The 56,243-nt window shown below is 69.8% G+C and carries 50 protein-coding genes and 2 tRNA genes (1 of these 52 only partly in view); 27 read left to right on the top strand and 25 right to left on the bottom strand.

Going from position 1 to position 56,243, the window contains the following annotated elements; genetic code table 11:
• The first annotated feature begins 185 nt into the window (after positions 1–185).
• From AB0I83_RS11695 to AB0I83_RS11670, 6 genes are all read left to right on the top strand, one after another.
• Positions 186–383: a hypothetical protein gene (locus tag AB0I83_RS11695; protein WP_363304631.1), complete on the top strand. Its 198-nt coding sequence runs from the start codon at positions 186–188 to the stop codon at positions 381–383.
• A gap of 280 nt (positions 384–663) precedes the next feature.
• On the top strand, positions 664–3,513 hold the full coding sequence (gene topA, locus AB0I83_RS11690; protein ID WP_363304452.1) for a type I DNA topoisomerase: 2,850 nt from the start codon (positions 664–666) through the stop codon (positions 3,511–3,513).
• A 147-nt stretch (positions 3,514–3,660) separates the two neighbouring features.
• Positions 3,661–6,771, top strand: coding sequence for a dTMP kinase (gene tmk, locus AB0I83_RS11685; protein WP_363304451.1), 3,111 nt, complete (start codon positions 3,661–3,663; stop codon positions 6,769–6,771).
• A 219-nt stretch (positions 6,772–6,990) separates the two neighbouring features.
• Positions 6,991–8,196: a DNA polymerase III subunit delta' gene (locus tag AB0I83_RS11680; RefSeq protein ID WP_356532399.1), complete on the top strand. Its 1,206-nt coding sequence runs from the start codon at positions 6,991–6,993 to the stop codon at positions 8,194–8,196.
• Positions 8,197–8,356: 160 nt separating this feature from the next.
• Positions 8,357–9,886 carry an alpha/beta hydrolase gene (locus AB0I83_RS11675; protein ID WP_363304449.1) on the top strand — a complete coding sequence of 510 codons (1,530 nt, stop codon included), beginning with the start codon at positions 8,357–8,359 and terminating at the stop codon, positions 9,884–9,886.
• 98 nt (positions 9,887–9,984) lie between these two features.
• Positions 9,985–10,058: transfer RNA gene (locus tag AB0I83_RS11670), tRNA-Thr, on the top strand.
• 47 nt (positions 10,059–10,105) lie between these two features.
• Here AB0I83_RS11670 and AB0I83_RS11665 read toward each other — a convergent pair.
• Together AB0I83_RS11665 and AB0I83_RS11660 are read right to left on the bottom strand one after the other, a co-directional pair.
• Positions 10,106–11,503, bottom strand: coding sequence for a tyrosine-type recombinase/integrase (locus AB0I83_RS11665; protein ID WP_363304448.1), 1,398 nt, complete (start codon positions 11,501–11,503; stop codon positions 10,106–10,108).
• Between the two features lie 63 nt (positions 11,504–11,566).
• A complete protein-coding gene (locus AB0I83_RS11660; protein ID WP_363304447.1) occupies positions 11,567–11,770 on the bottom strand; it encodes a helix-turn-helix domain-containing protein in 204 nt (67 codons plus the stop codon).
• 197 nt (positions 11,771–11,967) lie between these two features.
• On the opposite strand from AB0I83_RS11660, the gene AB0I83_RS11655 reads away from it, so the two are divergent.
• Positions 11,968–12,234: a hypothetical protein gene (locus AB0I83_RS11655; protein ID WP_363304446.1), complete on the top strand. Its 267-nt coding sequence runs from the start codon at positions 11,968–11,970 to the stop codon at positions 12,232–12,234.
• A 10-nt stretch (positions 12,235–12,244) separates the two neighbouring features.
• On the opposite strand, the gene AB0I83_RS11650 is transcribed toward AB0I83_RS11655, so the two are convergent.
• The 11 genes from AB0I83_RS11650 to AB0I83_RS11600 all read right to left on the bottom strand — a co-directional run bounded on the left by AB0I83_RS11650 (position 12,245) and on the right by AB0I83_RS11600 (position 21,073).
• A complete protein-coding gene (locus tag AB0I83_RS11650) occupies positions 12,245–13,720 on the bottom strand; it encodes an ATP-binding protein (RefSeq protein WP_363304445.1) in 1,476 nt (491 codons plus the stop codon).
• Between the two features lies 1 nt (position 13,721).
• Positions 13,722–14,561: a bifunctional DNA primase/polymerase gene (locus AB0I83_RS11645; RefSeq protein ID WP_363304444.1), complete on the bottom strand. Its 840-nt coding sequence runs from the start codon at positions 14,559–14,561 to the stop codon at positions 13,722–13,724.
• The gene (locus AB0I83_RS11640) at positions 14,558–15,286 is read right to left on the bottom strand and encodes a DNA methylase (RefSeq protein ID WP_363304443.1); all 729 of its coding nucleotides are present in this window, start codon (positions 15,284–15,286) and stop codon (positions 14,558–14,560) included. The genes AB0I83_RS11645 and AB0I83_RS11640 overlap by 4 nt, the downstream gene beginning before the upstream one ends.
• Positions 15,287–15,371: 85 nt before the next feature.
• Positions 15,372–15,764, bottom strand: a complete 393-nt coding sequence (locus AB0I83_RS11635; RefSeq protein ID WP_363304442.1) for a hypothetical protein — start codon at positions 15,762–15,764, stop codon at positions 15,372–15,374.
• 67 nt (positions 15,765–15,831) lie between these two features.
• A complete protein-coding gene (locus tag AB0I83_RS11630; RefSeq protein WP_363304441.1) occupies positions 15,832–16,443 on the bottom strand; it encodes a hypothetical protein in 612 nt (203 codons plus the stop codon).
• 206 nt (positions 16,444–16,649) lie between these two features.
• Entirely contained in the window at positions 16,650–18,767 is a 2,118-nt protein-coding gene (locus AB0I83_RS11625) for an ATP-binding protein (RefSeq protein ID WP_363304440.1), read from the bottom strand.
• 63 nt (positions 18,768–18,830) lie between these two features.
• The gene (locus AB0I83_RS11620) at positions 18,831–19,388 is read right to left on the bottom strand and encodes a hypothetical protein (RefSeq protein ID WP_363304439.1); all 558 of its coding nucleotides are present in this window, start codon (positions 19,386–19,388) and stop codon (positions 18,831–18,833) included.
• A 29-nt stretch (positions 19,389–19,417) separates the two neighbouring features.
• Entirely contained in the window at positions 19,418–19,756 is a 339-nt protein-coding gene (locus AB0I83_RS11615; protein ID WP_363304438.1) for an RRQRL motif-containing zinc-binding protein, read from the bottom strand.
• Positions 19,756–20,619 (bottom strand): protein spdB, encoded by an 864-nt coding sequence (locus AB0I83_RS11610; protein WP_363304437.1) that lies wholly within the window; start codon positions 20,617–20,619, stop codon positions 19,756–19,758. Before AB0I83_RS11610 ends, AB0I83_RS11615 begins: the two co-directional genes overlap by 1 nt.
• Positions 20,616–20,768: a hypothetical protein gene (locus AB0I83_RS11605; RefSeq protein WP_363304436.1), complete on the bottom strand. Its 153-nt coding sequence runs from the start codon at positions 20,766–20,768 to the stop codon at positions 20,616–20,618. Before AB0I83_RS11605 ends, AB0I83_RS11610 begins: the two co-directional genes overlap by 4 nt.
• Before the next feature lie 38 nt (positions 20,769–20,806).
• A complete protein-coding gene (locus AB0I83_RS11600) occupies positions 20,807–21,073 on the bottom strand; it encodes a DUF6284 family protein (RefSeq protein ID WP_363304435.1) in 267 nt (88 codons plus the stop codon).
• A 515-nt stretch (positions 21,074–21,588) separates the two neighbouring features.
• Between AB0I83_RS11600 and AB0I83_RS11595 the strand changes: the two genes are divergently transcribed.
• Positions 21,589–22,362: a GntR family transcriptional regulator gene (locus AB0I83_RS11595; protein WP_363304434.1), complete on the top strand. Its 774-nt coding sequence runs from the start codon at positions 21,589–21,591 to the stop codon at positions 22,360–22,362.
• Positions 22,359–22,946 carry a GNAT family N-acetyltransferase gene (locus AB0I83_RS11590; protein WP_363304433.1) on the top strand — a complete coding sequence of 196 codons (588 nt, stop codon included), beginning with the start codon at positions 22,359–22,361 and terminating at the stop codon, positions 22,944–22,946. Before AB0I83_RS11595 ends, AB0I83_RS11590 begins: the two co-directional genes overlap by 4 nt.
• Positions 22,947–22,999: 53 nt before the next feature.
• Here AB0I83_RS11590 and AB0I83_RS11585 read toward each other — a convergent pair whose 3' ends face one another.
• Positions 23,000–24,028 carry a DNA cytosine methyltransferase gene (locus AB0I83_RS11585; protein WP_363304432.1) on the bottom strand — a complete coding sequence of 343 codons (1,029 nt, stop codon included), beginning with the start codon at positions 24,026–24,028 and terminating at the stop codon, positions 23,000–23,002.
• A 133-nt stretch (positions 24,029–24,161) separates the two neighbouring features.
• Here AB0I83_RS11585 and AB0I83_RS11580 point away from each other — a divergent pair, with 133 nt between their 5' ends.
• Positions 24,162–26,312 (top strand): ATP-binding protein, encoded by a 2,151-nt coding sequence (locus AB0I83_RS11580; protein ID WP_363304431.1) that lies wholly within the window; start codon positions 24,162–24,164, stop codon positions 26,310–26,312.
• A gap of 396 nt (positions 26,313–26,708) precedes the next feature.
• Positions 26,709–27,581 (top strand): sulfurtransferase, encoded by an 873-nt coding sequence (locus AB0I83_RS11575; RefSeq protein ID WP_363304630.1) that lies wholly within the window; start codon positions 26,709–26,711, stop codon positions 27,579–27,581.
• 87 nt (positions 27,582–27,668) lie between these two features.
• On the opposite strand, the gene AB0I83_RS11570 is transcribed toward AB0I83_RS11575, so the two are convergent.
• The 3 genes from AB0I83_RS11570 to AB0I83_RS11560 all read right to left on the bottom strand — a co-directional run bounded on the left by AB0I83_RS11570 (position 27,669) and on the right by AB0I83_RS11560 (position 31,267).
• Positions 27,669–28,349, bottom strand: coding sequence for a phosphotransferase (locus AB0I83_RS11570; protein ID WP_363304429.1), 681 nt, complete (start codon positions 28,347–28,349; stop codon positions 27,669–27,671).
• A 37-nt stretch (positions 28,350–28,386) separates the two neighbouring features.
• Entirely contained in the window at positions 28,387–29,442 is a 1,056-nt protein-coding gene (locus AB0I83_RS11565; protein WP_363304428.1) for a DUF2804 domain-containing protein, read from the bottom strand.
• A gap of 118 nt (positions 29,443–29,560) precedes the next feature.
• Positions 29,561–31,267, bottom strand: coding sequence for a bifunctional 3'-5' exonuclease/DNA polymerase (locus AB0I83_RS11560; RefSeq protein WP_363304427.1), 1,707 nt, complete (start codon positions 31,265–31,267; stop codon positions 29,561–29,563).
• A gap of 316 nt (positions 31,268–31,583) precedes the next feature.
• Between AB0I83_RS11560 and AB0I83_RS11555 the strand changes: the two genes are divergently transcribed.
• The 4 genes from AB0I83_RS11555 (at position 31,584) to AB0I83_RS11540 (ending at position 36,428) form a co-directional block, all read left to right on the top strand.
• A complete protein-coding gene (locus tag AB0I83_RS11555) occupies positions 31,584–32,513 on the top strand; it encodes an NADP-dependent oxidoreductase (RefSeq protein ID WP_363304426.1) in 930 nt (309 codons plus the stop codon).
• Between the two features lie 31 nt (positions 32,514–32,544).
• Positions 32,545–33,720, top strand: coding sequence for a DUF2786 domain-containing protein (locus AB0I83_RS11550; protein WP_363304425.1), 1,176 nt, complete (start codon positions 32,545–32,547; stop codon positions 33,718–33,720).
• 55 nt (positions 33,721–33,775) lie between these two features.
• Positions 33,776–35,854 carry an FUSC family protein gene (locus AB0I83_RS11545; protein ID WP_363304424.1) on the top strand — a complete coding sequence of 693 codons (2,079 nt, stop codon included), beginning with the start codon at positions 33,776–33,778 and terminating at the stop codon, positions 35,852–35,854.
• A gap of 331 nt (positions 35,855–36,185) precedes the next feature.
• The gene (locus AB0I83_RS11540) at positions 36,186–36,428 is read left to right on the top strand and encodes a DUF397 domain-containing protein (RefSeq protein WP_033296523.1); all 243 of its coding nucleotides are present in this window, start codon (positions 36,186–36,188) and stop codon (positions 36,426–36,428) included.
• 153 nt (positions 36,429–36,581) lie between these two features.
• Here AB0I83_RS11540 and AB0I83_RS11535 read toward each other — a convergent pair whose 3' ends face one another.
• Positions 36,582–37,163 (bottom strand): ATP-binding protein, encoded by a 582-nt coding sequence (locus AB0I83_RS11535; protein ID WP_363304423.1) that lies wholly within the window; start codon positions 37,161–37,163, stop codon positions 36,582–36,584.
• Between the two features lie 338 nt (positions 37,164–37,501).
• Between AB0I83_RS11535 and AB0I83_RS11530 the strand changes: the two genes are divergently transcribed.
• The 4 genes from AB0I83_RS11530 to AB0I83_RS11515 all read left to right on the top strand — a co-directional run bounded on the left by AB0I83_RS11530 (position 37,502) and on the right by AB0I83_RS11515 (position 41,179).
• Complete coding sequence (locus AB0I83_RS11530; protein ID WP_356532414.1) at positions 37,502–38,365, top strand: helix-turn-helix transcriptional regulator; 864 nt, start codon at positions 37,502–37,504, stop codon at positions 38,363–38,365.
• Between the two features lie 54 nt (positions 38,366–38,419).
• On the top strand, positions 38,420–39,877 hold the full coding sequence (locus AB0I83_RS11525; protein ID WP_363304422.1) for an aldehyde dehydrogenase family protein: 1,458 nt from the start codon (positions 38,420–38,422) through the stop codon (positions 39,875–39,877).
• A gap of 88 nt (positions 39,878–39,965) precedes the next feature.
• Entirely contained in the window at positions 39,966–40,520 is a 555-nt protein-coding gene (locus AB0I83_RS11520) for a DinB family protein (protein ID WP_356532417.1), read from the top strand.
• A 17-nt stretch (positions 40,521–40,537) separates the two neighbouring features.
• Complete coding sequence (locus AB0I83_RS11515) at positions 40,538–41,179, top strand: PadR family transcriptional regulator (RefSeq protein WP_356532419.1); 642 nt, start codon at positions 40,538–40,540, stop codon at positions 41,177–41,179.
• A 34-nt stretch (positions 41,180–41,213) separates the two neighbouring features.
• Here AB0I83_RS11515 and AB0I83_RS11510 read toward each other — a convergent pair whose 3' ends face one another.
• Genes AB0I83_RS11510 through AB0I83_RS11500 form a run of 3 tightly spaced genes read right to left on the bottom strand, consistent with a single transcriptional unit; the run spans position 41,214 to position 43,695 of the window.
• Entirely contained in the window at positions 41,214–42,638 is a 1,425-nt protein-coding gene (locus tag AB0I83_RS11510) for a glutamate decarboxylase (RefSeq protein WP_356532420.1), read from the bottom strand.
• A 15-nt stretch (positions 42,639–42,653) separates the two neighbouring features.
• Positions 42,654–43,277 (bottom strand): NAD(P)H:quinone oxidoreductase, encoded by a 624-nt coding sequence (gene wrbA / locus AB0I83_RS11505; protein ID WP_356532422.1) that lies wholly within the window; start codon positions 43,275–43,277, stop codon positions 42,654–42,656.
• 52 nt (positions 43,278–43,329) lie between these two features.
• The gene (locus AB0I83_RS11500; RefSeq protein ID WP_356532423.1) at positions 43,330–43,695 is read right to left on the bottom strand and encodes a YbjQ family protein; all 366 of its coding nucleotides are present in this window, start codon (positions 43,693–43,695) and stop codon (positions 43,330–43,332) included.
• A gap of 149 nt (positions 43,696–43,844) precedes the next feature.
• On the opposite strand from AB0I83_RS11500, the gene AB0I83_RS11495 reads away from it, so the two are divergent.
• Positions 43,845–45,221, top strand: a complete 1,377-nt coding sequence (locus AB0I83_RS11495) for a VTT domain-containing protein (RefSeq protein WP_363304421.1) — start codon at positions 43,845–43,847, stop codon at positions 45,219–45,221.
• A gap of 68 nt (positions 45,222–45,289) precedes the next feature.
• Here the strand turns inward: AB0I83_RS11495 and AB0I83_RS11490 are convergent, their stop codons facing one another.
• Together AB0I83_RS11490 and AB0I83_RS11485 are read right to left on the bottom strand one after the other, a co-directional pair.
• Positions 45,290–47,002, bottom strand: a complete 1,713-nt coding sequence (locus AB0I83_RS11490) for a threonine/serine exporter family protein (RefSeq protein WP_363304420.1) — start codon at positions 47,000–47,002, stop codon at positions 45,290–45,292.
• Between the two features lie 202 nt (positions 47,003–47,204).
• The gene (locus tag AB0I83_RS11485) at positions 47,205–47,699 is read right to left on the bottom strand and encodes an inorganic diphosphatase (protein WP_185302784.1); all 495 of its coding nucleotides are present in this window, start codon (positions 47,697–47,699) and stop codon (positions 47,205–47,207) included.
• 86 nt (positions 47,700–47,785) lie between these two features.
• Here AB0I83_RS11485 and dacB point away from each other — a divergent pair, with 86 nt between their 5' ends.
• The 6 genes from dacB to folE all read left to right on the top strand — a co-directional run bounded on the left by dacB (position 47,786) and on the right by folE (position 55,423).
• Complete coding sequence (dacB, locus tag AB0I83_RS11480) at positions 47,786–49,267, top strand: D-alanyl-D-alanine carboxypeptidase/D-alanyl-D-alanine-endopeptidase (protein WP_356841969.1); 1,482 nt, start codon at positions 47,786–47,788, stop codon at positions 49,265–49,267.
• A gap of 48 nt (positions 49,268–49,315) precedes the next feature.
• A complete protein-coding gene (locus AB0I83_RS11475; protein ID WP_356532430.1) occupies positions 49,316–50,461 on the top strand; it encodes a zinc-dependent metalloprotease in 1,146 nt (381 codons plus the stop codon).
• A 193-nt stretch (positions 50,462–50,654) separates the two neighbouring features.
• A complete protein-coding gene (gene tilS, locus AB0I83_RS11470) occupies positions 50,655–51,728 on the top strand; it encodes a tRNA lysidine(34) synthetase TilS (RefSeq protein WP_356532432.1) in 1,074 nt (357 codons plus the stop codon).
• Between the two features lie 97 nt (positions 51,729–51,825).
• Positions 51,826–52,365: a hypoxanthine phosphoribosyltransferase gene (gene hpt / locus AB0I83_RS11465; RefSeq protein WP_355764611.1), complete on the top strand. Its 540-nt coding sequence runs from the start codon at positions 51,826–51,828 to the stop codon at positions 52,363–52,365.
• A 219-nt stretch (positions 52,366–52,584) separates the two neighbouring features.
• The gene (gene ftsH, locus AB0I83_RS11460) at positions 52,585–54,633 is read left to right on the top strand and encodes an ATP-dependent zinc metalloprotease FtsH (RefSeq protein ID WP_356532434.1); all 2,049 of its coding nucleotides are present in this window, start codon (positions 52,585–52,587) and stop codon (positions 54,631–54,633) included.
• Between the two features lie 184 nt (positions 54,634–54,817).
• Positions 54,818–55,423, top strand: coding sequence for a GTP cyclohydrolase I FolE (gene folE / locus AB0I83_RS11455; protein WP_356532436.1), 606 nt, complete (start codon positions 54,818–54,820; stop codon positions 55,421–55,423).
• A gap of 176 nt (positions 55,424–55,599) precedes the next feature.
• Here folE and AB0I83_RS11450 read toward each other — a convergent pair.
• Positions 55,600–55,686: transfer RNA gene (locus AB0I83_RS11450), tRNA-Thr, on the bottom strand.
• On the opposite strand from AB0I83_RS11450, the gene AB0I83_RS11445 reads away from it, so the two are divergent.
• A complete protein-coding gene (locus tag AB0I83_RS11445; RefSeq protein ID WP_356532438.1) occupies positions 55,677–55,925 on the top strand; it encodes a VOC family protein in 249 nt (82 codons plus the stop codon). The two genes, AB0I83_RS11450 and AB0I83_RS11445, sit on opposite strands and share 10 nt — an antisense overlap.
• 71 nt (positions 55,926–55,996) lie before the next feature.
• Here the strand turns inward: AB0I83_RS11445 and AB0I83_RS11440 are convergent, their stop codons facing one another.
• Positions 55,997–56,243, bottom strand: the 3' portion of a protein-coding gene (locus tag AB0I83_RS11440) for a DUF3180 domain-containing protein (protein WP_356532440.1). Its footprint extends 239 nt past the window's final position; the window shows 247 of its 486 coding nt (coding positions 240–486); its start codon lies off the right edge, out of view — the gene reads right to left on this strand; its stop codon occupies positions 55,997–55,999.

The following is a 56,243-nucleotide window of genomic DNA, read 5'->3' as shown; positions in this document are numbered from 1 at the left end:
CCTGTTCGGGGCCTCCTCGGCCCGCGCCGACCGGGGTGCGTCCGCGCGTTCCCCGTGCCGGTGCGCCGTGTTCATCCGGGGTTCGTGGCGGCGACGTCCCGGCGTGGCAGCCTCCCCTCAGCCGAGCCGCCCGCGAGAGTCGTCGCGCACGAGGGCGGCCGATGACGAACGTGAGGGGTACGGACATGGAGAGCGTCGCCGCTGTCTTCGCCGGTACGGCATTCGCCCTGTTCGGTACCGCTCTCCTGGTCTGGACGGGGGCGCGCACCGTGCAGCGTGCGCCGGTGGCGCTCGGTGTGAGCCCCGTCGCCTCCACCGCTCTCGCCACGCTCTTCGGCGTACTCTTCCTCGTCCTCGGCGTGTGGTGCTTCACCCGCATCTGATCCACTTCGCCGGCCGGTCCGGCCACCCGCCGGGTACCGGCCGACCGCCTTCCCCGACAACACCCCGAAACCCGCAGGCGGCGGCTCCGCGAAGAGCGGGGCGAGCGGTCCGGGCGGCAGGAATGGCGGATGTCGGGTTACCGTTCGAGTGGCCGTTGCGGGCTTTTGCCGTTTGACACGGGGGCGGGTTGTACCGTCACACTCCGCAGCGACAGCACCGCGAGCAGCTCACAGAGCTGCCCGGATGCCCCACGAGTGCCGACCGGAGAGAAGAGCGAAGTTGTCCCCGACCAGCGAGACCGCAGGCCGCCGACTCGTCATCGTCGAGTCGCCTGCCAAGGCGAAGACGATCAAGGGCTATCTCGGCCCCGGATACGTCGTCGAGGCGAGCGTCGGGCACATCCGCGACCTGCCGAACGGCGCCGCAGAGGTGCCCGACGAGTACACCGGTGAGGTACGCCGCCTCGGCGTGGACGTCGAAAACGACTTCCAGCCGATCTATGTCGTCAACGCGGACAAGAAGGCACAGGTCAGGAAGCTCAAGCAGCTCCTGGCCGAATCCGACGAACTCTTCCTCGCCACCGATGAGGACCGCGAGGGCGAAGCCATCGCGTGGCACCTGCAGGAAGTCCTGAGGCCCAAGGTCCCGGTCCACCGGATGGTCTTCCACGAGATCACCAAGGACGCGATCCGGGCCGCCGTGGCCAATCCGCGCGAGCTCAACCAGCGCATGGTCGACGCCCAGGAAACCCGCCGTATCCTCGACCGCCTCTACGGCTACGAGGTCTCGCCGGTCCTGTGGAAGAAGGTCATGCCGCGGCTCTCGGCGGGCCGCGTGCAGTCCGTCGCCACCCGCCTGGTCGTCGAGCGGGAGCGCGAGCGCATCGCCTTCCGCTCCGCCGAGTACTGGGACCTGACGGGCACCTTCGCCACCGGCCGTACCGGCGACGCCTCCGATCCCTCGACGCTCACCGCCCGCCTCAGCGCGGTCGACGGGCGCCGTATCGCCCAAGGCCGGGACTTCGGCTCCGACGGGCAGCTCAAGCAGGGCTCCGCTCAGACGCTGCACCTGGACGAGGCGAACGCCCGCGCCCTGGCCGCGGCGCTCACCGAGTCCTCGTTCGCCGTCCGCTCGGTCGAGTCGAAGCCGTACCGTCGCTCGCCGTACGCGCCCTTCCGCACGACGACCCTCCAGCAGGAGGCGAGCCGGAAGCTGGGCTTCGGGGCGAAGTCCACGATGCAGGTGGCGCAGAAGCTGTACGAGAACGGCTTCATCACCTACATGCGTACGGACTCCACGACCCTCTCGGACACTGCGGTTTCCGCGGCCCGTGCCCAGGTCACGCAGTTGTACGGGGCGAACTACCTGCCCGAGAAGCCGCGCACGTACGCCACGAAGGTCAAGAACGCGCAGGAGGCGCACGAGGCGATCCGTCCCTCGGGCGACCGCTTCCGGACCCCGGCGGAGACGAAGCTCACAGGCGACCAGTTCCGGCTCTACGAGCTGATCTGGAAGCGCACCGTCGCCTCCCAGATGAAGGACGCCACGGGCAACTCCGTCACTGTGAAGATCGGCGGCCGGGCGAGCGACGGCCGGGACGCCGAGTTCTCCGCGTCCGGCAAGACGATCACCTTCCACGGCTTCATGAAGGCCTACGTCGAAGGAGCCGACGACCCGAACGCCGAGCTGGACGACCGTGAACGCCGGCTGCCGCAGGTTTCCGAGGGTGACGCGCTGACGGCCGACGAGGTCTCGGTCGACGGGCACGCGACGAAGCCGCCGGCTCGTTACACCGAGGCCTCGCTGGTCAAGGAGCTCGAAGAGCGCGAGATCGGCCGTCCGTCGACGTACGCCTCGATCATCGGGACGATCCTGGACCGCGGCTACGTGTTCAAGAAGGGCACGGCCCTCGTGCCGTCGTTCCTCTCGTTCGCCGTGGTCAACCTGCTGGAGAAGCACTTCGGCCGGCTCGTCGACTACGACTTCACCGCACGCATGGAGGACGACCTCGACCGCATCGCGCGGGGCGAGGCCCAGTCCGTGCCGTGGCTGCGGCGCTTCTACTTCGGCGCCGGTGACGACACGGCCGGAGCGGGGGCGGCGTCCGACGCGGGCAACGGCGACGGAGACCACCTCGGCGGCCTCAAGGAACTGGTCACGGACCTCGGCGCGATCGACGCCCGGGAGATCTCGTCGTTCCCCGTCGGCAACGGCATCAAGCTCCGTGTCGGCCGCTACGGCCCGTACATCGAGCGCGGCGAGAAGGACTCCGAGGGCCACCAGCGCGCGGACGTGCCGGAGGACATGGCACCCGACGAGCTGTCCGTCGAGCTCGCGGAGGAGCTGCTGGCGAAGCCGAGCGGCGACTTCGAACTCGGTGCGGACCCGGTCAGTGGCAACCAGATCATCGCGAAGGACGGCCGCTACGGCCCTTACGTCACCGAGGTCCTGCCCGAGGGCACGCCGAAGACGGGCAAGAACGCGGTGAAGCCGCGGACGGCCTCGCTCTTCAAGTCGATGTCGCTCGATACGGTGACGCTGGCCGACGCGCTCAAGCTGATGTCGCTGCCCCGCGTCGTCGGTGAGGACGCCGAGGGCGTCGAGATCACCGCGCAGAACGGCCGCTACGGCCCGTACCTGAAGAAGGGCACGGACTCGCGTTCGCTGACGTCGGAGGACCAGCTCTTCGACATCACTCTCGAAGAGGCCCTCGCGATCTACGCCCAGCCGAAGCAGCGTGGGCGGGCCGCCGCCAAGCCGCCGCTCAAGGAGCTGGGCACCGACCCGGTGAGCGGTGCCCCGGTGGTCGTGAAGGACGGCCGCTTCGGCGCGTACGTCACGGACGGCGAGACGAACGCGACGCTGCGGACCGACGACAGCGTCGAGGACATCACGCCGGAGCGCGGCTACGAGCTGCTGGCCGAGAAGCGTGCCAAGGGGCCTGCAAAGAAGAAGACGGCCAAGAAGGCGCCCGCCAAGAAGGCACCGGCGAAGAAGGCCGCGACGGCCAAGAAGTCCGCTGCCAAGAAGACGACCGCCACCAAGACGACGGCCGCCAAGAAGACGACGGCGAAGAAGGCCACCGCGACGGCGAAGAAGACGGCTTCGGCTTCGTCGGAGGAGAGCTGACCTTCGGCCGCGGGCCGTGCCTGAACGCCGGAGGGGCTGGGACGATCCAGCCCCTCCGGCGCTCGTGCGTGGAGTGATCGGCGCCCCTCCGGGCATATGTTCGGACGCGGCCCCCGGGCACCGCGTCGCTCCCGATAGGCTGGGCGGATGACGCGAGCCGAGCAGCCACCTGTCGTGAGCCCCACCTCCGACACACTTGCCGCAGACTCACGCGAGCGTGCCGTACGAGCCCTGTTGCGAGTTCCCCCGCTCCGGCGGTTGTGGAGCGCCCAGCTCGTCGGCAGTGTCGGCGATTCACTCGCCCTTCTCGTGCTTGTGCTGTTGTCGCTGCAGGCGGCGGTCCTCGAGGGCTCCTTCGGGGCCGGGTACCGCGGGGCGGCTTTCGCCGTCGCCGCCGTGTTCGGCGCCCGGATTCTTTCCACCGTGCTCTTCGGAGCCGTACTCCTGGGGCCGCTGACGGCACTCACAGCGCCCGGCGGTCCTGTCGACCGCCGCTGGCTGATGATCGGGGCGGACGGGCTGCGGCTCGCTCTGCTGGTCGTCGCACCCCTCTGGATCGACTGGATGCCTGACAAGGCGCTCATGATGATCCTGATCACCGTCTTCGTGGCGGGTGTCGGCGAGCGCCTGTGGGCCGTGGCCAAGGAGAGCGCCGCCCCCGCGCTGCTCCCGGCCCCGCCCCTGGAGGGCGCCGCCGTACGTCCGCTTCCCGACCACCTCGACGCCCTGCGCAGGCTCTCCCTGCGCACGAACTTCCTCGCCGTTCCGGCGGCCGCGGCGGTCCTCGTCGTCGCCGCGCTGATCGCGGAACTGCTGGGCACCGGCCTGGACTGGTTCTCCTTCCACCAGGCGGCCCTCGGTTCCTACGTCGCGGCGGGACTCTTCTCCGCCTCGATCTCGACCCTGTACTTCCTGGAACTCCCGAACACCCAGACGCCCCGCCCGCGTTCGCCGCTGGAGGGTCTGCGCCGTCCTGCCGTCGAGTCGGGACCCGACAAGGGCCGTACCGGCAGCATCCCGCTGGTCGTCGCCGCGTCCGCGGCGGTCGCCGGGGCCATCGCCGCGGCTGCCGCCGTCTCCGTGCTGCACGCCGCCGACCTCGGCGGTGGGCCCGCGACGTTCGCCCTGCTGATCCTCGTCCTGACCGGGGGCACCGCGCTCGGCATCCGTACTGCGCGCAAGGTGCTGCCCGCACTGTCGCGGCGTCGGCTGCTGGCGCTGGCCACCGCCGTGACAGGCGTGGCGCTCCTCGCGCTCGGTCTGGTGCCGGACACGGCCACCGGGCTGCTGATCGCGCTGCTCGCCGGTTACGCGGCGGGGGTCGCCGCCCACATCGGGCACGCGGTCATCGACCAGGAGACCGAGGCCTTCCGCCAGGCCAGGAACACCGAACACCTCCAGGCCGTCGTCCGGGTGCTGGTCGCGCTCGGCGCGGTGGGCGGCCCGCTGCTCGCCGCCGCCATCGGGCGGCACCGGCTCGGGTCCGGCGACTTCGTCTTCGCGCACGGTGGGGCGGCGTTCACGCTGATGCTCATCGGCGCGCTGCTGCTGCCCGTGGCGGTGATCGTCCTCGCCAGGACCGACGACCGCGCCGGTGTGCCGCTCCGCCGCGATCTGCGCGAGGCTCTGCGCGGTGGCGACCCGGACGTCGCCCCCGCGGCGAACGGCTTCTTCCTCGCCCTCGAGGGCGGCGACGGAGCCGGCAAGTCCACCCAGGTCGAGGCGCTCGCCGACTGGATCCGCGCCAAGGGGCACGAGGTCGTCGTGACGCGCGAGCCGGGGGCAACCCCGGTCGGCAAGCGGCTGCGCTCGATCCTGCTCGACGTGTCGTCGGCCGGGCTGTCGAACCGTGCCGAGGCCCTGCTGTACGCCGCGGACCGGGCCGAGCACGTCGACTCCCTCGTCCGGCCTGCGCTGGAGCGCGGCGCGATCGTCATCTCGGACCGGTACATCGACTCCTCCGTCGCCTACCAGGGTGCGGGCCGTGACCTCGCGCCCACCGAGATCGCCCGGATCTCGCGTTGGGCGACGAGCGGGCTCGTACCGCACCTGACGGTGCTCCTGGACGTCGACCCGCAGACGGCCAGGGAGCGCTTCACCGAGGCGCCCGACCGGCTCGAGTCCGAGCCGGCCGAGTTCCACACGCGTGTGCGGTCCGGCTTCCTGACCCTCGCCGCGGCCGACCCGGCCCGGTACCTGGTGGTGGACGCCGGACAGGAACCGGAAGCGATCACCACCGTCGTACGCCACCGGCTCGACCGGCTCCTTCCGCTCTCCGAGGCCGAGATCCAGGCTCAGGAGGACGCGCGCAGGGCAGCCGAGGAGGAGGCCCGGCGCAGGGCCGAGGAGGAGGCCGCCCGCAAGGCCGAGGAGGAACGGCTGGAGCGCGAGCGGCAGGCTCAGCTCGCCAAGCTCCGCGCCGAGGAGGAGGAGCGCAAGCGACTCGAGGAGGAAGAGGCCCGGCGGCGCGAGGCCGAGCGACAGGCGGAGGAGGCCCGGCAGCGGGCCGAGGACGCCCGCCGCCGCGCCGAGGAGGAGCGGGCCCGTCTCGAAGCCGAGGACCGGGTGCGCGAGGCCGAACAGGAGCGGCTGCGCCTGCAGGCCCAGGACGAGGCCAGGCTCCGCAAGGAGGCTGAGGACCTGCGCCTGGAGAAGCAGCGCAGGGCCGAGGAGGCGCTGATCCGGTCCGAGGCGGCGCGCCGCCGTGCCGAGGCCGAGGCAGCTGCCCGTGCCGAGGAGGCCGCTGCCGCCGCTGCCGCGAAGCGTTCCCGTGAGTCCGGTTCCGGGGCCCGTGGGTCCTCCGTGCCGGACAACGAGCTCACGGTGCCGACCCCGGTCGTGAATCCGAACGAGACCACGCAGCCGGTACCGGTGACCCGGCCCGACGGTCCGGCATACGACGCTGAGGAGACCACGGTCCTGCCGCCGGTGCGCGACGCGGACGAGACCGCCGTGCTGCCGCCGGTGCGCGACGAGAAGCCGTCCGACCGGGTGCCGCCCGGTGTCTTCCGTGACGAGCGCCGTGCCCCTCGGGCCGAGGGTGAGAACGAGCGCACGCGCGAGCTTCCCCAGGTCAGTGACGACCCGGAGGCAGGCCGGGCGGCGAAGGAGGGTCGCGCTCCCCGGAAGCGGCCGCGCTCGGACTGGGCGGAGGAGACCCCGCTCGACGATCTGCCCTCGCTGGCCGACGAACTGCTCGGCGGCCAGGACGACGACCAGCGTGGCTCCGGCAGCAACGGGCGCCCGCCCCGTCGCTGACGGGCGGGCGGCGGGCCCGGTGCTCCGTCGGTGATCGACGGGCCCGGCGCCCCGCGTCGTGAGTCGGCGGGCCGCGCGCCCCGTCGGCTCCACCCGGGCGGGGCCCGGGGCCCGGTCCCGTGGGACGGAACGCCGGGATTGTCGGACCCTTCCCGCACAATGGGAAGCCGGACGGGGAAGCCGGCTTTCCCGCACCACACCACCGGAAGGGCGGTGACCATGACCGTATGGGACGACCTGGTCGGACAGGACCGGGTGCAGGAGCAGCTCGGTGCCGCCGCCCGGGACGCCGATGCGCTGGTCACCGTCCAGTCCGCGGGCGGGACGGTGCCGCCCGGCTCGAGGATGACCCACGCCTGGCTCTTCACCGGTCCGCCCGGCTCCGGCCGGTCCACAGCCGCCCGTGCCTTCGCCGCTGCGCTCCAGTGCACCAGCCCCGACCGGGCGCTGGGCGGCGCGCCGGGCTGCGGATTCTGCGACGGCTGCCACACGGCGCTCATCGGGACCCACGCGGACGTCGACGTGATCCGCACCGACCTCCTCTCCATCGGCGTGAAGGAGACCCGCGAGCTGGTCCGCCGGGCCCAGTTGTCGCCGGCCGTGGGCCGCTGGCAGGTGATCGTCATGGAGGACGCCGACCGCCTCACGGAAGGCGCGGGGAACGTCCTGCTGAAGGCCGTCGAGGAACCTGCCCCCCGCACCGTGTGGCTGCTCTGCGCGCCCTCCCTGGAGGACGTGCTGCCCACGATCCGTTCCCGCTGCCGTCATCTGACGCTGCGTACGCCACCGGTGGACGCCGTCGCCGACGTGCTGGTCAGGCGTGACGGCATCGACCCCGAGCGTGCCGCGTCCGCAGCCCGTGCCACCCAGGGGCACATCGGCCGGGCGCGTCGCCTGGCCACGGACGAGCGGGCGCGCGCCCGCCGCGCCGCCGTGCTCAAGCTCCCGCTGCGCGTCCACGATGTCGGTGGCTGTCTCAAGGCGGCCCAGGAGCTGATCGACACGGCCACCGACGACGCCAAGCAGGCTGCCGACGAGGTCGACGTCAAGGAGACCGAGGACCTGAAGGCGGCGCTCGGAGGTGTGGCCGGTGGCAGGATGCCGCGCGGGACCGCGGGTGCGATGAAGGAGCTGGAGGACAGGCAGAAGCGCCGCAGGACGCGCACGCAGCGCGACAGTCTGGATCTCGCGCTCAGCGAGCTCACCGGGTTCTACCGCGATGTGCTGGCGCTCCAGCTCGGCTCCCGGATCGCTCTGTCCAACACGGACGTGCGGGAGGCACTCGACCGGATCGCCGAGTCGTCCACCCCCGAGCGCACCCTGCGACGGATAGAGGTCGTGATCGCCTGCCGCCGTGCGCTCGACCGCAACGTGGCTCCCCTGCTGGCTGTCGAGGCGATGGCCGTGGCCCTCCGGGCCGGCTGATACCGGCAGCTCGCTGAGGCGGCTCGGCGTAGCCGCGTACGAGTGTCCCGTGGCTCCCGCGCGGGGCCGTACGCTCCCGCGTGGGGCCGCCGGGATGAGTGAATTCACCCGTATGAGCCGGGAATCGATCGAGTCGTCACCCTGCGGCTACGCTCCGGGGATGGACACCAGGCGCCTGCTCCGTACGTTCGCCACCGCGCTCGGCACTGCCGGCCTACTCGTCTCCGGCTGCAGCAGTGGCGGTTCGGCGCCCAGCGCGTCGGCGACGGGTTCGGCCGCCACCGAGGAGCTCGAGCCGTACTACGGCCAGAAGCTGAGCTGGCGGGACTGCGGCGTCGAGGGCTTCCAGTGCACCACGATGAAGGCACCGCTGGACTACGAGAAGGCGGGCGAAGGGGACATCCGGTTGGCGGTCTCCCGCAAGAAGGCCACCGGTCCGGGCAAGCGGATCGGCTCGCTCCTGGTCAACCCGGGTGGTCCCGGCGGCTCGGCCATCGGCTACCTCCAGGGATACGCGGCCATCGGCTATCCCGCCCCGGTCCGGGCGCGGTACGACATGGTGGCCGTCGATCCCCGCGGGGTGGCCCGGAGCGAACCCGTCACATGCCTGACCGGCAAGGAGATGGACGCCTACACACAGGTGGACCAGACCCCCGACGACGAGGACGAGGTCGCCCGGCTGAACGCGGCCTTCAAGAAGTTCGCGGCGGGCTGCGAGAAGCGCTCCGGCAAGATCCTTCCGCACGTCTCCACGGTCGAGACCGCGCGTGACATGGACATCCTGCGCTCGCTGCTCGGTGACGAGAAGCTGCACTACGTCGGCGCCTCCTACGGCACGTTCCTCGGCGCGACGTACGCCGACCTGTTCCCCGACCGGGTGGGCCGTCTTGTCCTGGACGGTGCGATGGACCCCTCGCTCCCCGCGATCGAGATCAACCGCGACCAGACCGCCGGCTTCGAGACCGCGTTCCAGTCCTTCGCGGCGGACTGCGTGAAGCAGCAGGACTGTCCCCTGGGCACCTCGTCGACCGCCGACGCGGCCGTAGCGCTGAAGAAGCTCTTCGCCGAGCTGGACACGGAGCCGGTGCCGACGGGCGAGACCCGCAAGCTGGGCGAGTCCCTGGCGACGACGGGGGTGATCGCCGCGATGTACGACGAGGGCGCCTGGCCCCAGCTCCGCGAGGCTCTCGCCGGTGCGAAGCGCGGCGACGGATCCGGCCTGCTCGCCCTGGCCGACAGCTACTACGAGCGTGATCCGAGCGGCAAGTACGCCAACCTGATGTTCGCCAACGCCGCCGTGAACTGCCTCGACCTCGCCCCCGCCTTCTCCGGACCCGCAGAGGTGGAGAAGGCCCTCCCGGCCTTCGAGAAGGCTTCCCCGGTCTTCGGGAGGGGCTTCGCCTGGGCGGCCCTGAACTGCGACAACTGGCCCGTCGAGCCCAGCGGCACTCCGCACCGGACCGAGGCCGAGGGCGCCGCGCCGATCGTGGTGGTCGGCACCACCCGGGACCCCGCCACCCCGTACAAGTGGGCCGAGGCTCTCGCGGACCAGCTCTCCTCCGGAGTGCTCCTCACCTACGAAGGTGACGGGCACACCGCGTTCGGCCGTGGCAGCGACTGCATCGACACGGCGATCAACACCTATCTGCTGGACGGCACCCCGCCCAAGGACGGCAAGAAGTGCACCTGACCTGCGCATACGTCCACGAGAGCGGGCGGTACCGAGCACCCTTGGAAACTGTGTAGACTTGGCGTCGCTGCTGACCGCACCATGGTGCGACACAGCTTGCCGCCTTAGCTCAGTTGGCCAGAGCAACGCACTCGTAATGCGTAGGTCTCGGGTTCGAATCCCGAAGGCGGCTCCGCTTAAGCCTCAGGACTCACTCGCCGTGACCTGGGGCTTTTGCTTTTACTGGATGCGCCGGCGACGCCGGGCGCGGGCCGCGCGAGTGTCGCTGGTCTCAGTTCTGGTCTCAGTGGGGCCCGGATCCGGCTTCGCCGGCGAGGGTACGAAGAACTCGCCCATGCGGCGCATGGCCTCCTTCGACAGGTGTGACCGTCCCTTCACGTAGCGCCGGGTCTGGCTGATCTGAGTGTGCCGAAGGATCTCCATGATGGTGGGCATGTCCACGCCCAGTTCGTTCAGGATCGTGCCTGCCGTGTGGCGACTGCCGTCGTACAGTCGGCGGTCGTCGATCCCAGCCTCCACAAGCAGCTCCTTGAACTCCTCGTAGTCGGCGCGCGGGTCGAGCGGGCGCCCGTCCGGCCGCGAGAAGACGACGTCGTACTCCTGCCACAGTTCGGCCGCTGCGGCTCGCATCTCGTCTTGCTGCGCCCTGTGGTCATGAAGGAACGGGACAAAGACGGGCGGGATCGGCACGGAGTTCTGGCTCTTCTTGGTCTTGGGCCGGGTGAAGACCAGACCGCCCTCCTTGCGCGCGGCGCAGGCGCTCGCGTGCTTCGTGCACGTCTTGGCGCAGGGCCTCGGGCAACCGCGCTTGTAGCCCTCGTGCGTGGTGCAGTTCGGCGGGCACGGGCTGAAGCGGTGGAGGCGTGCTCCGCAGGCGTGCGGGTCGTCGCAGCCGTGCCGCCATGTCAGCCGCTGAAGCTGCCACTTGGGGTGGAACAGTTCTGCCTCCAGGTCGACGTACTGCCACCGCAACCCGAGAGTTTCGCCCTGCCGGAACCCCATGCCGACGCCGACGATCCACCGCATGAAGGAGGGCCGCCTCGCCGCAGCTTCAAGGAACGCCTTCGCTTCCTCCTGCGTGAAGGGGTTGGCCTCCGTCTCGTCGACGCTGGGCGGGTCCACGAGCGTGGCGACGTTCTCGCCGATGATGCGGCGGCGGTGGGCAATCTTCAGGGCGCGGGACAGAATGCGGTGCACCTTCACCACGTGAGACGGTGCGTGTCCGGCATCGAGCAGCGCCCGATACATGCGTTCCAGGTGCTCCGGCTGAAGCTTGTCGATCCGATGCTGACCGACCCCCGGGATGATGTCGTTGCGGGTCTTGGACCAGTAGTCATCCAGCGACCGCGGCTTGAGCTTCAGGCTCGCGATATCGGTGAGGTAGGTCTCCATCCACTTCGCTACGGTCGGCTTGCGCCCGGCGGCCGGCGCGCGGCCCTGGTCGCGGAGGCGCTCCAACTCCCGCACCTTGCTCTTGATGCCGGGCTCGGTCTTGGCGCGACGGTGGCGTCGGTCGGGACTGCCGTCGTTCTTCAGGCCCATCGTGACGCGACCGTGCCACCAGCCGTCGGCGCCAAGGTAGATGGACGATTCCATGTTGGGCTTGCGCGGGCTCATGTGTTCCTCCATGCAGGAGGCGCCCCGAGCGGGATGCTCGGGGCGCCTCAGGGGGTGCTCAGGTCAGTTGGGGAGAGGGGCGAGGTTCTCCACGTACGTTTCGAGATCCGCACGCCGGATGCGGCGGATGCTGCCCAACTTGATGTACTTGAGCGCCCCTTCGGCCATCAGCTCGTAGACGGTCGACCGGCCGACTGCGAGAGCTTCGGCAGCTTCCTCCGGCTTGTACAGGAGCCGGTCGACGGTGGCGGCGATCGCGGTGCTCATCCGGGGTGCCTCCTGGGCAGTCGTCTTTGCCTTCGGGGGTTGAGCTCAAGACCTCGGCCGCGTGTGTCCGAGGTCCGGATTTCTGCGTCATTGCGTCATCAGCGTCATTCGGGCTTCTGACCTGGTGTTTTGTGTGACGCACTGAGTTCGGCCGCGTCATCGGTGCGTCATGGGCTCCGTCATCCGTGACGCAGCCCATGACGCAGATGACGCAGGATGACGCAGAGGCCGTCGTCTGCGTCATGGCCGTATCCGCAGGTCAGGTGCCACTTATCGGCCCGCATGACGAACATGACGCAGGATCTTCCCTCTTAGGAAAAAGAGAGGGGCGTCTGTTGTGGTGCGGTGCGCCTTCCAGCGTGAAGAAGGAGCCGCTGCGCGGCACGGCCTTGGGGCGGCGTTCCGCCGAACAGCAAGAGGAGCACGTCGCCGGGCTGGTGCTCTTCTTGCTGTTCGGTCGGTGACCGTATGCGGTCAGAACGCCCGCTTTTGCTCATGCTGGGCCCGGGCGGCCATGCGGGTCATTTCGAGGTATCGACCCTCGCTGGTGCGACCGGTGTCGACGAGGAGGCCCCGGGCTGCCAGCGTCGGCTGGAGGCGCTTGAGCCGGTCGGAGAGGACTTTGCCGGTGGTCGCCCAGCCCTTGGGCAGGGGACGGAAGTCATCGCCGCTGTAGACGCCGCTGAGCAGGTGCAGCCACTCCGTGGATGTCATCCGCTGCGCCCCACCCGGCTCGATGGTGTCGGCGTGCTTAAGGACGGTCTGCGCGAGGAGGTCACCCTCGATCACGTCGTCATTCAGGTCGTCCAGACTGGCCCGGTACGCGGTGAGCGCCCCGAGGCCGGTGGCAGCATCGAGCTGGGCGCACAGGTGCGCGAAGTCGGCCATCCGTAGATCGGTGGGCGTCTCCACCTCAACCGCGCGGACCTTCACCGTGAGGTCTAGCAGGGAGCCGAGAACGACCGGCAGCACCTCCGCATAGTCCACCCAGAGTTCCGCCTCGGTCCGCCGGATGCTGGGCCGCTCCAGCCGCAGGGGCAGGAGTCGTTCGGCGAGGTCGGGCCGGATGACTCCCACGTCGATGCCGGTCAGGAGCAGGGGGCGGCGGTAGCCAACGCGGTGAACGTCCCCGTCGGTGAACAGGGCGCGTTTGACGCTCTCGGCTCCGGTGACGATGCAGCACATGGCGTCAGACAGGTCCGGCGTCATGTGGGAAAGGTTGTCCAGGGCGGTGACCCATCCGGCCGCCACCGCCGCGATCAGGTTCTCCTCATCCTTCGGCGCCCGGCGCAGATCGCCGCTCATACCCTCGATGATCCGCACGAGCATCCGCCCGCCCGTGGACTTGCCCGCGCCCTGAGGCCCGGTAAGGAATGGGGCCGGTACAGGCACGGACGGCCCCAGGCAGCCGATGAGCCAAGCGATGGCCAGGCATTCAGTCTCAGCCCCTGCGAAGTTGCACAGCCTGAGCAGCAGGTCGATGCCCTTGCCGTCGGTGTCCTTGGCTGGCAGCGGGAGTTCCCCAGTGAGCTGGGTGCGCCGCCAGCAGACCTCGCGGGGGTCGGGGGTGAGGATGTCCCAGCCGGTGGGGTGGATGCGTACGGACTGCCCGTCATCGCGGCCCAGGTCCAGCCACGTTGCGCCGTCGTATCCGGGGGCGACGCGGATGTGGACGGGCTGCACGTCCTCGGTGAGTGCCAGGGCTTCGATCAGGTCGAGCGCTTCTTTGAGCGCGGTTCCGTTGAATACGCCGTAGCCGTCCTTGAACAGTCCGACCATGAGTTCCTGGCGGTGGCTGCCTGTGGTGCCTTGTGAGCGGATCGGGCGGGCGACGGGGTGGCCGTTCTTCTGCGCGTAGACGGTGCCGTCGGCGGTGCGGAAGTACCGGAAGTGTTCCTGCGCGTAGTCGGTGATGATCTCGCGGGCGGGGTTCTTCTCGTCCTCGGACATGTCAAAGTCCCAACCGGGTGAGGGCATTGGTCCATGCGTCGTTGCAGTGCCGGGCGGTCTCGCCCTTGCTCTGGGCGGCGGTAAACAGCCGCTTGATGTGGGCGTCGGTGAGGCAGCCACACTGGCCGTGAGCGGACAGCACGGCGAGGAACGTGCGGTAGACGGTCGCGTGGACCGTGCTGCGGGCCTCGGTGATGCGCTGCTCTGCCATGGCGATGCCCCGGTCCAGGTAGGCGGGCATGCGGTGGGGGCACTGCCCGACCCCGGCCCGTGCGGGCACGGTGATGGCGCAGGGCGCCGGCCGGGCCGTGGAGGGTTCCTTGACGGCCAGCGCGCGCACGATGTCCTGCAGGCGGGTCATGGTGCCGGTGCCGGGACCGAGCCACCGGGCATAGGACATGGTCGACTTGATGTCGATGTCGGGCCGGACCGCGTTCACGGACCGCATGGTGCCCCGGTAGATCCAGTGCTCGCCCCGCGTTGTGGGCACGGTCCGCGTGGCCGGGAGGGTCTCGCGGGCCCACTCCACGGCCTGATCGTTGTCGAGGTCGACGACGGTCAGCCCGGTGCCGCCGGGGTGGTAGGCCACGGCCTGCGTCTGCTCCCACACGGGCGCCCACGGGCGCCCGGTGAGAACGGCGGGGTCGGTGGTCGCGGCGGCCCACGCGTGACAGACGCGCGGGCAGTCGCACGGCCCAGGCACCTTCATGTTCGGCCGACCGCCGCAGGCATTGCCCCGGCAGGAGCGGCAGTTCCCGAACGGGACCTTCCCCGCCCGCAGAGGCAGCACCGGCACGCCGCGTGCGGCCAGGGACAGGGCTGTTCCCAGGTGGGTGTTCATGCGGCCACCGCCCGCATGGAGATGATCCGGGCTGCGCCGATCAGCTCGGTGTAGGCGGGCGGGATGGCTTCGGTCAGTTCCTCGCGGATGTCGGTCCAGGTGATGCCCATGGCCTGCTGCATCTCGGGGACGGTGGCTTTGCCGCCGCCGGCGCCGTACGCGGCGACGTACGGGCCGTCGCGGTAGACGCCGTGCCGGTAGCCGCGCACGTAGCCCCGGTGCTGGGGGTGTGCGGGTTGCGGAACGCTCCACCCGCCCCCGAGCTCGAAGATGCGGTGACGCAGGACGTCGAGCCTGAACATCTCGCCGCACAGCCGCAGATCGGCCCGGACAGGGGCTTTCCCGTTCGGCTGCTCGATGACGTACGGCAGGCCCGTCGCATCGAGCAGGGTGCGGAGTTCGGGGATGAGCTGGACGTGAGCACGCCCCCAGCCGCGTGCGGCGTTGGTGCCCACGGTGAGGGCGCATCCGGCCTGGCACGGCGGGGAGGCGTGCACGGCCGCGTACTGCTGGATCTCCCCGGACGCGATCAGTGCGGCGAGGTATTCGAGGGCGTCGGCGCGGTGGAAGGTGAAGGGGTAGTTCGGGCGGTCGACGATGTCGACGCCGGTCACCTTGAACCCTGCCCGGTTGTAGCCCATGGCCGCGCCGCCGGCGCAGCAGAAGAGATCCAGTAAGGCGGGCCGGTGGTCGGCTGCTCGCCGGATCGGGACGTGTTGAGTCATGCTGGGTCTCTCCAGTTCTCTGATGAGGGTTGCTGGACGACGGCGGCCCCGGACTTTGGCGAGACGGGGGCCGCCGTCGGCGTAGCTACAGGTCGTCGTCGGTGTCGTCGATGGGGCCGCAGTAGCCGAGCGGGCCGGACGCGTTGTGTGCGCGCTCCAGCGCGTCGGTCAGGGCGAGGGCGAGCCGTTCGGCGTCGCGCAGCGCGGCCACGGCGGTGGTGGTGTGCTGGGTGGGGGTGCCGTGGTCTGCGGTGAGGTGTCCGGCCTTGTGGACGTCGGTGAGCGAGCCTGCGATTTGGTCGAATGCCTGCGGCAGCCGGTGGGCGAGCGAGGCGAACGAGCCGATCGCGCTGTAGATCGTGCCGGGGTAGGCGATGGCGGGCTCGGTGCGGGTGGGCAGGGTGGCGTGGTTGAAGGCGCGTACTGCGTCGGCGGCCTTGGACGGGTGCCGAGTCGGGTCGGTGTTGCGTGTACTCACGAGGGTTCCTCTCGGGTCAGAAGGACGACATCGAGGTCTGGGGCGTGCCGGTCCTCGGCAGCGCCGGTCACGGGGTCTGGGCTGCGGTGCGCAGGAGGGCGATGACCTCACCCTGTGTGCGGTCGGGCATGTCGTTCCAGCGGTGGTAGGGCAGGGTGCAGCCGCGGGCGCGCAGGACGGCCTGCATGCGCTGTCCGGCACGGTCGACGGTGGTTTCGTCGCCGATCCCGAGGCGGTAGAGGACGGCCTGCGCGCCGAGGATGCAGCGGCGCCCGGAGCGGGTGCGGTGCGCGTTCTGGACCCATCCGTACCGCTCGATCACCAGGGCGGTGAGTTCCAGGTGTTCGGCGACGGTCACCGCCCGGGCGGTGGTGTGGCGGCGCCGGACGGCAGGGAAGCGAAGCACCCAGTCCGGCAGGACCCTCAGCATCCGGCTGGGCAGTTCCAGCGCGGGGGCGGTGGCCGGCGCGGTGGTGCCGAGGGCTTCGGTGATCAGTTCCTGGGTGGTCTTGGTGACGAGTGGGTGAGCGGTGGTGGGGGTGCGGGCGGCGAGGTACTGCTCGATGTCGCGTACGAGCTGGGCGGCGCCGACATCGCCCAGCAGCGCCGGGACCGGAGCAGGCCACGGGGCGGCGGCGGCCTGCTGTGCGGGTCGGCGGATTGTGGTTGCGGGGAGCATGCGGAATCCGTTCCTCTGCTGGGTCAGGGAGGCGGAAGCACCCCCTGCGGGAGGCGCGTGGAGGGGGTTTCAGGGGTGCTGACCTGGGGTGACTCCCTGCCTCCCTGAACATCATTTGTGCAGGTCACGTACAGGGAGGCGGGTCAGGGAGGCGGTCAGGGAGTTCTCCCTGCCTCCCTGACCCGCCCGGGGTGTGCTCCCTGTGTTCAGGAGGCGGAAGCGGAACCGTCGTCGTCGCGGTTGGCGAGGGCGCGGGCGATGCGTTCGCGGCCGATGACCATGCGCCCGTCGGACTTGTAGGGCTCGGCCGCCGTGCCGTCCAGCACGCGCTTGAGGTCGGCGTGCGTCCAGCTTCCGTAGCTGTCGGCGGACAGCGTCGCGAGGCGCTGCAGGACGTCCTGGGTCAGGACCCGGTTCGTGTCTCCGATGACCGTGGCGATGTCCGCGAGCGGGTCGCGGACCTCGTCGCGGTCGATGACGTGGAGGGTGGTGACGCCGTCGCGCAGGGCCCGGGCGCGGGCGGTGATCTGCGCGGCCGTGTCGTTGTCGATGTAGTGCGTGCGCACCGTGATGGATGCCTGGCCGGCCGGGATCGCGATGCCGTCCGACGCGACGACCAACGTGCCCTTGTCCAGGCCGGGGCGGAGCAGGTTCGGGGCGGCGCCGCCGTCAACGGCCTTGTCCCCGAGTGCCATGCGGGCCTGCGATTCGGTGCCCAGGGCGAGGGAGGCGCGGGTGTGGGCGCCCTCGCGGACCAGCTTGGGAAGGTTCTGGTCGGTCGGGTCCTGGGTCCCCTGCCACAGCGTGACGTTGACGGCCCGGCCCTGGTTGTGAATCTTCCGCGCGGCCATGAAGTAGCGGGAGGTGGCCTTGGACCCGCCGTAGGGGCGCTTCTTCTCGTCCACCTCCGGGCACATGAACGCCACCTGTGCTTCGTCGACCAGGAGCACGAGCGGCGGGAACACGGTTCCGGGCGGGGCCTGGAGGCGGCGCTCCATCTCGGCTACGCCGTCTTCGAGCATCTCGGTCGTGTCGACGACGTGGTCGTCGGTCGGCCCCTGGATCAGCACCGTGGCCAGGCCATCGAACATCGCCCAGTCCCCGGCACCCTTCAGGTCAGCGATGCGGAACTCCACCGACTTGTCCAGGGCCAGCCACAGGGCGAGCGCGCGGAGTGCTGCGGTCTTGCCCTGGTTGGACAGGCCGGTGATGAGCAGGTGGCGCTGGTAGAGGCTGATGGCGGCGGCATCGCCGCGCAGGTCCTGACCCCACGGGGCGCGGCCCTTGGCGTAGTCGGCGGTCAGGGTGTCGTCGGTGGTCAGCGGGGACGGGCCGATCGGCTCGTCCAGCGCGCCGGAGTCGGCGACCCACAGCCGGACCGTGCGGGCCGCCTGGGGGATGGTGATGAACACTTCGTGCTCATGCCGGGACAGGTTCTCGGCGAGCTTGCGCCGCCGGTTCTGCACCTCGTTGGTGGACACCCCGGACGGCAGGGTGACGTCGACTTCGACGCCGCATCCCGCGATCCGGATCGGCCCCAGCATGGCGGCGCCGGCGTCGCCCATCTCCTTGATGGCGTTGCGCAGCGGGGCGATACCCAGGTTCCGCAGGGCCAGCACGACCACGGACGGAGTGACCGGCTCACCCTCACTGGAACGCACGTTGGCGGGCAGGGCCCACTGCGGTGCGGCCTGCTGGTTCTTGCCCACCGCCCACAGACCGAACAGCACCGCCCACGGTCCCAGGGTCACGAGCGGTCCCCAGGTCACGGTGATGATGAAGATGACCCAGCGGACCAGTTCGACCAACGCCATGGTCGGGGCGGCGATGTCGGTGAAGTCCTTGTTCGCGACGGCCAGCATGATGCCGAGGATCAGCAGGCCGCCCGCGCCGATCGCGGCGCCGGCCGCGATGCCCCGGGCGGCGTCCATGGGTGCGGTGAGCAGGTCCATGCGGCGGCGGTGACGCTCCTGACGAAAGCGCTGCCCGCGCTCCTCCCACTCAGCCGCCGCGTCCATGTTCCCCGCGGCTTCCGCCGCACGCAGCAGACGCTCATAGCGGGAGGCGGTACGGCCCTCCCAGGTACGACGGGCAACGATCCGCGTACCGCCCACGACGTACAGCCCGTGGCGGGCAGCGGCGCGGCACGCGGTTTTGGTGTGGTCGTGGGTGGCCACCGTGCGGATACCCCGCGCGGAGCGCACCCACAGCGGCACAGACGGCCTCTCAGCGCCCGGCGCTGCTACAGCAGCGGCCGGGGCCACAGAGGGCGTCTGGGGGGCGGGTGTGGGGTCTTTGAAGAGGTTGATGACGTTCTCGGACATGTCGGTGTCTCCCGTCAACTCCCCCGGATCCGGGGGCGGTAGGGGTGAAGTGGTGGGGGTGGGTCAGGCTGCGGCGGCGGAGGGGACGACGCGCTTGGCGAGGTACTCGCACCCGTACGCCTCGCGCTCTTCCTGCTCCAGGCAGCGGTCGTGCTCGCGGTTCTGCCGGCGGGACAGCCGCTCGACACCGAGGTCGTTGCGCAGCCCGGCAACGAGCCGGTCGTACACGTCCTTGCGGCTGGTCTGCATGGCGTGGACCAGTTCGTGCACGAGCGTGATGGCGAACGTCGCCTCGTTGGGGTGCTGGTCGACGTTGATGACGACCAGGACCCCGCCGTCGGCGAGCGGAATGGACCGGCCCGCGACGTCGCGGGCCTCCCGCTTCGCGGACCGCAGGGCACGGGCCTGAACCCGCTTGTCCGTGCATCCGGCGGTCTCGAACTCGGCTGCGGTGGTCACGTCGGCCAGGTGCCGTTCCGAGGTGAGGACGACCTGCACGTCGGGCATCCGGCCGGGCACGGCCCGGTCCACGACGCGGACGGCCTCTTCGGCCAGGCGCTGGGCGGTCTTCAGGGTGGCTCGGTAGCCGGGCAACTTGTGTGTGGTGACGGTCAGCTTCACTACGTCTCGTCTCCGTTCATCGCCGCAGCTCAGACGGCGGAATCGGTGTCCAGGTCGTGGCAGGGCACACACATGCCGAGCGAGCGCGGGATGCAGTACCCGGCATCGCGACGGCAGTTCGGGCAGGTGCGGCGAGCCCGCATCGCCTTGGCCAGCGCAGCCGCGCGGCCAGGCGTCATGGGGCGTACGGGCTTGGCGTGGTCGATGCGGTAGAGATAGGCGACCAGCGGGGCCCGGCGGCGGCGCGGGCGGTGGAGCACGGCGGCGACGTCCTGTCCGCCGGGCCGCAGCCCCAACGCCCGCAACTGCCTGCGAGTGGCGTATCCGTCCGGAGCGAGACGCCACCGGAACTCAGGCAGCGTCGCCATCAGGCGACCATGCGTTTCCACGCGCCCCGCAGCCGGACCTCTGATGCCGAGTGGCCGGCCGCCCGGAACCGGGTGGCCATCTCGCGGTAGGACAGGGCCGGGGTTTCGCTGTGCCGGATCTCGTCGACCAACGCGTCCAGCGCGTCATCGGTGAGGGCGGGCGCCGCTTCCAGGGCGAGCGCCGGGACAGGCTCGGTGGGGCCCCAGACGGGGAGTTCCCAGCGGGGTGTGACGCCGGGTGTGACGGGGGTCGTCACACTGGTCAGGGCCCTGCTGGTGTCCTCCCCGTTGCGTGCTGTCTCCAGCGTCGACCATGCCTGGGAGAGGGTCTGTGCGGTCTTGGCCTGGACGCGTGCGACGCGTGACCCGGCTTCCGTCACGGCCGTCAGCCGGGTCTCCTCGGTCGCGGCCTCGGCCCGCAGCCGGGCGCGGGCCACGGCCGCTTCGTCGCGGGCCTCCTGCTGGATACCCCGGATCGATCCCAGCGCGGTCGGGGTGAGCGCGGTCTGTTCCCACAGCCCGTGCACCAGCCACAAGGCTTTGGCTGCGACGGGCAGCCAGGCCACGGCAAGCCACGCGCCGGCGGACTCCTCGGCCAGCAGTGCGTGGGCGACCAGGACGCCGGTCGCGATCAGGCCGAATGCCCAGCCGACCCCGGTGACCACGCGGCTGTGGTCGCCCTGCGCGGCGAGGCGGCGTTCGTAGGCGAGGGTGGCCAGCCATCCGCCGTCGATCCCGATACCGACGACCAGAGCGACGGGCCACGGCATCGCCGTGCCGAGCCACATCATCACCACGGCCAGAGTGAGGACCATGGACACCGCCGTCATCGCGACGGCCGGCAGAACGGTCTTGGCCTTCATGCCGCACCGCCCCGCTGGGCACGGCTGTAGCGCACCCAGCCGATGACCTGGGCGAGGACGCCGCCCGTGGCCAGCCAGCGCCACGACGGCTCATCCAGCAGGGATGCCAGGCCCGCCCCGGCCAAGGCCAGTGCGATGCCAGCGAACACGACGATCAGTGCGCCCCTCTCTGAGGTGGTGTTGGCGCTCATGCCGCACCGCCCGTCAGGGGCGAGGCGGCGCGGTTGGTGAGGTCCCGCCGCGCCGCCAGGACCCGGTTGTGGGCCCGGCGAACGCGCCGTACGTCCAGCTCGTTCGCCGGGCGGTCGATGGTCATGATCTGCGCGTCCAGCAACTCGACTTCCGCCCGGATGAGCGGCATCTCCAGCTCGATCGCGTCCAGCTCAGCGGCCGACGGCTCGAAGTCGAGCGAGGCGGCCGTAACAAGGTCCTGAAGTGCAGCGATGATCTGCATGGGTCGTTTTCTCCTAGCGGTAGGACGGCCCAACAACAGCGGCCCCGGTGTCTCACCACCGGGGCCGCGCGCCGTCTGCGGGTGAAGCGGGAAAGGGTGTTCCGGCTCCCCTCTGCCCCGCCCGTACGAGACGGGCGGAGGAGGCAACCGGCCGCAGCAGCCGAAGCGTGTGCGGTGTGGTTGACGTGCGTGTCTCCTTCGGGGGCGACTCCCGTTTCACGGAAGAGCCGCTAGCCCGTTGTAGGCAGAGACATGACCTTTCGGTCTCGTGCCATCCGGTTGACAAGGGGTCCGGTGCCCTCCCCCCGACCGATGCGGGGCTCCTGTGCCGTGCAGCCCACCGCCGTAGGGCAGAGGGAATAAGCCGCAAGCAAGCACACTTGAAGGAGCTGCACCACTTGCTCAACTTGTTGGTACAAGCTGATGCAGTGATGGTGCACCAACGGACTGTGAAGCGTCAAGCGATCGGGGCCTACATGTACCAACAAGTTGAGCGAGTGCGTCATGATGGAGTCATGAGCAAGCAGCCGAAGTACCGGCAAGTCGCGGATGCTCTGCGCCGCGAAATCGACAACGGGACGTATCCGCCCGGGTCGCGTCTCCCCTCGGAGAGCGAGCTGTCGGCGCGTTTCGACGCGTCGCGGAACACCGTGCGGTCCGGGCTTGGCCTGCTCGTTACGCAAGGGCTTGTCACGTCCAGCCAAGGCCTCGGGTACGAGGTGGCCAAGCATGAGGTGTTCGAGCTGAACGCCTCTCGGTTCGAGAACCTGAGCTTCCCGCAGAACGGGGACGCTTACAGCACGGACGTCACGGCCGCGGGCCGTCGGCCGCACCAGACGTTCAGGGTCGAGATTCTGCCTGCGCCGGCCGAAGTGGCGGAGCGGCTCAAGATCGACCCTCAGTCACGCACCGTTCTGCGGTTCTGCCATCGGTACGTCGATGATGTTCCGTGGTCGACGCAGGCCACGTACTACCCGGCGTGGCTGGCCGATGAGGCACCCCGCCTTGCGGAGCCGGGCGACATCGAAGAGGGCACTACCCGATACCTGGCCGCTCATGGGACCGAACAGATCGGTTACTTCGACGAGATCTCGACCCGCATGCCGACCCCGGACGAGGCGCGGTTGCTGGAGATTGGGGCGGGGGTGCCGGTGCTCCTCTGGATGCGTACCGGGTACTCGGCGGAGCGGCCCATTCGCTGCACAATCACGACGTTCCGGGGCGATTTGAACCGGATGAACTACGAGATCGGCGACCAGGCCGCGCGAAGCGAGAACGAACCTAAATGAAGATAACTTCCGCTTGCCCAGAAGACGTGACCAAGCTCTTGGCCTTCCGCGAAGAGGCAGCGACCTGGCTTAGGCGTCTGGGCAGCGACCAATGGCAGCGCCCTTATCCTGCGGATCGGTTGCTCGCCACAATCCGAACAGGGGCTGTCTTCCTGGTCATGGATGACGAGGTGACGGCAGCCACCATCACGCTCTCGCCGGACGTGGAAGAGGGACTGTGGACCGAGCAGGAGTTGAGTGAGCCGTCCAGGTTCGTCACCAAACTGACTGTGGCCCGAACCCATGCCGGGCAGGATATTGGTGGCCGGCTTCTGGATTGGGCCGGAGATCGGGCCTATCGCGATGGCGCGAAGTGGCTACGCCTAGACGCCTGGACGACAAATGAGGCGCTACAGCAGTACTACCTCGGGCAGGGATTCGAGCACGTGCGCACGGTGTGGGAGGGGGATGCGGTTAACGGAGGTCCCCGTGTATCTGGGTGGCTTGCGCAGCGTGCAACGGCGCCAGCGGACCATGGCTTCGAAACTGCACCGTCTGTGGTGCGCCGTACCGAACCGCACCGCTTTCCACCGAATATTCAGTAGCTCCATAGGCATTTGTGGGGGCTGCTGGGTGCCGGAGGTGAATCAGCCTCTCGCTAGGAGCCAGTTATCCGGCGAACGGCCGTACCAAGAACTGTCGCCATACGAACAGGAACTGCGTTACCAATTTGCCGCTCGATTGCCCCATATTCCCCTTGGAAATCGTAATCATGCGGAAACGTCTGGAGGGTGGCGGCTTCTCGCAGGGTAATGCCGCGATTTTCTTCCGGGTGAATGAAGGTACCGCACGCAGGCGTCGTGCACCGTGTCGTCATCGTGGGAGACGGAACATTCCATTTGATCCGCCCGTAAGATGCTGTGGCATTTTTTCTACCTAGCCGCTTATGGCACTCAAGCTGATGTTCCTCCGGAAGATCGAATCTTCCTCCGCCCACTGGAATGGCCGCTATGCGGTTCAGAACCTTGTCCGAGCTTCTGCGGGATCGGTCGAGCGGATCCCCCTCACGGGCTCCGGACTGTAGGCCTGCAAAAGCTTCCCTAACAGACATCGACCCGCGAAGATCAGCAACGACATCGGAAATATCTGAGGGCATTTTCGTCCGCTTGCCCCTTACCGCCAGCATGATTAGGCGACGCCTGCGCTGCGGGACGGCGAACTCGGAAGCTTCGAATCGATAAATCATCGACACATACCCGAGGCTGCTCATAGATTCCCGCACGTATTGAAGGCGCGCATCCTTGGCCAGGCCGGGAACGTTTTCAAGAAGGACCGATTGAGGCATGAATGCGCGAACGAATCTCACGGTATGAACTACGAGATCATTGCGCTCTTGATCAGTCAAACCTTTGCCGGACGCGAGCGAAGAGAATCCTTGACAAGGGGGGCAGGTCTTAAGCAACGTCAACTCGCCGAGGGATAGTCCCAATTGCTTACGCATCGCAGACGCCGGCAGCCGACGGATATCTGTTTCCCACAGATGTGCAGACGGGTGATTTTTCGCATGCGTTGCGGCAGCGCTGGGGTCATTCTCAACTGCGCCGAGGACGGAGAAGCCGGCTCCTGTGAGCCCCTGCGTGGCTCCGCCGGCCCCCGCGAAGAGATCGATGGCAGAGGGCTGTGTCACAGCTGGATGCTAGCCCACAAGGTCATGTTGTGACTATGGCTTGCGCTCCCTGCAACCCTCGTGCGCCCTAGCCAAGCTGACTACCCCTCATGCAAGATGTCGCCTCCACGAGCGCAATCCCAGGGGGGACTTGATGCTGGAGCAGTCAGACCACCACGAGCAGCTGCCTATGCACACAGCTGACGAGCGCGACACCCCGCACGTGGGAGGCGAGGGCAGCGCCGATGCAACGCACGTCTACACCATGCGCATCAGTCGGCTGACCATCGACAAGCTCGGCATCAAACTCTACGACCGCGTCGCCGCGGTTCTCGCCGAACTCATCGCTAACTCGTACGACGCTGATGCCGAAAACGTTACTGTCACTCTGCCGTGGGGTGCCTTCCTGTTCGACCCGAAGACGCCCCACCTGTCTGCTGCCTATGAGGTCGTGATCTCCGATGACGGCCACGGCATGACCCCCGACGAAGTGAACCACCACTACCTGACCGTCGGAGGCGATAGAAGGACACGAACCGGCAGCGACAAGTCTCGCGAAAAGCATCGACCTGTGATGGGCAGGAAGGGCATTGGGAAGCTTGCGCCGTTTGGTATTTGTAAGACAGTAGAGGTCATTTCCGCTGGTGGCGAGAAGACCGAGGACGGCTATCTGACCTCTCACCTGATCCTGCACCTACCCGAGATGCTCGCAGACACAGAAAAGGACTACAATCCCGAAGTTGGTGGGTTGGATGGTACCTACTCCACAGATCACGGGACGACTATCAAATTGCGGGACTTCTCTCGAAAGAGGGTTCCTAGTCGGGACGAGTTGGATCGCCAGCTCGCGGGCCGTTTTGGGCTTGAGCGCAGCGACTGGCGCGTTTGTGTGAAGAACGCTTCCGCCCTATCGGAGCAGTTCACGCTTGGGCAACTGAAGATCGACCTCATGGATGGCACCCGAATTGATTTGGCTAATCGGCCAGTTCAGTTCGAATCGTCTTTTCTGCCTGTCACCGGCTATGTCGCCTATAGTGACAAGTCCTACAAGGACGCCAATATGGCTGGCGTGCGCATCTATGCTCGCGGCAAGTTCGTTGCTCAAACTATGGATTTCGGGATTGTCACTGGATTCCACGGCGAGTTCAAGCTACGTAGTTCCATCGTGGGAGAACTTCACGCGGAGTGGCTGGATGAAGATGAGGATCTCATTCGATCTGACCGGCAGGACATCATCTGGTCTTCGGATTTGGGTGAAGCGTTGAGTACATGGGGTCAGGATTTGATGCGTGAACTTGCAAAACGTAGCGAAGAGCATACTCGGCGAGCAAAGACTCGGGAATTCATGGAGGCGTCAAAGCTTGAGGAGAAGCTTGTCCGGGCCGCACCTTCTGATCCGGTCTACCGAGACAGTGTCAAGGAGGCTGCGGCACTCCTCGTGAGGGATTCCGATAGGGATTCGCTCAAGGATCCGGAGCACGTTGAACGCATCAGCAAGCTGGCTATGTCTCTGGGGCCTCATCGAAGCCTCCTGCAGACGCTGCGAGAAGTGGCTGACACGACCGAAACCACGATCGACGCCGTCATGGATCTGTTCCACAAGGCGCACATTGCGGAGATGTACTCGCTGGGGCAGGTCGCAGCTGAGCGCTTGGAAGTTGTCGCGAAACTCGAAGCTCTAATCGCAAATGGAAAGACGCTGGAGCGGCCGCTGCAGGAGTTGATCGAACAGGCTCCTTGGCTCCTGGCCCCTGAGTGGACTCCGCTAGGTATGAATGAATCGCTAAAGCGAGTCAGGGCAAGTTTCGAGGTGTGGTATGCCAAGAAGTTTGGGGTGGAGATCAACACCACTGCCATTGAGCGAAGGGCGAAGGAGCCAGACTTCGTTTTGCTGCATGACTCGGGCGTTCTCTGGATCGTAGAGATCAAAAGGCTCGGATATAAACTGACCGACGCTGAATTCCTGAACGCAATGAACTACATGGATTCGTTGTGCAAGTTCCTGGATGAGAATCCCGATCTCGGCCAGCAGTTCCCTTACCGTAAACTGACGTTTGTGGTCGACCATATCGATCGACTCAATTCGGTTTCCGTGTCCTCGCTTGAAAGTGATCCCCGTGTCTCGCGCAAGACGTGGCACGAAGTTCTCGACTCCACCAAGCGAGCGCACAAGGACTTCCTGGAGCGCGTGGAGGCAACAGCGGGTGGATGGACTCCTGTAGCGCCGGTAATCGCTCCGAAGGTCGTCGCGCCTCGCAGTTCGGACGCGAGTCCAGTCGCCGGTCAGGGACAGCTCGACATGTAGACGTACTTCGTCCGGCGCCGCAGGTGGCGGGCCAGTCACAGCGAGCCGGATCCAACCGGAGCCCTTGCCGTACAGCGGCGTTGTACAGAAGGCCGCAGCATCCATGCGGCTGACACTCCGGTCTCAGTTGTGGTCTCGATCCCTGCTCCATCCGCGAGCGTCCGCCACCGTCCAGGAGAGCGCGAATAGGCGCATGACCAGCCAAGCGGACAGTGGGACGGACAGCTGGGGACGCTCGCGGACCGTGACCGGACAACTCGTAATGCGTAGGTCTCGGGTTCGAATCCCGAAGGCGGCTCTGCGAAACCCCAGGACTCACTCGCCGTGACCTGGGGTTTTCGCTTTTCCTGGGTGCGGGCGGTGTCCGCGTGTACCGCCGCCTACGAGAGGGAGCGCATGGCCGGGTACGGGACGACGGCGACGGGCGCGCTGCCCGGTCCGCTCGTCGGTGTGGAGTGGCTCGCCGGGCGGCTCGCGGTGCCGGGGACCGTGGTCCTCGACGCGTCCGTGGGCGCGCACCGCGCGACAGGGCGGCGCATTCCGGGGGCCCGGCGCTTCGACATCGACGGTGCCATGTCCGACCATGCCGTGCCGCTGCCCCACACGATGCCCGGAGCGGTGGAGTTCACCCACGCCATGCGGGCCCTGGGCGTGGACGGCACGGACACCGTGGTCGTCTACGACACCGTCGGGATCTACTCCTGTGCCCGTGCCTGGTGGATGCTCCGCGCCATGGGGTTCGACCGGGTCGCGGTGCTCGACGGCGGCCTGCCCGCCTGGGAGGCGGCCGGCCGGCCGGTGGAGAGGTGCGAGCCGGACAGTGCCGAACGGGTCGAACGGCCGGGTGACTTCACCCCGCGCCCACGCCCCGGAATGTTCGTCGGTGGCGATGCGGTCGCCGAGGCACTGGCCGATCCCCGTTCGGTGGTCCTCGACGCGAGGTCCCGTGAGCGGTACGCGGGTTCGGTCGCCGAGCCCCGGCCGGGTCTGCGGGCGGGCCATATGCCGGGGGCGGTGAACCTGCCCTTCGGCGAGATCCAGCGCGACGGCCTGATGCTTCCGGCCGAGGAACTCCGCTCGGCGTTCGCGGCGTCGGCCGGGGGCCGGGAGCGGCTCGTCGTCAGCTGCGGATCGGGCGTCACCGCATGTGTCCTGGCGCTCGGGGCCGAACTCGCGGGGTACGGCGAGGTGTCCGTGTACGACGGGTCGTGGAGCGAGTGGGGTCTGCCGTCGGACCGGCCGGTGACGACCGCCCCGGCCTCCGGCTGACGGGCCCGGAAGGTCACGGCCGACTCGTGGGGCCGGTCGGCCTCGGCCGGTTCTCGGACGTCACAGGCGGCCTGCCCGGAGGTCGGGTCAGCGGGTCAGGCCGGCGACCAGGCAGGCAGCTTCGTCCAGCACCGCCCGTTCGCCCGCCGTGAGCCTGGGGTCCGTACCGCGCAGGGTGGTGGCGCGTGCGAGGGCTTCGGCGGGGACACCGCCGTCGGCGCCGAACCCCGAGAGCAGGGCTGCGAGCAGGTCTCGCACGGGCGCCTCGGCGGGGAGTGACGGGGTGAGTGCCAGCTGGGCCAGGATCAGTGCGGACATGGCCCGGTCCAGGGCGGGAGGCCCTTCGGCCGCCGTCAGCCAGTCGGTCACCCTGGGGCCTTCGGGGCTCAGGATCACGTTCTCGGGATGCAGGTCCAGGTGCAGGATCCTGTGCTCGGGGTCCTGCGAGAGCCTTGACGGGATCGAGTGCAGTTCACGCAGGAGCCCGGCCAGCACACCTGCCCCCTCGGCCGCGGTGAGCGATCCCGCCAGCAGCGCCTCGGCCAGCGTCGGGCCGGTCAGCCGCTGCAGCACCAGGTCCGTCGGCAGTGCCCCGTCGGCCGGCGGGCCGATGCGGGGGACCGGGTAGCCCGAGGCCGAGAGGTAGGAGATCACCGCCAGCTCGCCGGCGGCGTCGGTGCCGTCGCGGTAGCGGCGCAGGACCCAGGGGCCGTCGAGTTCGTACACGTCGGCGGTACGTCCTGAGCCCAGGAGTGGGCCTATATGCATGGGGGAAACCTAACCCGCGCCACTCCGTGCGGGGGAGTCACCAGCGCATGTGGACATCCTCGGCCCAGCCCAGGAGCCGCTCCACGGCGATGTCTTCGCCGTCGTCGGTGCGGATCCTGCCGGTGTAGTGGCCGAAGCGCTGGTCGGTGCGGTTGGCGATGAGCCCCACGTCGGTCTTCACCGACCGGTTGTGGAACGGTGTGAACACGAGGTCCACCTGGCCGGACGCGGTGGTGCGGACGGTCCAGGGGGCCAGGGGGTCGGAGACCGACCACTGCCACTCCAGCTCCTCGCCGATCTTGGTGAGCCGGCCGTCGACGCAGAGGCCGTTCTCCGTGGAACCGGTGCCCTCCGTCCAACGGCCGCCGAACTGGAGGCCGACCGTGTGCCCGTCCGTACGTCCGGAGGCGGCGCCCCAGTTCCAGTCGACCGTGCGTGGCCAGCGCCCGCGGCCGTGGTCCAGGACCGCCCAGCTCTCGTGGCGCTCGCCCGCGAAGGTGAGGATCTCGCTGCCGACCCGCACCCGGCCGGTGGCGGGGAGGGCGGTGTGCTTGGAGGTGTACTGGAAGCGCTGTTCGCTCCACGGGACGACCACCGACAGCGACTCGTGCCCTTCCGGGCGTGACACCAGGATGTCGACCTCCAGAGGCAGGCGTTCAGGGGTCAGACAGCGTGCCCGCAGCCGGGTTCCGGCGTTCTCGTCACGGATCTCGACGCGTACCCTCCCGCCGGTCGGCCGCGCCGGCCCGACCACCACGTCCTCGGAGCCCGGTGCCCCGGCGATGGTGTCGGGCAGGCTGACGCCCCGTCCGGCGGGGACGATCGAGGAGCACTCGAACTCCTTCCCGCCGGGCCCGAACTCCAGGAGGTAGACCGAGTTCAGGGCGAGGAAGTCGAGGTCGCTGACGGTCAGGGCCACCAGGTGGGTGGGCGTGGTCACGCACCAGTGCTCCCACCGCTTCGTCCTGCCCCAGCCACGCAGGTTGGCGCGGTGCAGCGGCGTCCTGGACCAGCCGACCGCCGCCGGGTTCAGGGTGCCGTCGGGCAGGCAGAGGTCGACCGGCTCGGTGATCTCGTGTTCGTGCGTCGCCATGGCCGGAGCCTATAGCCGCGTCACGTCCCGCTTCCGTACGACCGGGCGCGCCGGACAAGCCTCGCTCGCACGCCCCGTGCCGAGCCCCCGCTCGTCGGCGCCGGTCTTATGGACGGTGCTACTTGGCGTCCGAGTAGCGTTCGACGACCGCCGTGGTGAACGGGAACCGGACCGGTGTCTCCCCGAAGGCCACCCGGCCCGCCAACTCCCCGGCCTCACGGATCGCCTCCACCACCGCGGGAGCCTCTTCGGCCGGGCAGTGCACGATCACCTCGTCGTGCTGGAAGAACACCAGCTCGCCCCGCGAACCGCCCGCGGCGAGCGTGCGACGCAGCGCCGCGAGCAGCAGCAGAGCCCAGTCCGCCGCGCTGCCCTGGACCACGAAATTGCGAGTGAAGCGGCCCCTGGCCCGGGCGTTCGAGGAGGCGTAGCCCGGGGTGAAGCCGTACCCGCCGGTGGCTTCGCCGGTCTGCGGCTCTTCGCTCTCCTGCGGGATCCCGGCTTCCCCGGCTTCCCCGGCCCCGGCGGCGGGCGGACTCGTGCGGCCCAGCCAGGTGCGGACGAGACGGCCTTCCTCGCCCGCCTTCGCCGCGTCGTCGACGTAGGCGACAGCATGGGGGAACCGTCGTCGCAGCGCCGCCAGGTTCTTCAGGCCGTCGCCCGAGGTCTGCCCGTAGACCGCGCCGAGCAGAGCGATCTTCGCGTGGTCGCGGTCGCCGTGGAACGCCCGGTCGGACAGGGCCTTGTAGAGGTCGCCGTCGTGCCCGGCCACCTCCATCAGCCCCCGGTCGCGGGAGATCGCGGCCAGCACGCGCGGCTCCATCTGATCGGCGTCCGCCACGACCAGCCGCCAGCCGTCGTCGGCTACGACCGCCTGGCGTATGACCTTGGGGATCTGCAGGGCACCACCGCCGTTGGTCGTCCAGCGGCCGCTGACCGTGCCGCCCGGTTGGTACTCGGGGCGGAAGCGTCCCTCGCGCACCCAGTCCTGGAGCCAGCTCCAGCCGTGGGCGGTCCAGACGCGGTACAGCTTCTTGTACCGGATCAGCGGCTCCACCGCCGGGTGGTCGACCTCCTCCAGCTCCCAGCGCCTGGTCGACCTGACCTTGATCCCGGCCTGGGCGAAGGCCTTCACGACATCCGCGGGGAGATCGGGGCGCACCCGTCTGCCGAACGCCGCCGAGACCTCGTCCGCAGCCTCGGCCAGTCTGCGCGGCTCTCCACCGCCCGCGTAGCGCTCGCCGAGGAGGTCGTTCAGCACCGCGCGGTGCACGTCCGCCCGCCAGGGGAGGCCGGACTTGTTCATCTCGGCGGCGACCAGCGTGCCCGCCGACTCGGCGGCCGTGAGAAGCCGCATCCGGCCGGGGTGTTCGGCGGCCTCGTGGCGGCGCAGCTGCTCGGCGTAGACCTGGAGCAGCGCTTCGAACGGCAGGTCGGTGCCGGAGCGCGCCTCGAAGAGGGAGGACTGGGAACCCGGCTCGGCGGAGCGGGGCGGCGGGTCGGGCGGCACGGGTGAGTCGCGCAGCCGCGCCCAGGCCGCCGGGGCGGAGCGCGGCTCGCCCAGCCTGCCCTCATGGCCGAGCAGCAGGAGCTCGGCGCACTCGATGTCGTAGCAGCGCTCGACCCGGACGCCCGCCGCGAGCAGCCGGGGGTAGATCCCCGCGGTCGAGCGCCAGACCCAGCGGACCACGTCCGGGCGGGAGCGGACGGACTCCACGAGGTCGGGTTCGGCCAGGACGGGACCCGCGGGCAGGCCGTCGCGCGTGAGTGGCACGAGGAGTGCGCCACCCGCCTCCGCGACGGCCAGAGCCCAACGTTCGGTCATGCGCCGAGTCTTGCACCCGGCACTGACAGCGGCCCCGGACCCGCCGGGCGGATCCGGCACGGGTCCCGTCCCGCGTAAGGGATCCGGCTCCGGGGCTCGTCCCGTGCACAGGAGCCGGCCCCGGTCCCGTCGCGTGCAGTGGATCCGGCTCCGGGCGCGTCCGCCTGCGGGGTCGGCCCCGCGCACGGTGCCGGGCCGACCCGCACCCGGCACCCGGCCCCCGCTCGCCGGGCGGGCGCGCCGGACTGCCGGGAGGATCGGAGTGGGGTGCGCGAGGGGTGCACCGGAACGCGGCGAGGACACGGAGGAGACGGCGATGGAAGCGATTGTGTACGAGGAGTTCGGCGGCCCCGAGGTACTGCGCCTGGTCCAGGTCGACGACGTCCGTGCCGGCCCGGGCGAGATCCGGGTCGCGGTCAGGGCCGCCGGGGTCAATCCGATCGACTACAAGATCCGCAACGGCTGGATGGAGGCGGCGTTCCCGTCCCCGCTGCCCGCCACACCGGGCAGCGAGTTCGCCGGGGTCGTCGACGAGACCGGCGAGGGCGTGACGGAGTTCGCGGTCGGCGACGAGGTCCTCGGCCGGAGCACGACCGGGGCGTACGCGGAGTACGTGCTGGCCGACGTCGGCGCGGTGGCTCCCAAGCCGGCGGGCCTCGGCTGGGCGGAGGCCGCCGCGCTGCCGGTCGCCACCGCGACCGCAGCCCGGGTGCTGGACGAGCTCGCGCTGTCCGAGGGCGAGACCCTGCTGCTGCACGGGGCGTCCGGAGCGGTCGGTTCCGCCGCCGTCCAGCTGGCCGTGGCCGGAGGTGCCACCGTCGTGGGGACCGCCTCGCCGGCCAACCACGACTACCTGCGGGTGCTCGGCGCGGTTCCGGTGGCGTACGGGGAGGGGCTGGTGGACCGGGTGCGGGAGGCCGCGCCCCAGGGGGTCGACGCGGTGTTCGACGTCGCGGGGAAGGGCGCGCTCGCCGACTCGGTGGAGCTCCGTGGCGGTACGGCCGACCGGATCGTCACCATCGCCGACCCCGACGCGGCACACTACGGCGTGGCCTTCTCGGCCGGTGGCGGGAACGCCCCCGACGAGGGCAGGCGGCTCGCCGAGTACGCGCGGTCGGCTGCGGTCGGCGGCCTGCGCGTCCCCGTCGAGCGGACTTTCGCGCTGCGCGAGGCGGCGAGCGCCCACGAGCTGAGCGAGGCCGGACACGTGCGCGGCAAGCTGATCCTGCTCCCCGGGGAGCGCTGAGGCGCGGGGAGCGGCCCTCTACCCTGGCCGTATGGAATCGGTGATCGACCGGGCGTGCGCCGCGGCCCTGTACTCGGACGGCGACGCGGGCCTCGACACCGGCGCCTCGCTCCTGGCCGCGGACCCGTCAGCCGACGACGAGCTGCACCGCCGTGGCGAGGAGTTCGTCCGCCGCGCCTGGGCGCGCGGCTGGCAGCCCGCCGACGTCGTACGGACCGTCCGGCGCGAGCTGGACGAGGACGCGGCCGCGGTGGCCGCCGCGCTCATCACCGCGGAGACGGCGGGCTACGGACGGCTGCCGCCGCGCTGGGACGACCAGCTGGCCACGCTGCCCGCCCCGGCGCCCCGCAACCGGCCCGACCGCTTCACGTACGCCTCGGCGCTCCTCGAGCTGTACCGGCTGCTGCTGCGCCTCCCCGTCATCGAGCCCGTCGGCCCGCCGCCCGGTACGTCGGCCGACGCACCCCACCGGCCACCCGTGCACGGCGAACCCCGGATGCTGACCAGGATCCGGGCGCTGCTCGCCAAGGCGGAGGCGACCGGCTTCCCCGAGGAGGCCGAGGCGCTCACCACCAAGGCGCAGGAACTGATGGCCCGGCACAGCATCGACGAGGCGCTGCTCGCCGCCCGTAAGGCCGGTGCCGGGGCCCCCGGCGCCTGCCGGATCGGGGTCGACGCGCCCTACGAGAGCGCCAAGGCGGTCCTGCTCGACTCCATCGCCTCGGCGAACCGCTGCCGTGCCGTGTGGAACAGCGATCTCGGCTTCACCACGGTCGTGGGGTTCGAGGCGGACCTGGAGGCGGTGGAGCTGCTCTTCACCTCCCTACTGGTCCAGGGCACCGCCGCGATGACGAGGGCGGAGGCCGGACAGCGGGCGGCAGGACGCAAGCGGACCAAGACGTTCCGCCAGTCCTTCCTGCTGGCGTACGCCCAGCGCCTCGGCAGTCGTCTCGCGGCCGACACCGCCCGTGTCACCGCCGCGGCCGGCTCCGAGCCCGGCTCCGAGGGCCGCGACGGCGTACGGGAGGGGCTGCTGCCGGTCCTGGCGGCCCGGGACGTCGCCGTCACCGACACCGCCGAGCGGATGTTCCCGCGGACCACGACCACCCGGCTGCGCGGGGCGACGGACGCCGAGGGCTGGAACGACGGCACGGCCGCCGCGGACCGGGCGACGATGGGCGGTCGAAGGCCCGGAATCCGACGCTGAATCACGCAATGCAACTGAAGTCGGACTTATGGTGAAATCCGGCTAGGCTCGCTCCATGAGCTGGCTCCGGGCGCTGAAGGAGACCGCCCGCTCGGGGCTGACGATCGAGCGGCGGAGTCTCGAACCGCTCATCGCGTTGCGCGGCGCCGCGGGCCTGGCGATCGTGGTCGGTCTGAGCCTGGCCCTGTTCGGACCGGTGATCGCCGCCGGATCCGCGTTCGGCGCGTTCCAGGCGGCCATCGCCACCTTCCAGCGCAGCTGGCGCCCCCGTCCCGTGCTGGCGCTCGTCTCCGGCGCCAGCCTGGCCGTGTCGACGTTCATCGGCTACCTCACCGTCACCCACACCGTCCTGTTCCTCGTCCTGCTGCTGCTCTGGACGTTCGTCGCGGGAATGACCTGGGCCGCCGGCTCCACCGCGGGCATCATCGCGAGCTCCAACGTCGCGATCATGCTGGTCACCATCACCCTGCCGACCTCCGTCGCCGACGCCGCGGCGCACGCCGGGATGATGGCCTTCGGCGGACTGGTCCAGGCGGCGCTCATCGTGCTGTTCCCCGTCCGCAGATGGGGAGCCCAGCGCGACGCGCTCGCCGACGCCCTGGCGGCCATGGCCGACTACGCCCGCAGGCTGCGCAACGACCCGGTCGCGCCCTTCGACCCCGTACCGCTGATGACGGCACGCAGCGCGGCCGCCGTCACCCCGCGCCAGGCCCGGCGCCGCCCGGCCGACCTGCACGGCGCGCGCGGGGTCGCCGAACGGCTGCGGCCCGTCCTCGCCTCGCTGGCGGATCCTGCGCTGGGCGTCCCCGCCGAGGGCCCCGAACGCTACTGGGCCCAGGAGATCCTCGTCGCCGCCGGATCCCTGCTCGACTCCGCGGCCCGCGCGGTGCGCCACGGCGACCCGGTCCAGCTCGACGAGACGGCGCTCTCCGTACTGAAGTCCCCCGACACCGAGGTGATCCTCGTGGGGCCGCCCCGCAGGGCAGCCGACCGCCTCGCGTCGCTCCTCGCCGACGTCATCGAGATCGCCGAGGGCACCGGCACGGACGACCGGACCCCCGGGGAGCCCCTCGTCCCGCACCGCCGCCGTCCCACCCTGCTCCGGCTGGTGCCCGTCGTGTACCGCGCCATGCGCCGCGAGACGCGCCTCGGTTCGACGATCCTGCGCCACGCGATCCGGGTATCGGCGGTGGCCTCGGCCGGCTATCTCGTCGGGCTGGCGCTGCCGTTCGGCCACGGCTACTGGGCGCCCATGACCGCGGTGATGGTGATGCGCCCGGAGTTCAGCCAGACGTACTCCCGTTCCGTGGCCCGCTTCGGAGGAACCGTGGTCGGGGTCGGGTGCGCCACCGGCATCGTCCAGTTGGCGCACCCGACCGCGTGGCCCTCCGCGGCCCTCGCCGTCGTCAGCGCCGGCCTGATGTACCTCCTGATGCGCACGGGCTACGCCGTCAGCCAGGTCTGCGTCTCCGCCTACGTCGTCTTCCTGCTCGGCATGGCCGGCAACGACTGGTCCCAGACCGTCACCGAACGCGTCGTGCTGACCCTCGTCGGCGGGCTGCTGGCGATGGTGTCCTACGCCCTCTACCCGGCCTGGGAGACGCCCCGGCTGCGCGAACGGCTCGCCGGATGGCTGGTCACGGACGGGCGGTACGCGGCCACGGTCCTCGACCGGTACGCCGATCCCGCCTCCAGGACCCTGGACGACGTGCGCGCGGCGCTGCTCACCACGCGCGAGGCCCGCGTCGCCTGGCAGGAGGCCCTGGACACGGCCCGGCACGAACCCGTACGCCACCGGGGCATCTCCCGGACCGCGGCGTCGGAGGCGCAGGACGCGCTCGCCCAGTTCGGCCGGGTCGCGATGCTCATGGAGGCCCATCTGCCGGCCGCCTCCGCCCACCCCGTGCCCGAGGCGGCCCGGCTCGCCGACACGCTGCGGCGGGCCACCGAGCAGGCCGCCAAGGCGGTGAGGGAGCGCCGGGTGCCCGACTGGGAGCCGGTCCGGGCGGCACTGAAGCGCCGGGACGACGCCGAGGGGCCGCCGCCGGACACCTTCGTGCGCAACGGGGCGACGCTGCTGCTCCGTGCCCTGGAGGACTTCTCCCAGGCGCTGGAGGCGGTCGGGAGGTCGTAGGCCCGGCGCGCGCGGTAAGGGCGGCGATCGGAGGGCCGGAGTGCGGAATCCTCCGATACGGAGTGCCCCTCATTGATTCAGGACCCGGGAAACGGAGCCCGGCCGTCACGGTGTGAACAGAACAACTGCGTTAAGAGGGAGCCGAATTGGCGTTCTGTTCGTCTCTCTCCATGGAGGCGGCCGAACGGGCCGTCCGGGAAGTGGATCAGAAGAAAGACTGTAATCGCGCGCGCACCCCGTGTGCACGTGCATCTGCTCATGCATTGGCATATGAACACAGCTATGATCCGAGCTAGTTGACACTTGCACCTTGCAACTCGGGGAGCGTCCTGTGCACCACGTGTACAACGGCATGGCGGCCACAGAGCTCCGCGGAGTCGTCTGGCAGAAGAGCAGACACAGTAACTCCCAGGGTTCGTGCGTCGAGTTCGCGAAACTGCCCGGCGGAAATGTGGCGATGCGGAACTCGCGCCACCCCGACGGGCCTGCGCTCGTCTATACGCCGGCCGAGATCGAGGCGTTGCTGCTGGGCGTCAAGGACGGGGAGTTCGACCATCTGGCGGCGGGCGGCTGACCGCCCGCCCGGGCGATCGGGGCAGGTCGGATGCGCGGTGCGTACGCCGGCGCACGCAGCGGTCACGCGCGCCGCTAGGCGGATCGTCGGCGCACCACGAGGCTCGGGGCGGCGGGAACGCCGACCACGGGCCCAGGAGCCGTGGTGGTGGTCCTACAGGCTGTAGGGGAAGGCCTTGACCGGGACGGGCGGCAGTGCGAGGCGCTCCGGAGCCGTGTGGTCCGTCAGCCTGAACAGCGCCCAGACCACCTTTCCGTGTGAGCTCCCGGCGGGCGGGGAGTCCCCGCCCAGGGTCGGCGAGGGGTGCCAGCCCCAGCTGTCGCTGAACGACTCCACCAGGAACAGTCCCCGGCCGGACTCGGCGCAGTCCGGTGCCTCACCCGCGACCGGGCTCTCCTCGCTCGGGTCGCGCACCGCGCACACCAGCCGCGAGGTCCAGCGCATCAGGTGCAGCCTGACGGAGGAGCTCTGCCGCGTCGTCGCTGTTGCCGCTTCGTCCGGGAGGCCGTGCCGCAGTGCGTTGGTGACCAGCTCGGACACGACCAGGGCGACGTCGTCGAAGCGGTCGCCCAGGTCCCAGGAGGTCAGCGTCGTACGGGTGAACTTCCGCGCCCCGCCCACGGCTTCGTACCGGGCCGGCAGCGAGCAGGAGGCCGAGCCCGCGACCGCGGAGGGGTCGAGGGGTGGAAGCCCCTGCCGTAACGGCTCGAGCGTCGTCGATCCATTCGTCCCCATGTGAGGCGCTCCCCGGATTCGCGGCTGTAGCGACACTGCTTGTAGCGGGTACAGCGGCACAGGCGGCACGACACGAACGAGCGCGCAGGTGCGTGGGGCCCATGGTCGCCAATGCGCAGGACAGATGCAAGAGCAGATGCACGTGCACGCGCCGGACCTGCCCGGTAGCGTGCCGGTTCTGACTCATTTCTTCCGCTTCATAGTTTTGGATTTTTCGCAAAGCCTTGCCATCTCTGTAATCGAATGAGTACGGGCTGAAGCGTTTTGGTGGCAGAATCCGGCTCCGGGGTTCGGGGGAGCCCCGGTGCACGGGAAGCGATGGGGAGGGTCGGAAGTCAGTGTCGGCAGGCGAGTCGAGTGGTTCTGTGGTGCGGCGCATCCTGCTGGGCTCACAGCTCAGGCGCCTGCGCGAGTCGCGCGGCATCACGCGTGAGGCGGCCGGCTACTCCATCCGCGCCTCCGAATCGAAGATCAGCCGCATGGAGTTGGGACGGGTGAGCTTCAAGGCCAGGGACGTCGAGGACCTGCTCACGCTGTACGGAGTCACGGACGAGGCGGAGCGGGATTCCCTCCTCGGCCTGGCCCGTGAGGCCAATGTGGCGGGCTGGTGGCACAGTTACGGCGATGTGCTGCCCGGCTGGTTCCAGACGTATATCGGTCTGGAGGGGGCGGCCTCGCTCATCCGGATCTACGAAGTGCAGTTCGTCCACGGACTGCTGCAGACCGAGGCCTACGCCCACGCCGTCGTCGCGCGGGGTATGCCCGGCGCACCGGCGGCCGAGATCGACCGCAGGGTCGCGTTGCGGCTGGCGCGCCAGAAGGCGCTGGTCTCCGAACGCGCCCCCCGCTTCCACGCCGTGCTCGACGAGGCGGCGCTGCGCCGTCCGTACGGCGGGCGTGAGGTGATGCGTGCCCAGTTGCGGCATCTGATCGACATGTCGGAACAGCCGAACATCACGCTTCAGGTGATGCCCTTCAGCTTCGGCGGTCACGCCGGTGAGAGCGGAGCGTTCACGATGCTCCGTTTCCCGGAATCCGATCTGTCGGACATCGTCTATCTGGAGCAGCTGACAAGTGCGCTCTATCTGGACAAGCCCGAAGAAGTCGCCCAGTACGAAAAGGCCATGGTCCGGCTCCACGAGGACAGTCCGGGGCCCGAGGAGAGCCGGGATCTTCTCCGGGGACTCCTTCAACTGACCTGAACAGCCAGTAAGATGACGAACCAACAGGAGTCTGCGCCTGCAGTAAGGGATTGCATGTCCTTCTTCGGTGAACTTGCCCACCAGTACATCGACGGTGAGTGGCTGTCGGGTGGCGGTGCGTGGGACATCATTGATTTCAATCCCTACAACGGCGAAAAGCTCTGCTCCATCACCGTTGCGACAGCGGCTGAAGTGGATCGCGCCTACCGGGCGGCCGAACGTGCCCAGTCCGAATGGGCGAAGGCCAATCCTTATGAGCGCCGAGAGGTTCTCGAGAACGCCGTCCGGATTGTCGGCGAGCGCAGCGCCGAAATCATCGAGCTCATCGTCGACGAGCTGGGCGGCACCCGGTCCAGGGCCGAGTACGAGGTCCGGGTCGCGCAGGAGTTCCTGCGCCAGGCCGCGGGACAGGCGCTCCGCCCGGCGGGCCTGCTGCTTCCCTCGCTCGCGGACGGCAAGGAGAACCGGGTCTACCGGCTGCCGGTCGGCGTCATAGGTGTGATCAGCGCCTTCGACCTCCCCTTCCTGGTGACGATGAAGACCGTCGCCCCCGCGCTCGCGCTCGGGAACGCGGTCGTCGTCAAGCCCCACCAGAACGCCCCGATCGCCGGGGGAGGCCTGGTGGCCCGGATCTTCGAGGAGGCCGGCCTGCCCGCCGGACTCCTCAACATCCTCGTCACCGACAGTGCCGAGATCGGCGACGCCTTCATAGAGCACCCCGTTCCCAAGGTGATCTCGTTCACCGGCTCGGACCGGGTCGGCCGTCACGTCGCCGCCACCGCGGCCGGGCTCTTCAAGAAGACCGTCCTCGAACTGAGCGGCAGCAGCGCGCTCGTCGTACTGGAGGACGCCGACCTCGACCGTGCCGTCCGGGCGGCCGTCTTCAGCCGTTTCCTGTTCCAGGGTCAGGCCGGCATGGCCGCGAACCGCATCCTGGTGGACCGGTCGGTGGAGGCGGAGTTCGCCGAGCGGCTCACCGCCGAGGTGTCCGGCCTCACCGTGGGTGATCCGCGTGATCCGGCCACCCGCATAGGGCCGGTCGTCAGCGAGTTCCAGGCGGACGCGCTCACCGCCCTCGTCGACGGAGCGCTCGCCGACGGAGCCACGGCCCTCGTGCGTGGCCGTGTGCGCGGCACGCTCGTGGAGCCGACCGTGCTGACCGGTCTGCCGGAGGGCTCGCCGCTGCTGGAGCAGGAGATCTTCGGCCCGGTGGCCCTGATCACGTCGTTCGACGGTGAGGACGACGCCGTACGCATCGTCAACGCCGGCCCCGGCGGGCTCAGCGGTGCGGTGCACACGGCCGACACGGAACGCGGTGTCAGGTTCGCCCGGCGTGTCACAGGCGGGATGTTCCACGTCAACGGTGCCACCGTGCAGGAAGACCCGCTCGTCGCGTTCGGTGACGAGACGCGGCCCGGCATGGGGCGTCTGAACGGGGAGGCCGCGGTGGAGGCCTTCACCACCCGGAAGTGGATCTCGGTGCAGCACGGGCGAACGATTTTTCCCTTCTGACACCCGCGGTTGAGGACAGGTTCCGACCTGATGGTTCCGTACGTTGACTGTTGTCGCAGACCGTCACGTACCACCGAAAGCAGACATCATGGTCACCCATGTTCCCGCAGGCGCCCCCGACGACGAGCGGGGCGTGCTTCTCGCGTTCGTCGAGGCACAGCGCGGCGCGATCCGGCGCTCCGTGCTCGGACTCACCGAGGAACAGGCCGCGAGCCGTCCCACGGTCAGTGAGTTCTCCCTGTCCGGCCTGCTCAAGCACACCGCCGAAACGGAGCTGAACTGGCTTCGAATGGCCCAGCAGATCCCGAACGAGCTGGTGCGGAACGAGGAGACCTGGGCCGACGGATTCCGCCTCGTCGGCGACGAGACGATCCCGCAGATGCTGGAGTTCTGGAAGAAGGTCGCCTCGGAGACCGAGACCTTCATCGTGCACGAGGTCGACAGCATGAACGACACCTTCCCGCTGCCGCCGGCGCCCTGGTTCCCCGAGAACGAGCGCTGCTCGATGCGCTGGCTCCTGGTCCATCTCGTCGAGGAGATCGGCCGCCACGCCGGTCACGCCGACATCCTCCGCGAGTCGCTGGACGGCAGGAAGGCGCTCGACCTGGTCGCCCAGGAGGCGGGTTCCTCCGGCGGGAGCTGAATACATAGGGTGTGCGCATGTCGGCGATCCGTCTCCTGGTCCTGGGTGCCGTGCGCCAGCACGGCCGCGCGCACGGCTACATGGTGCGCAACGACCTGGAGTACTGGGGCGCCCACGAATGGTCGAATGCCAAGCCGGGGTCGATCTACCACGCGCTCAAGCAGATGGCCAAGCAGGGACTGCTCCTCGCCCACGAGGTCGCCCCTTCGACGGCGGGCGGCCCGCCCCGCACCGAGTACGAGATCACCGGGCGGGGCTCCGAGGAGTTCTTCGCACTGCTGAGGTCCGCCCTGACCTCCTACGACCAGGGCGTCGACGTGCTCTCGGCCGGAATCGGCTTCGTCGTCGAGCTGGAACGGCCGGAGGCGGTGGCGCTCCTACGCGAGCGCATCGCCGCGATCGAAGGCTGGCGCGCCTCGGTCACGGAGCACTACACGCCGTCCGAAGGCCCCGAATCGCTCGGGCACATCGGCGAGATCATGAACCTCTGGGTCCACTCGGCGGACGCGGGCGCCGAGTGGACCCGCGGTCTGATCGCACGGATCGAGGCAGGCGCGTACACCTTCGCGGGGGAGGGCGAGCCGTTCGTCGGGGTGCTGTCGGAAGGGCAGGAGAACCCCTACGCGACGGGAGTGCCCGACCCCGGGGACATCGGCTGACCCCGGGGGCCGGGCGCCCCCGCAGCGGGGCGGATCAGTGGTGGAAGGCCGTCTGGGCCGACTTGTCCCGGTGCAGCGGATGCGGCTGAGCGCGCAGCTCCGGCAGGAGCGACCGCAGGTCGTCCAGCAGCAGCTCCGCCAGATCGGAGGAGAAGCCGTTGCGGCAGACCACGCGCAGCACCGACAGGTCCTGGCGGTTGGCCGGGAAGGTGTACGCGGGCACCAGCCAGCCGCGCTCGCGCAGCCGCCTGGACACGTCGAAGACGTCGTACGCCTTGACCCCCGGCCCGGTCGTCGCGGCGAACACCGGAAGGTCGTCGCCCCGGGTCAGGAGCCGGAAGTCCCCCAGCTCCTCGAACCCCGCGGCCAGTCTTCGCGCGATGTCACGGGAGGCCTGCTGGACCGCGCGGTAGCCCTCCCGGCCCAGTCGGAGGAACGTGTAGTACTGGGCCACCACCTGCGCCCCCGGCCGGGAGAAGTTGAGCGCGAAGGTCGGCATGTCACCGCCGAGGTAGTTGACCCGGAAGACCAGCTCCTCCGGCAGCTCGGCGGGTGAACGCCACAGCGCCCAGCCCACGCCCGGGTAGACCAGGCCGTACTTGTGCCCCGAGGTGTTGATGGAGGACACCCGGGGAAGCCGGAAGTCCCACACCAGGTCCTCGTCGAGGAACGGGGCCACCATCGCCCCGGACGCACCGTCCACGTGGACCGGGATGTCGAGTCCGGTGCGTTCCTGGAGGCCGTCCAGCGCGGCGCACAGCTCGGCGATCGGCTCGTAGGAGCCGTCGAAGGTCGAGCCGAGGATCCCGACCACGCCGATGGTGTTCTCGTCGCACAGTTCGGCGGCGGCCTGCGGGTCCAGGTGGAAGCGCTCACCGTCCATCGGGACCTGGCGGGCCTCGACCTCCCAGAACGTACAGAACTTCTCCCAGCAGACCTGCACGTTGACGCCCATGACCAGGTTGGGCCGCGCGGAGCCCGGATAGCGGTCGGCGTTCCTGGCGGACCAGCGCCGTTTGAGCGCCATCCCCGCCAGCATGCAGGCCTCGCTGGAACCCGTGGTCGAGCACCCCACGGCGGTCGCCGGGTCGGGGGCGTTCCACAGGTCGGCGAGCATCGCCACACAGCGCCGCTCCAGCTCCGCGGTGCGCGGGTACTCGTCCTTGTCGATCATGTTCTTGTCGCGGCACTCGCTCATCAGCACACCGGCCTGGGGCTCCATCCAGGTGGTGACGAACGTGGCGAGGTTGAGCCGGGAGTTCCCGTCGAGCATCAGCTCGTCATGGACGAGCCGGTAGGCGGTCAGTGGGGGCAGCGGACCGTCCGGGAGCCGGTGCGTCGGGGGTGCCGCCACCATCTCCGCGGTCGGGTCGGCCTCCCCGAAGAACGGGTTGAGGGCCAGTCTGCGGTGCTCGTCGGACGGTGTCGCCCTGTCGTGCGAACCCTGGTGGAGTGGCATCGGTGGGTCGTCTCCTCAGTTCTCTGCCGCGAGTCCGGCCTTGACGGCCCGGGCGAACTTCACGACGCGCTCGGCCTGGACGCGGGCGGCGGTCAGGGTCTGCTCCCCGACGGGGATGTCGCCCTGCCCGGAGACGTGCGAGGTGCCGTACGGATTGCCGTCGACGAACTTCGACGGGTCGGTGTAGCCGGGAGGGACCAGGATGCCGCCGAAGTGGTGGATCGTGTTGTACAGCGCGAGCAGGGTCGACTCCTGGCCGCCGTGGGCGGTGCTGCTGGCCGTGAAGCCGCTGTAGACCTTGTCCGCGAGCCGGCCCGCCTGCCAGAGGCCGCCCAGCGTGTCCAGGAACTGCTTGAGCTGGGCGGCGACGTTGCCGTACCTGGTCGGCGTACCGAAGATCACCGCGTCCGCCCAGACCATGTCGTCCGGCGACACCTCGGGAACGTCGGCGGTCGCCGTCGCGTGGGCGGCCCAGGCCGGATTCGAGTCGATGGCCGCCTGCGGGGCGAGCTCGGCGGTCTTGCGCAGCCTCACCTGGGCGCCGGCGTTCTCGGCGTCCTTGGCGAGGGCCCGGGCGATGGTGGAGATCGTGCCGGTGGCGGAGTAGTAGACGACGGCGACGTTGACGGACGTGGGCATGCGGGAACCTCCGATAAGGGGCGTTGGCGTACCGCGGTGGGGAGGGGCGCGGTCAGGACCTGCTGATCACGGCGGCTGTTCCGTAGGCGCAGACCTCGGTGCCCACGTCCGCCGCCTCGCTCACGTCGAACCGCATCATCAGCACCGCGTTGGCGCCGCGTGCCCTCGCCTGGTCGACGAGGCGCTCCATCGCCTGGTTGCGGGTCTCCACGAGGGTCTTCGTCAGCCCCTTCAGCTCGCCGCCGATCATCGACTTCAGCCCCGCACCGATCTGGCTGCCGAGGTGGCGTGAGCGGACCGTGAGCCCGAACACCTCACCGATGACCTCGGTCACCTGATGGCCGGGTACGTCGTTCGTCGTGACGACCAGGACGTCCGCCTGGGGTGTCTGTCCGCCGCCGAATTCCTCAATGCCCATGACGTGGCACCTCCTGCGGAAAGCTTTGCCCCGGTTCGCGCCGTGCGCATCCTCGCTTACGCCAGTGGAACCCAGGCGTCCGCCGCAGCGTTGATAGCTTGGGGCGGCCACGCAGCCGCGCACACCGACCAACCCTGGAGCCCGGACCCTTGAATACGCTTGCGCTCGGCCCGAGCTGGCTGGACCCGGATTACCTGCTCAACACCTTCGGGCTGCCCGGCCTCCTGCTCATCGTGTTCGCCGAGTCCGGACTGCTGATCGGGTTCTTCCTGCCCGGTGACTCCCTGCTGTTCACCACCGGTCTCCTGGTCACCACGGGCGATCTGAAGTACCCGCTGTGGCTGGTCTGCGTGCTTGTCGCGCTGGCGGCCATCGTCGGCGACCAGGTGGGCTACCTCTTCGGCCGGAAGGTGGGACCGTCGCTCTTCAGGCGCCCGGACTCCCGTCTCTTCAAGCAGGAGAACGTCGAGAAGGCGCACGACTTCTTCGAGAAGTACGGACCGAAGTCGCTGGTGCTGGCCCGCTTCGTGCCCGTCGTCCGGACGTTCACGCCGATCATCGCCGGTGTCAGCCGGATGAACTACCGCTCGTTCATCACGTACAACATCATCGGCGGCATCCTCTGGGGCGTCGGCGTGACGGTGCTCGGCGCGGCCCTCGGCAAGATCGACTTCGTGCACGAGAACATCGAGATGATCCTCATCCTGATCGTTCTGATCTCCGTGGTGCCGATCGCGATCGAGTTCCTCCGGGCCCGAGGCAGGTCCAGGAAGGAGGCCGCCGCGCAGCAGCGGGAGGGCCATGGCCCCTCGGGCGAGGGCCCGGACGCCGGCCCGTACGGCGACGACGGCCACGGCCCGGACGCCGGGCCCTACGACGACGGCCGGAACGGCCCGTACGGCGGTGGCCCGCAGGCCGGCGCGTACGACGGCGGCCGGACGGACGACAGGTACGACGCGGGCCGCACGGCCCCGTACGGCGGCGGCCAGGCCACCCCGTACGGCAACGGGCAGTACGACGCCGGGCAGGCGGGCCAGTACGGCGGCCAGGCCGCCCCGTACGGCGGTCAGCAGGACCAGTACGGGCCGCAGCAGGGCCAGTACGGCGCGGGACAGGCATCTCCGTACGGGCAGGGCCAGTATGGCGCGGATCAGCAGAACCAGTACGGCGCTCAGGCCTCCCCGTACGGCGGCAACGGCCAGTACGGCGGCGGCCAGCAGGGCCAGTACGGGCAGGGGCAGCAGCAGGGCCAGTACGGGCAGGGGCAGTACGGCACGGGCCAGGACCAGGGCCGGTACGGCGGCGGCCAGGCGGCTCCGTACGAGAACGGTTCGTACGGCTACGGCGACGGCGGGTACGGCACGGGCCAGGCCGGCCCCGTCCCGTACGGCACCGGTGGCCAGGCCGATCCGTACAACCGTGGCCAGGACGGCCGTCACCGCGGTGAGCAGCGTCCCGGTGGCGGTGGCCGCGGGGACGACCAGGACGGTGGCCCCGAACAGTACGGCTGGCAGGACCGGCGCTGACCCGGAACACCTGACGGCGCCCCGCTCCCACGAGACCGTGTGGGAGCGGGGCGCCGTTCGTGTGCGGGTCAGAAGCCCCGGGTCCGCTTGGCCGCCCGGCGCGGCGCACCCTCGACCGTCCCCGGCACACGCATGAACAGCCGGGAGATCTCACTTCCCAGGTTGACCCCGATGGCGATCGCCAGGGCCGTGGCGACAGCGGTGAAGAGTGAGGTGAGCCCGGTGTCCACCTCGTTCTGCGCGATGCCCAGCAGGCCGAAGTAGGTCGCCGAACCGGGCAGCAGCGGGCCGATCGCGGCCGTGATGTAGGGCAGCGACGAGGTGTAGCGGTAGCGCGAGAACAGCTGGCCGAACAGCCCCACCAGGCCGGCCGCCACCGCCGTCGCCGCCACCGGTGAGATGCGGCCCTCGCGGGCCATCGCCCCGAAGATGATCCAGGCCACGCCTCCGTTGAGGGTCACCGCGAACACCGTGGAGCGGTCCTGTTGGAGCAGGATCGCGAAGGCCAGGGTCAGGGCCATCGAGGCCAGGATCTGGAGCACCGGCCTGTCGTTGGCGATGAACCGGGCCTCGGGGTTGAGCTCCGCGCCGAGCTGGACCCCCAGGTAGAGCATCAGCAGGACGCCACCCACGATGCCGATGAAGAAGTACATGACCTCCAGGAGCCGGGCTCCCGCGGTGATGTAGTAGCCGGTCAGGCCGTCCTGCACCCCGGCGACCAGGGCCCGTCCGGGCAGCAGCGCGAAGAGCCCACCGGTGATCACCGCCGACGGCCGCACATCCGTCGAGTGGGTGAGGGTCAGTGCGATGCCCATCGCGGCCGGAGGCATGGCCGCGACCATGAACTGGTAGAACTCGGGCAGCCCGCGCCCGGCGCACAGCCAGGCCAGCCGGTCGCCGAGCATCGCGCCCGCCGCCGCCACGATGAAGACCAGCACGCCACCGCCGACCAGCACCGATGCCGAGCCCGCGAGCAGACCGGCGGCGGCCGTCAGGGCCCAGCCGGGATACGGGTGCCGGTTACGGCGGATCTCCGCCAGGCGCCGGTAGGCCTCCTCCAGCGAGACCTCGACGTGTTCCGCCGAGGTGATGTCGTCGATCAGCCGGAACACGGCCGCCAGCCGGGTGTAGTCGGTGCCGCGGCGGCGTACGGTGCGGCTGGCCGTGATGGGGTCGTCTACCAGCGACGGCTGGTACGAGATGGACAGCAGCGTGAAGGTGACCGTCGGCTCGGAGCGGTCGAGCCCGTACGAACGCGTCACAGCGAACATGGCCGCCTCGACGTCCTCGGCCCCCTCGCCACCGGCCAGCAGCAGTTCGCCGATACGCAGCGTCAGGTCGAGCACGCGCGGTACGGCGGGACCCGAGTCATCGGTCCGCTGCACCGTCTCGGGTGCCGGACGCTCGGTCACGGGCATCCGCAGCATCGTGCGCATCCGGTCCTGCCAGGGGGCTTCCTTGGTCAGCCGGAACATCGGGATGCCGTGCGCGGGAGTGAAGGCGGGCGGCTGCTGCTGTGCGTTGTACCCGCTCGGCGGTACGAACGCGGACGACAGCGTGTCGGATCCCGAACCGCTCCCCGCCCCGGAAGCGGAACCCTGGCCCGATGCCGAGGACGCCGACGGATCCGGGTGCAACCCAGCCGGAAGGGCGAATTCCGATGTGGGGTGGTCGTCTTCGTGCGCAGCCGTCGAATGCCCCGTACCGGGCGGCGGGACGAAGGCACTGCGTGCCTCGTCGGACTGGGGCTTCTGGTCCTCGGGACCGCCCTGTTCCGCCACTGCTCTCGACCTCGTTCCTTCTCGACCGCCCGCCCTGGGAGCGCTTCTGCCCAGTATGGGCATGGACATGGGCCGTCACGCACAACGGGCGGCGCACCGGTGAAGGTGCGCCGCCCGTTGGTCTCGTGATCAGTGGGGCCGACAGGCCCCGGGTGCCGTGATCCGCACCGTCCCGCCGCTGAGCGGAACCGGAAGGATCACGTCAGTGCGCGCCGCCCTGCGCCTCGAGGCGCTTGTAGGAGGCCTCGATCTCGGCCTCGGCCTCGGTGCGGCCGACCCAGTCGGCGCCCTCGACGGACTTGCCGGGCTCCAGGTCCTTGTAGACCTCGAAGAAGTGCTGGATCTCCAGGCGGTCGAACTCGGAGACGTGGTGGATGTCGCGCAGGTGCTCGACCCGGGGGTCGGACGCCGGGACGCACAGCAGCTTGTCGTCGCCGCCGGCCTCGTCGGTCATCCGGAACATGCCGATGGCACGGCACTTGATGAGGCAGCCGGGGAACGTCGGCTCCTCGAGGATGACCAGCGCGTCCAGCGGGTCGCCGTCCTCGCCGAGGGTGTTCTCGACGTAACCGTAGTCCGCCGGGTAGCTGGTCGAGGTGAAGAGTCGACGGTCCAGACGGATCCGCCCGGTCTCGTGGTCCACCTCGTACTTGTTCCGCGAACCCTTCGGGATCTCGATAACGACGTCGAACTCCACGGGTGGCTCCTCCATGATCAACACATACGACTGATGGTTAAGTGTCCCTCACGCAGACGAGTGCTCGCGAAAGGGGCTGGTCAACGGTGGCCGAGCCGGTGCGCAAACCGACGGAGGAACCGTTGAGCAGGTGGGGCAGGTGGAAAGCCCCGCAGTACCTGGGACACGTGATCGGGTCGGGGAACCGCCGGCTGGTGGCAGGCTCCGCGGTGCTCGGCCTGGTGGTCGCCGCCGGTGCCGTCCTGGCCTCCGGTCCCTGGGACTCCGGTCAGCGTAAGGCCGAGCGGGACCGGGCGGCCGTCCGGCAGCACTCAGGTGGCGCACATCACCAGGGGACGGCGCCCGACGGGCCGGAACCGGCGCCCAGCGCCCCCGCCGTACTGGGCGCCCTGGGGGACACCGCAGGCCTCACCCCGACGGGTGCGAAGGGCCTGGAGGCCGTGCTCACGCCTCTGTTGGACGCGCCGGAGCTCGGCACCGTGCGCACCGCGGTGGTCGTGGACGCGGCGACGGGCAAGCAGCTCTACGCCCGCGGGGCCGGGACCCCGATGACCCCCGCGTCCACGGTGAAGATCGCCACGACAGCCGCCGCGCTCTCGGCGCTCGGACCGCGCCACCGCATCGCCACGACGGTCCGCCTGTCACCGGACTCCCGGACGCTCACCCTCGTCGGCGGCGGCGACCCCACGCTCGACGGGACGGCCCTGCGCGCCCTGGCCGCCGACACCGCGCGCTCGCTGCGGGACGCCGGCACCGGGCCGGTCGAGCTGACGTACGACACCTCGCTGTACTCGGGGCCCGCACTGCACCCCATCGGCCCCAACGAGAACATCTCCCCCGTCAGCGCGCTCATGGCCGGTGAGGGCCGTCTCGACGGCAGCGACCGGGGGCCGGCGCCCCGCACCGACGACCCGGCCGGGGACGCCGCGCGCACCTTCGCCGGCCTGCTCGACGACGCGGGTGTCGACACCCGCTCGGAGCCCGCGTCCGCACGGGTGGCGGCCGGGTCCAGGACGGTGGCCACGCACCTGTCGAAGCCGCTCTCCGCCATCGTCGAGCGTGCCCTGACGAACAGCGACAACGACATCGCCGAGGCGCTGGCCAGGCAGACCGCGCTGAAGGCCGGTGAGCCCGCCTCCTTCGCCGGGAGCCGCCGCGCCGTCACCGCCCGGCTGAAGGCGCTCGGGCTGCCGCTGGGCGGCGCGGACCTGGCGGACGGCAGCGGCCTCGACCGCGCCGACAAGGTGACGGCGGGCCTCCTGGCCGAGCTGCTCGCGCTCGCCGCAGATCCGGACCACCCGGAGCTGCGCCCGGTCCTCACCGGCCTCCCGGTCGCCGGTTTCAGCGGCACCCTCGGCGACCGGTACACCGCGCGGTCCGCGGGCACGGGGCTCATCAGGGCCAAGACGGGCACGCTCACCGGCGTGAACAGTCTCGCCGGAACCGTGGTGGACGCGGGTGGACGACTGCTCACCTTCGCCTTCCTCGCCTCGGGCACCACGTCCCCGGGCGGCGCGCAGGCCTCTCTGGACGCTCTTGCCACCACACTCGCCGAAGGCACCCGGTGAGCGGCTGACACCCCACCACGGAGCGCCCACCTCACGTACGGTTGACGCATGACGAGCATCGGTGGTGCCGAGATGGTCGACTGGAATCTCGCAGTCGCGACCGCGACCAGGTTCGTACGGCCGGGTCCCGAGATCAGCCGTGAGGAGGCCAGGGCCGTGGTCGCCGAGCTCCGCCGGCATGCCAAGGCCTCGGAGGAACACGTCCGTTCGTTCACCCGGATGATCCCGGAGGGGCACGAGCCGGAGGACACCCCGGTCCTGGTCGTCGACCGGGCCGGCTGGATCAGGGCGAACGTCGCGGGCTTCCGCGAACTGCTGCGCCCGCTGCTGGGCAAGATGCAGGAACGGCGCGGCGGCGGCCCCGGCGGAGCCGTGCTCGGCGCGGTCGGCGGCAAGGTGACAGGCGTCGAACTGGGCATGCTGCTGTCCTTCCTCGCCTCCCGCGTCCTCGGCCAGTACGAGACGTTCGCCCCCGCCACCCGGGAGTTCCCCGCCTCCTCCAAGGGCGGTGGCCGGCTCCTGCTCGTCGCCCCGAACATCGTCCACGTCGAACGCGAACTCGAGGTCGACCCGCACGACTTCAGGCTCTGGGTGGCCCTCCACGAGGAGACGCACCGCACCCAGTTCACCGGGGTCCCGTGGCTCCGTGACCATCTGCAGGGCGAGATCCAGTCGTTCCTCGAAGAGACCGACGTCGACCCGATGACCGTGCTCGAACGCCTCCGGGAGGCGGTGCAGACCTTCTCCGGTGGCAGCCGCCCCGAGGGCGAGCGTGGCGAGGAGGGCGACGACGGCGGGCGCAGCCTCGTCGAACTCGTCCAGACGCCTTCCCAGCGGGAGATCCTGGGCCGGCTCACCGCCGTGATGTCCCTGCTCGAAGGACACGCGGACTTCGTCATGGACGGGGTCGGCCCCGACGTGGTGTCCTCCGTCGCCGAGATCAGGGAGAAGTTCCAGCAGCGCAGGGCGCGCGGTGCGAGCAGGCTCGACCTGGCGCTGCGCAAGCTCCTGGGGCTGGACGCGAAACTGCGGCAGTACCGCGACGGCGAGAAGTTCGTGCGGGCCGTGGTGGAGGAGGTCGGTATGGACGGCTTCAACCGGGTGTGGACGTCGCCCAACACCCTCCCCACCAAGGCCGAGATCGCCGCGCCCGCGGACTGGGTGGCCCGGGTGCACCGCAGGGCGGACTCGTGACCACGGCCCCTCGTGTTGCAGGAGATTGACCCTCCTATCACCCATCCGAGGGACCATGGGGGCATGGGAAGGCGTGCAATGCTCGATGAACAGCTTGGCTCTGTCACCATCGACGCACTCTGAGTGACGGCGGGACCTTGTCCCGGCCACGCTCGGAGGCGCCCCCCCAAACCTCACCCGAAGGGCACCGGACATGGGTCCCCATCCTGCGGTCGCGGCGATACGCCTGGCGGTCCGCCGCGTACTCCACGACGTCGTCACCGAACACAACCGGCACACCGAACAGGCCGGCCACGCCGAACTCGCCGAAGCCGGGACGGGCGGGCGGCGTTCCGCCCTTCCCGAACGACCCGATACCCCGCTGGTGCTCGTCGCATGCTCCGGGGGCGCCGACTCCATGGCCCTCGCCTCGGCCCTCGCGTTCGAGTCGCGCAAGCTACCGGTTCGCGCCGGTGGCATCACCGTCGACCACAACCTCCAGCCGGGCTCGGACCTCCGCGCCGACGAGGTCGTCGCCCGGCTCGCCGAGATGCACCTCGACCCGGTCGAGGCCGTCGCCGTACGGGTGGGCCACGACGGCGGGCCGGAGGCGGCCGCCCGTGACGCCCGCTACGCCGCACTGGACGCCGCCGCGGAGCGCCACGGCGCCGCCGCCGTCCTCCTCGGGCACACCCGTGACGACCAGGCCGAGACCGTGCTGCTGGGCCTGGCCCGCGGGTCGGGCATCCGCTCGCTATCCGGGATGGCCGCGGCCTCCGGCCCCGCCGGCCGCTACCGCCGCCCCTTCCTCCAGCTCGACCGGCAGACCGCCCGCAAGGCCTGTCTGGTCCAGTCGATCCCCGTCTGGGACGACCCCCACAACATCGACCCCGCCTACACCCGTTCCCGGCTGCGCCACGAGGGCCTGCCCGCCCTGGAGAAGGCGCTGGGCAAGGGAGTGGTGGAGGCGCTCGCCCGTACGGCCCAGCTCTCCCGTGACGACGCCGACGCCCTCGACACCTGGGCGGCGGAGGCGGCCGGCTCGGTCCGTGACGACGCCGGGCGGCTGGAGTGCTCCAAGCTCTCGGTCCTGCCGCCCGCGGTACGCCGCCGTGTCCTGCGCCGTGCCGTGATCGACGCCGGGTCCCCCGCGGGCTCGCTCTTCGCCCGTCACATCGAGGAAGTCGACCGGCTGATCACCGGCTGGCGCGGCCAGGGCGGCATCAACCTGCCCGGCCGCGTCGAGGTGCGACGGCAGGGTGGCAGACTGGTGATTCGGCAGAGCTGAAGCGCAAGCGGCTGAAGTGCAGGCGAGACGCCGGTCCGGCCCGGGGAACAGTCCGGACCGGCAGGCAGAGAAAGAGACGCGGGTGAACGAGAAGGACATGGGCACCGACCTTCAGTCGGTGCTCCTCACCAAGGAAGAGATCGACGCGAAGCTCGTCGAGCTTGCGGCGAAGATCGACGCGGAGTACGCGGGCAGGGACCTGCTCATCGTCGGCGTGCTCAAGGGCGCGGTGATGGTCATGGCGGACCTGGCCCGCGCACTGTCCACCCCCGTCACCATGGACTGGATGGCCGTCTCGTCGTACGGCGCCGGCACCCAGTCCTCCGGCGTCGTACGGATCCTCAAGGACCTCGACACCGACATCAAGGGCAAGCACGTCCTGATCGTCGAGGACATCATCGACTCCGGTCTGACGCTGTCCTGGCTGCTGACCAACCTCGGCTCGCGCGAACCGGCGAGCCTGGAGGTCTGCACCCTTCTCCGCAAGCCGGACGCGGCGAAGGTCGCGATCGACGTGAAGTGGGTCGGCTTCGACATCCCCAACGAGTTCGTCGTCGGCTACGGCCTGGACTACGCGGAGAAGTACCGCAACCTCCCCTTCGTCGGTACGCTCGCCCCGCACGTCTACGGAGGCTGAGGAGTCCGCCCCGCCCGCACCGGCCGCGCCCGGCCCAACCGGGCCGGACTCCCGGGAACCCTTGCGGCGTTCGGGCCGTTGGAGCCTTCGAAGACGGGTTTGTCGGACGTCCCCTGCGGTCACGGGTGACAATGCTGGGGTACGGTCCGAAGAACAGTCTTTTCTCACAGCAGCATTTACCTACGGGCAGGAGGGACGGGGCGACTTCGCTCCGTATGGATGGACGTGAAGCGATACTTCCGTGGGCCGGTCATGTGGATCGTGCTGGCCGTCCTCGCCGTGGTCGTGCTGATGCAGGTCGTCGGCTCGTCCGGCGGCTACAAGACGGTGGACACCGGCAAGGTGATCCAGGCGATCAGCAAGAACCAGGTGGAGCAGGCCAAGCTGACCACCGGTGACGAACAAATCCTGAAGATCGAGCTGAAGGACAAGGAAAAGCTCAAGGGCGAGTCCGGCAGCAAGTTCCAGGCGAGCTACATCGGCAACCAGGGTGTCGAGCTTGCCGACACGCTGCAGAAGAAGTTCGAGAGCGGTGACATCGAGAAGGGTTACACCGTCTCGCCGTCGAAGCAGTCCCCGTTCGTCTCGATCCTTCTCTCCCTGCTGCCCTTCGTCCTGATCGTGGTCGTCTTCCTGTTTCTGATGAACCAGATGCAGGGTGGCGGTTCCAAGGTCATGCAGTTCGGCAAGTCCAAGGCCAAGCTGATCACCAAGGACACGCCCAAGACGACGTTCGCCGACGTGGCGGGCTCGGACGAGGCCGTCGAGGAACTCTACGAGATCAAGGAATTCCTCCAGGAGCCGGCGAAGTTCCAGGCCGTCGGCGCCAAGATCCCCAAGGGCGTCCTGCTGTACGGGCCGCCCGGCACGGGTAAGACGCTGCTCGCTCGCGCGGTCGCGGGCGAGGCGGGTGTGCCGTTCTACTCGATCTCCGGTTCCGACTTCGTCGAGATGTTCGTCGGTGTCGGCGCCTCCCGTGTCCGTGACCTCTTCGAGCAGGCCAAGGCGAACGCTCCGGCGATCGTCTTCGTCGACGAGATCGACGCCGTCGGCCGGCACCGCGGTGCCGGCATGGGCGGCGGTCACGACGAGCGCGAGCAGACGCTCAACCAGCTGCTCGTCGAGATGGACGGCTTCGACGTGAAGGGCGGCGTGATCCTGATCGCCGCCACGAACCGGCCGGACATCCTGGACCCGGCGCTGCTGCGTCCCGGACGCTTCGACCGGCAGATCGCCGTCGACCGGCCGGACATGCAGGGCCGCCTCGAGATCCTCAAGGTGCACCAGAAGGGCAAGCCGGTCGCGGAGGACGTCGACCTCAACGCGGTCGCACGGCGTACGCCCGGCTTCACGGGTGCCGACCTGTCGAACGTGCTGAACGAAGCCGCGCTCCTCACGGCGCGCAGCAACAAGAAGCTGATCGACAACCACATGCTCGACGAGGCCATCGACCGAGTCGTGGCGGGTCCGCAGAAGCGGACCCGGATCATGTCCGAGAAGGAAAAGAAGATCACCGCGTACCACGAGGGCGGACACGCCCTGGTCGCGGCGGCCTCACCCCAGTCGGACCCGGTCCACAAGATCACGATCCTCTCCCGCGGACGCGCCCTCGGTTACACGATGGTGCTCCCGGAGGAGGACAAGTACTCCACGACGCGCAACGAGATGCTCGACCAGCTGGCGTACATGCTGGGCGGGCGCGCGGCCGAGGAGCTGGTCTTCCACGACCCGACGACCGGCGCTGCGAACGACATCGAGAAGGCCACGGCAACGGCCCGCGCGATGGTCACGCAGTACGGCATGACGGAGCGTCTGGGCGCGATCAAGTTCGGCGGCGACAACACCGAGCCCTTCGTGGGCCGGGAGATGGGCCACCAGCGCGACTACTCGGAAGAGGTCGCGGCGCTCGTCGACGAGGAGGTCAAGAAGCTCATCGAGACCGCGCACAACGACGCGTGGGAGATCCTCGTCGAGAATCGCGACATCCTCGACGCCCTGGTCCTCGAGCTTCTCGAGAAGGAGACGCTCGGCAAGGACCAGATCGCGGAGATCTTCGCCCCGATCGTGAAGCGTCCGGCCCGCCCGGCGTGGACCGGTTCCTCCCTGCGTGCCCCGTCGACGCGTCCGCCGGTGCTCTCTCCCAAGGAGCTGGCCCTGACCAACGGCAGCGCCAACGGGTCCGCCACACCGGAGATCGCTCCGACGGACATGTCGAAGGGCAACGGCCCGTCCACCGAGGCGCTCCCCGAGGACCGCCCCGAGAGCTAGCCCTCCTGCCCGATCGGGTGTGGCCCCTGTCACGGGGGCTCCACCAGGCCCGGAATGGAAGCCGCGCCCCCCAGGTTCTAGCCTGTGGGGGCGCGGCTTTTTCGTACGGCCCGCGCTGTGGCTGCCGTAGTCCGTGTGTCAGGGCGGGCCCGCGCATGTGACTGCACAGAGGAACGAGGCACAGATGACCGACCCGGTGACGCTCGACGGGCAGGGTCCGATCGGCGTATTCGACGAGAAGCGGGCCGAGTCCGCCGTACGGGAGCTCCTCATCGCGGTCGGGGAGGACCCGGACCGCGAGGGGCTGCGCGAGACCCCGGGCCGGGTGGCACGTGCGTACAAGGAGATATTCGCGGGCCTCCACCAGGAGCCCGAGGACGTCCTGACGACCACCTTCGACCTCGGCCACGACGAGATGGTGCTGGTCAAGGACATCGAGGTGTTCAGTACCTGCGAGCACCACCTGGTGCCGTTCCGCGGTGTCGCGCACGTCGGCTACATCCCGGCGACCAGCGGCAAGATCACGGGACTGTCCAAGCTGGCCCGTCTGGTCGACGTCTACGCCCGGCGGCCCCAGGTCCAGGAGCGGCTCACCACCCAGATCGCCGAGTCCCTCATGGCGATCCTGGAGCCGCGCGGGGTCATCGTGGTCGTGGAGTGCGAGCACATGTGCATGTCGATGCGCGGCATCCGCAAGCCCGGGGCCAAGACGATCACCTCGGCCGTCCGGGGCCAGCTGCGGGATCCGGCCACGCGCGCCGAGGCGATGAGCCTCATCATGGCGCGATGACACGCGGGGCGCGCTGACTCGGGTTGCCGGCTGACCGCGTGACGCGGGGGCGGGTGCGTCGGGACGGTGCGGCGATGAGTTCGCGGGGCGGGGAGAGTCAGCAGTGGTGGAAGCCGGCCGCAGGGCCGGATCCACTCCGAGAGGATCTCCCATGTCATTCACTCACGTGCTCGCCGTGGCGCCCGTAACGGCGTTCGAACCCGCGGTGGCCTGGTACGAGCGGTTGTTCGGCCGACCTGCCGACACCAGGCCGATGGACGGGCTGGCCGACTGGCACATCTCCCCGGACGCCTGGCTCCAGGTCTTCCGTTCGCCCGAACAGGCGGGTGGGGCCCTGGTGAATCTGGTGGTGGACGATCTGGACAGGACGCTGGCGGAGCTCGGTGGCCGGGGGATCACGGCCGGTGAGACGCAGCCGGGTGCGCGTGGGGTGCGGTTCGCAGCCGTCCACGACCCCGACGGGAACCGGGTCACCCTGATCGAGAACCCGGTGGCTGACTGACGGTTCCGCTGGGGACAGGTCCCCGCGGTGCCGGCCGGTCCCGGCGCGATCCGTACGTGAGGCCCTCGACCTCAGACTGCCTGGGTCCCGTGCCGGTCCTGGTCCCCGTGCTCCGGGAGCTTGCAGACGCGTTCGAGGAAGAAGGCCGCCGCGACGACCGCGATGCCCGCCAGGACCGCGAAGCCCGCGTAGACGGCCTGGTCACGTCGGGGCGGCATGTCGAGGGAGCCGAGCAGGAAGACCCCCACGCCGCCGTACATCCCCGCCACCAGCGAGGCGACGAGAGCGCTGGCCTGCCCGAACACCAGGGCGCGCGCC

Source organism: Streptomyces sp. NPDC049970 (assembly GCF_040660235.1).
Taxonomy (GTDB): Bacteria; Actinomycetota; Actinomycetes; order Streptomycetales; family Streptomycetaceae; genus Streptomyces.
Note: the sequence above shows the minus strand (reverse complement) of the source record. Positions and strands in the feature narration are given on the sequence as shown.

Bases quoted from the DNA above. Each gene is read 5' to 3' on its own strand.
- AB0I83_RS11695 (WP_363304631.1), top strand. From the start codon at position 186: ATGGAGAGCGTCGCCGCTGTCTTCGCCGGTACGGCATTCGCCCTGTTC.
- tmk (WP_363304451.1), top strand. From the start codon at position 3,661: ATGACGCGAGCCGAGCAGCCACCTGTCGTGAGCCCCACCTCCGACACA.
- AB0I83_RS11680 (WP_356532399.1), top strand. From the start codon at position 6,991: ATGACCGTATGGGACGACCTGGTCGGACAGGACCGGGTGCAGGAGCAG.
- AB0I83_RS11675 (WP_363304449.1), top strand. From the start codon at position 8,357: ATGGACACCAGGCGCCTGCTCCGTACGTTCGCCACCGCGCTCGGCACT.
- AB0I83_RS11665 (WP_363304448.1), bottom strand. From the start codon at position 11,503: ATGAGCCCGCGCAAGCCCAACATGGAATCGTCCATCTACCTTGGCGCC.
- AB0I83_RS11660 (WP_363304447.1), bottom strand. From the start codon at position 11,770: ATGAGCACCGCGATCGCCGCCACCGTCGACCGGCTCCTGTACAAGCCG.
- AB0I83_RS11655 (WP_363304446.1), top strand. From the start codon at position 11,968: ATGACGCAGATGACGCAGGATGACGCAGAGGCCGTCGTCTGCGTCATG.
- AB0I83_RS11650 (WP_363304445.1), bottom strand. From the start codon at position 13,720: ATGTCCGAGGACGAGAAGAACCCCGCCCGCGAGATCATCACCGACTAC.
- AB0I83_RS11645 (WP_363304444.1), bottom strand. From the start codon at position 14,561: ATGAACACCCACCTGGGAACAGCCCTGTCCCTGGCCGCACGCGGCGTG.
- AB0I83_RS11640 (WP_363304443.1), bottom strand. From the start codon at position 15,286: ATGACTCAACACGTCCCGATCCGGCGAGCAGCCGACCACCGGCCCGCC.
- AB0I83_RS11630 (WP_363304441.1), bottom strand. From the start codon at position 16,443: ATGCTCCCCGCAACCACAATCCGCCGACCCGCACAGCAGGCCGCCGCC.
- AB0I83_RS11625 (WP_363304440.1), bottom strand. From the start codon at position 18,767: ATGTCCGAGAACGTCATCAACCTCTTCAAAGACCCCACACCCGCCCCC.
- AB0I83_RS11615 (WP_363304438.1), bottom strand. From the start codon at position 19,756: ATGGCGACGCTGCCTGAGTTCCGGTGGCGTCTCGCTCCGGACGGATAC.
- AB0I83_RS11610 (WP_363304437.1), bottom strand. From the start codon at position 20,619: ATGAAGGCCAAGACCGTTCTGCCGGCCGTCGCGATGACGGCGGTGTCC.
- AB0I83_RS11600 (WP_363304435.1), bottom strand. From the start codon at position 21,073: ATGCAGATCATCGCTGCACTTCAGGACCTTGTTACGGCCGCCTCGCTC.
- AB0I83_RS11595 (WP_363304434.1), top strand. From the start codon at position 21,589: ATGAGCAAGCAGCCGAAGTACCGGCAAGTCGCGGATGCTCTGCGCCGC.
- AB0I83_RS11590 (WP_363304433.1), top strand. From the start codon at position 22,359: ATGAAGATAACTTCCGCTTGCCCAGAAGACGTGACCAAGCTCTTGGCC.
- AB0I83_RS11580 (WP_363304431.1), top strand. From the start codon at position 24,162: ATGCTGGAGCAGTCAGACCACCACGAGCAGCTGCCTATGCACACAGCT.
- AB0I83_RS11575 (WP_363304630.1), top strand. From the start codon at position 26,709: ATGGCCGGGTACGGGACGACGGCGACGGGCGCGCTGCCCGGTCCGCTC.
- AB0I83_RS11570 (WP_363304429.1), bottom strand. From the start codon at position 28,349: ATGCATATAGGCCCACTCCTGGGCTCAGGACGTACCGCCGACGTGTAC.
- AB0I83_RS11565 (WP_363304428.1), bottom strand. From the start codon at position 29,442: ATGGCGACGCACGAACACGAGATCACCGAGCCGGTCGACCTCTGCCTG.
- AB0I83_RS11560 (WP_363304427.1), bottom strand. From the start codon at position 31,267: ATGACCGAACGTTGGGCTCTGGCCGTCGCGGAGGCGGGTGGCGCACTC.
- AB0I83_RS11555 (WP_363304426.1), top strand. From the start codon at position 31,584: ATGGAAGCGATTGTGTACGAGGAGTTCGGCGGCCCCGAGGTACTGCGC.
- AB0I83_RS11550 (WP_363304425.1), top strand. From the start codon at position 32,545: ATGGAATCGGTGATCGACCGGGCGTGCGCCGCGGCCCTGTACTCGGAC.
- AB0I83_RS11545 (WP_363304424.1), top strand. From the start codon at position 33,776: ATGAGCTGGCTCCGGGCGCTGAAGGAGACCGCCCGCTCGGGGCTGACG.
- AB0I83_RS11535 (WP_363304423.1), bottom strand. From the start codon at position 37,163: ATGGGGACGAATGGATCGACGACGCTCGAGCCGTTACGGCAGGGGCTT.
- AB0I83_RS11525 (WP_363304422.1), top strand. From the start codon at position 38,420: ATGTCCTTCTTCGGTGAACTTGCCCACCAGTACATCGACGGTGAGTGG.
- AB0I83_RS11520 (WP_356532417.1), top strand. From the start codon at position 39,966: ATGGTCACCCATGTTCCCGCAGGCGCCCCCGACGACGAGCGGGGCGTG.
- AB0I83_RS11515 (WP_356532419.1), top strand. From the start codon at position 40,538: ATGTCGGCGATCCGTCTCCTGGTCCTGGGTGCCGTGCGCCAGCACGGC.
- AB0I83_RS11510 (WP_356532420.1), bottom strand. From the start codon at position 42,638: ATGCCACTCCACCAGGGTTCGCACGACAGGGCGACACCGTCCGACGAG.
- wrbA (WP_356532422.1), bottom strand. From the start codon at position 43,277: ATGCCCACGTCCGTCAACGTCGCCGTCGTCTACTACTCCGCCACCGGC.
- AB0I83_RS11500 (WP_356532423.1), bottom strand. From the start codon at position 43,695: ATGGGCATTGAGGAATTCGGCGGCGGACAGACACCCCAGGCGGACGTC.
- AB0I83_RS11475 (WP_356532430.1), top strand. From the start codon at position 49,316: ATGACGAGCATCGGTGGTGCCGAGATGGTCGACTGGAATCTCGCAGTC.
- tilS (WP_356532432.1), top strand. From the start codon at position 50,655: ATGGGTCCCCATCCTGCGGTCGCGGCGATACGCCTGGCGGTCCGCCGC.
- hpt (WP_355764611.1), top strand. From the start codon at position 51,826: ATGGGCACCGACCTTCAGTCGGTGCTCCTCACCAAGGAAGAGATCGAC.
- ftsH (WP_356532434.1), top strand. From the start codon at position 52,585: ATGGACGTGAAGCGATACTTCCGTGGGCCGGTCATGTGGATCGTGCTG.
- folE (WP_356532436.1), top strand. From the start codon at position 54,818: ATGACCGACCCGGTGACGCTCGACGGGCAGGGTCCGATCGGCGTATTC.
- AB0I83_RS11445 (WP_356532438.1), top strand. From the start codon at position 55,677: ATGGACGGGCTGGCCGACTGGCACATCTCCCCGGACGCCTGGCTCCAG.